The organism is Embleya sp. NPDC005971, assembly GCF_040629175.1.
Lineage (GTDB): Bacteria > Actinomycetota > Actinomycetes > Streptomycetales > Streptomycetaceae > Embleya.
On sequence record NZ_JBEXUX010000041.1, the window covers coordinates 1 to 57671 of the forward strand.

Genomic DNA, 57671 nt, shown 5'->3' on the forward strand with positions numbered 1-57671 from the left:
CCCGCGTCCACGTCCAGGCTCGCACCGGTCGCGGTGTTGGTGACCCGCACGATCAGCGGCCCCTTGTACGCGACCCACTTGTGGCTGCCGTCGCCCGACCCCACCCGATCCGATCGGCTCCGCCCGTTCGCGGGCACGAACTCCGGATTGACGCAGGAATAGGGGACCCCGATGCGCAAGGGGAAGAACGAACGCGACCGAGAACGTACGGCGGCGAGGGCTCGCGAGGCCATCGAGAGGTTTCGCGGGATCGCGGACGAATACGACTCGGACCTGCGGTTGGGATCGGATTTCGGCAAGGATCTCGAACTCCTGGCCGGATTCAACGATCTCCATTACACCGCGCTGTACGCCGTCGTCGGGGAAAAGCCCGAAGCGCTCTGGATCGCGGCGGCCAACCCGAGCGGGAGCAATGTCTTCGTCCCGATGCCCAGACCCTCCACCCTGGTGCTCGGCCTCCCTTCCTGCACCTTCCACGTCGTGCTCTACCTCAATGGACACCACGAGCAATACGCGCAACACCTGCACCACCGCCTGGAGCCGTGGAGCCTGCAGCCACGCCGGTACACCGGACGCGTCAACCTGCTACCGCACAAGGAGAAGCGGGGCGAGGTCTGGTACTCCGGCGGTGGAAAGCAGCACCACAACGGATTGTTGCCCCGCGATCGCGACGGGCTCGAGGTGGGCGATCACGTCGAGTTCAGCCTGGCCTGGGACGACCGGCGAAGGTCGCCGGTCGCGGTCCTGCTCACCCCGCCCGGACAGCACGGTCACCGGCTCGGCGCCACTCCCATGCAGCGCGCGTTCCACGTGTCGGCGGCAACTGCCGCCTGAGAGAGAACGGATGTGTCGGCCGTGCCCGTCAGCGATCAGGGAATTCCCGTCGAAGTCATGCTCCGCCAAGCGAGTCTGCGCAAGCGACGCGGTGAACTGGTATCCCTTCAACTCCAGGCGCAACAGCGCAACTGGGAACGCATCTTCGACACCATCGTCCGTGTCGACGGGCCGTTGGCGAAGGACATCGCCGAGATCACGGGTCTGGGTGGCAGCACGGTGACCGGGGTGTTGCAGCGGATGGAGGAGAAGAACCTGATCACCCGCACGCCCCTCGTCTCCGACGGGTCCAGGCGGGTCGGGCGGTCCGCCCCGGTCCGCGTCGTCGCGGGCAGGCACTACCTCGCCGGGGTGGAGATCCGCCGGGACGGCCTGACCGGTCTGATCGTCGACCTGCGCGGCGAGCCGGTCGGCGAACCGCGGGAACTCGCGCTGGCGCCGGTTCGCGGGCCGATGGACGTCGACGTCCTGGTCGACGGCGTGCGCGACCTCGTCGACGAACTGACCGCGAACCTGCGCGAACTGCGGGACGACGCGCAGGCACCACTGCTGGGCCTGGGTGTCGAACTGGGCGGCCACATCGACGGTCGCAGCGGCGAGGTGGTCCGTTCCCCCGACCTCCAGTGGGGGGAGCACTGGGCCATCCCGCGGGTGCCCCTGCGCCGACTGCTGCGGGCGGCGACCCGGCTGCACACCGTCGTCGACAACGACGCGAACGCCCTCGGCACGGCGCAGAGATGGTTCGGTGCCGCCCGCAACGACGACTCGTTCCTCACGGTGCTCGTCACCAGGGACGGGGTCGGCGCATCCGAATTCCGCGACGGCGAGCCCCATCGGGGGGCGACCGGCAAGGCCGGCGAACTCGGCCACATAGTCGCCGTCCCGGGTGGTGAGCCGTGTCGGTGCGGAAATCGGGGGTGCGTGGAGGCCATGGCCACGGCGTCGGCGATCGTGCAGGCCGCGGAGGCCGCGGATCTGGCCGAGGCCAGAGCGCGCGCCGCCGACAACGACTCCCGCGCCCGCAGGGCCTTCGCCGAGGCCGGCACCGCCCTCGGGCGTGGACTGGCCTCGATGATCACCTGTTCCGACCCGGCGAAGATCATCTTCACCGGCGACGCCGTCACCGCGTCGGAGTCGGACGCACACCGGCTCGTGCTGTACAGCGACGATTATCACGAGGCGATGCTCCGCGCCGTCGACGAGTACACCGTGTTCTCCGGCCCACCGCCGGATGCCTTCCTGGTCATTCAGGACCGGGAACACTGGAACGGCCCCCGCGGCGCGGCAACCATGATCATCCGCGACGTCATCGTGGGCGCCGTGAACGTCGGGCCGAACCGGGCCTAGACCTGCCGGGATCCACCGGATCGGGCCCAAGCCCGGCTCGGGATTCCCCGGATCGGGCCCAAGCGCGGCCGGATCCCCCGGAGCGGTCCGGGTCCGGGCGCGAATGCGTCCCGACTCGAACCGCAAAACGCGCACGGCGTCGGGCGCCGCGTCGACACGCGGGTCCGGCCCGGCGCGTCCACCCCTTCCCGCACCACCCCAACATCACCGGTCGGAGCCTGCGCCCATGTCTGAACACACCCTTTCGGTTCCCGTGCAGAGCGCGGTACCGCCCACTCCCGGTCTCGCGATCGGCCTCGACATCGGCGGCACCAAGATCGCCGGCGGTGTCGTGACCCGGTCGGGGGAGATCCTGCGGCACCTGCGCATCCCCACACCCCCCGGGCGGGACGGGACGCCCCTGGCCCTGCTGGACCTCATCACCCGACTTCGGGCCGAGTACCCGGCGATCGAAGCGGTCGGGGTGGGCGCCGCGGGAATGGTCGAGTGGCCCGCCGGACTGCTGCGCTGGGCGCCGAACAACGACTACCAGGAACTCCCGTTGCGGGCCCTGCTGATCGAACGCACCGGCCTTCCGGTCGTCGTGGAGAACGACGCCAACGCCGCGGCGTGGGCCGAAGCGCGCCTCGGCCGCGGTGCCGGGCACGACAACGTGGTCGTCCTCACCGTGGGCACCGGCATCGGTGGCGGGCTGATTCTCGACGGGGCCCTCTATCGCGGACACACCGGCATCGGCTCCGAGGTCGGTCACATCATCGTCAACCCGGCAGGCGGCGACGTCTGCGGCTGTGGGGCGACCGGTTGCCTGGAGGCCCAGGCTTCGGGAACGGCACTCGGACGGATGGCCCGCGAAGCCGTCGCCGCCGACCCCGAGGGTGCGCTGGCGGGCTACGCCACCGGCCCCGACCGGGTGACCGGCGAGACGGTCTTCGCCGCCGCCGAACAGGGCGACCCCACGGCGCGGGCCCTGTTCGACCGGCTCGGCTTCTGGCTCGGCACCGGCATCGCCTCGCTCGTCAACATCTTCGACCCCGAGATCGTCGTCATCGGGGGAAGCCTGGGAGCCACGGGGGAGCACCTGTTCCGTCCCACCCGGGCCGGCTTCGAACGTTTCGTCGTCGCCCGGGAACACCGAAAGGTGCCCCCGATCGTGCCCGCCAGTCTCGGCACCGAGGCGGGCATCGTCGGCGCCGCCCTCCTTGCCCTGGACCAACTCCCCCTGGACCGGACCGACTTCGCGAACAGCGGGGCAACCATCGGCTGACCCCCGCCGCCGAACCCGGTGCGGCCGTGAGCGCGGGCGCCGGGCGATGGGCAGGGGACTGCGGGTGGCCGCCGGGAACGCGCCGCCACCCGCAAGTCCCCCTCCGGCCCCGAGACCGCGGAGCCGATCCGGCTCGGCTGCGCGGAATCGGAGGTGGCATATCCGCCGCCGGCCTCCCGGTCGGTTCCGGTGGCCGACCCGTTCCGGTGTCGGGCCGGGTCCGCCACCCGTTCCGGTGGGCGGCCCGCCCGACGGCGGTTACGGCGCGATCGCTTGTCCCGCGATCGGTTCCGGGCCGTCGGTTCGGGCGCCGGACAGGATGGCGTCGAGCAGGCCGGGATAGCGCGCGTCCAGGTCGTCGCGGCGCAGCGAGAGCAGGTTCTCCCGGCCGGACGGGTGTTGCCAGATGACGCCGCTGTCCCGGAGTACGCGCCAGTGGTGCGTCATGGTCGACTTCGAGGTCACGCCCAGCACGGCCAGCACGCTGCCGCAGTTGTGCTCGCCGCCGGCGTCGAGCACCCGTACGGCGCCCAGGCGGAGCGGATTGCCGAGCGCCGAAAGCACGTTCTCGATCCGGATCCGATCACGGTCCGGGTGGCGAAAGCTCATTCTCCCACTGTACAGCGACATTCGAACAATCGCTTGGCGCGGGCCACTTCACCTGCGCGAATACCGTCTTGGCGCGCCCTGAAACGGTCCCGGTCGAGGGGATCGGTCTTGCCGGACTGTCCGACTGTACGCAATCATTCGTACGGTCGCGATCGGCCGGGCGTCCCTGCCCGTCGGTCGCCGGAACCACGACCGAGACCCGATCACGTGACCCGCGAAGGGGCGTACTCGCATGTCCACTTCATCCGCACCGGCGTCGCCGGGGGCGACCTCCGACACCGCCGGACGACACCTCGGCTGGACGCTGGCGCTGTTGGCTCTGGCACAACTGATCTACGCCCTCGACCTGAACATCGTCTTCGTCGCACTTCCCGAGATCGGCGCGGACCTGGGCTTCCCCGGTCAGACCCAGCAACTGGTGGTCAGCGCATACGTCGTCTTCGCGGGCGGCTTTCTGCTCGTCGGCGGCCGGGCGGCGGACCTGCTCGGGCGCCGGCGGACCTTCGTCGTCGCCCTGCTCGTCTACGCGCTGTCCTCGCTGGCGGGCGGCCTGGCCGCCGACTCGGGCACGATCATCGCCGCGCGCGCCGTGCAGGGCATCGGCGGCGCGCTGTTGCTGCCGGCCACCCTGTCGCTGATCAACACGCTCTTCGAGGAGGGACCCAAGCGCAATCGGGCGCTCGCGGTCTGGGGCGGCGCCGGAGCCAGTGGGCTGACCATCGGCGCACTGCTCGGCGGCGTACTCACCGAGAACTTCGGCTGGCCGGCCGTGTTCTTCGTCAACGTCCCGCTTGCCGGACTGGCCGCGTCGGCCGCGCTGTTCGTGATCCCGCGCGATCCGGCCCGAGGGGCGCGGCGTCGGTTCGACCTCCCCGGTGCGTGCAGTGTGACGGCTGGCTCCACCCTGCTGGTGGCCGCGCTGGTCGAGGGGCCTGAACTGGGTTGGGGCAGCCCGCCGGTGGTCGGCGCGTTCGTGCTCGCCGCCCTGCTGCTCGGGCTGTTCGCCGTCGTCGAGGCGCGCACGGCCGACCCGTTGATGCCCTTCCGGCTGTTCCGCAACCGCAGTCTCACCGTCGGGATGAGCATCACGTTCATCTACATGGCCACCTTCGGCGTGTTGCCGTACTTCCTCACCGTGTTGATGCAAAGCGTGCACGGCTACAGCGCGTTGGAGACCGGACTCGCGTTCCTGATTCCCTCGGTCGCGATCGCCGCCGGCACCCAACTCGGCGAGCGGTCGGCCACCGGGATCGGCACCCGCCGCACGTTGCTGATCGGCTTCGTGATCGGCGCGGTGGGCACGGCCGGGCTCGCCGCGGGGTTCGATGCCGACGCCGGCTACGGCCTGCTCGTACCCGGGCTGGTGGTCTCCGGCATCGGTCAGGGCATCGTGTGGACCGCGATGTGGATCGCCGCCGCCACCGGCACCTCGGCGCAGGAGCAGGGCGTCGCCAACGGGATCGCCTCCACCGCGCTCAATCTCGGCAACGCGATCGGCCTCGCCGTGTTCACCGCGATTGCCGACATCGGCACCGGCGGCAGGACCGGTGACGCCCTGCGCACCGCCACCGCCGACGGCGAGCTCCTGGTGGTCCTGCTCACCGCCGCGGGCATGATCGGCGGCCTGCTCGTCACATTGGCCCTGCGCCGGCAACGTGACGGCGCGGGCGACTCGACGACGGCCGTCGGGACACCCGCGGACGGCGAGGCACTCGCCACCCGCTGACCGGCCCGAGTCCGGTGACCGCGCGCACCCGGTGGAACTTCGCCATCCGGTCCGGCGACGCCGCGGACGGCCGACGCGCCGAGCGTCGACCGTCCGCGCCGGCTCCGGGCGCAAGCGACGGCCGGACGGCCCGGACGGCGCGGCGCTCGACTTCGACGCGGAAGAACGGACCGGGGCGGGTGCGCATCGCTCACATGTCGAACAGGGCGCTGACGCTTTCGCCGTTGTGGATGCGGCGGACGGCCTCGGCGAGGGCCGGTGCGATGGACAGGACCCGGAGCTTGTCGGTGTGTTCACCGGCGGGGATCGGGACCGTGTTGGTGCAGACGATCTCCAGCACATCGGGCTGGTCGGACAGGCGCTTGAGCGCACCGGCCGCGAACAGGCCGTGCGTACACGCGACGCGGATCGAGCGGGCACCCAACTCGCGCAGCCGATCCAGCAGTTCCAGTACGGTGCTGCCCTTGGCGATCTCGTCGTCCAGGACGATCACGTCCCGCCCGGCGACCTCGCCGATCACCGCGCTGATCGCCACCCGGTCGTCGGCGAAGCGCTGCTTGGCGCCGGCGGCGACCTGGGCGCCGAGCATCCGGGCGAAGGCGGCGGCCTCCTTGGCGTTGCCCAGGTCGGGCGAGACCACGGTGGTGTTGGACAGGTCGTAGCGCCGGAAGTGGTCGGCCAGCTCGCGCAGCGCGTGCAGGTGGTCGACCGGAACCGAGAAGAACCCGTGCACCTGCGGCGAGTGCAGCGTCATCGCCAGCACCCGGCTCGCACCCGAGGCGACCATCAGGTCGGCGACCAACCGGCCGCCGATCGAGATGCGCGGCGCGTCCTTCTTGTCCGAGCGGGCGTAGGCGTAGTGCGGCATCACCACGGTGATCCGGCCCGCCGAGGCGCCGCGCGCGGCGTCGCACATCAGCAACAACTCGACCAGGTTCTCCTGGACCGGCGCGACCAGTGGCTGGATCAGGAAGACGTCGTGTTCGCGGCAGTTGGCCTGAAGTTGCACCTCCAGGCAGTCGTTCGCGAATCTGTTCACCCGGGTCGGACTGAGCGGGACACCCAGGTGCGCACAAACCTGGGCGGCCAGTTGAGGATGTGCGCTTCCGCTGAACACGGCGATCTCTCGCACGAACGCTCCTTGTTCCGGTCGAATCGCTGTCGCCATCGAGTCGCAGTCGTCGGCCCGCCGCCAAGAACGATCACCATCGCGGCACCGGCCCGCGCCACATGCTACGGGCCGACCCCCGAGCCCCCGAAACCCCGGACGCCACGGCCCACACCTCTCAACGGCGCTGCACGATAATGCGCCGCGTGAAGACATTACGAACAGTGGTCGTGGGTACGGCGATGATCGTCGTCGTCATCGAAGCCGTCTGGGCCTTCGGGTTCGTGCTGTTCCTGGGCGACGCGATGATTTTCGGCCTGGGCCCGGAGGACGGTACCGCGCCGCCGAGCGAGCGCGAGGTCCTGCCGACGCGCATCCTGATGTGGACCGTGGTCGCGGGTGCCCTGGTGCAGGCCGCGTGGGTGTGGAGGTCGCTCGGTCGCCGGTTGGAGGTGCGCGGCAGCGCGCCGTGGGGCATCGGGTGCGCGATCGTCGCGCACATCGTGGTGAGCGTGCTGTCGGTGGTGGACGGCTCCGGGTGGGCAGCGTGGGTGTTGTGGTTGCCATCGTGTCTGCTGCTGCTCGCGGGAGCACTCACGCGCGACGACGGGGCTCGGACGACCGGGATCGTCACCGCGGCCTGAGGCCGCTCGGCCGCCGGCCGGGTCCGCTTCGCGTTCGTGCCGCGCGATCCGCGCGAACGGATCCGGCCGGCGGGCTGCTCGGCCGGGGATCGACGACCCGCCCTACGGCAGTCGGGCGCCGATCCGCAGCAGTACGTCGCCCGAGCCGTCGGGCGACCGGTGCACCGACCACACTCGTTCGGAGATGGTGGTGCCGCGTTCGGTGCCGTATTCGGCCACCCACAACGTCACGTGCTCGTCCGTGTCGACCAGCACCTGGGCCGTCGTCCGCGAGCCGTCCGCGAACAGCAGGTCGCCCGGCGTCGTCCCGACCCGGTGCGGATCGGTGGTCCCCGGCGCGTGCACCCGCACCAGGCTGCCCGGATACAGGTGTGAACCCGCGGCCCGCAGGACGGGTCGCTCGACGGCGTCGCTCACGCGTGCCGCTCCTTCCCTCGGGTACGCAGCTCGCGCACCGTGACCATCGGGTCCCAGCGGCCCATGCGGTCGCGTACCAGTGGATAGCAGGCCAGGCCCGGCAGCACCGAGGTGAAGTGCCCGACGTCGGGGAACGTCCGGCCTCGGGTGCTGCGGGCGTGTGACACGGCCGGCTCCTCGTCGGACCCGCCGGGTGGACCCGGTGGCCGTCCGCTGCTCGATGGGCGGGGGGCCCGGCGTTCGTGCCGAATCCCCGGCCCATCCAACGCCATCGAGCCCCCCGGCGCTCCCGGTGCTGCGCCCAACGGGTGACCCGCGATTCGGCCGACCGGGCACCCGTGCGGCCGAACTCCCCGGCGGTCAGGCCCAGTCCCAGCCGATGCCCACGAGCCCGGGGCCGACGTCCTGTTCGGCCAGGTGGACCACGCAGTGGCTGCCGTTGAGGGTCAGGTCGCGCCGGTCGGTGCGGGGGGCGCCCGCCGTGCTTCGGGTGAAGCGTCGGCAGTGGACCGGCAGGGCGGCGGGATCGAAGCGCACCTGGAGCACGTATTGCCCGCACGGGAAGGTGAAGCCGCGGACATACTCGTCACTGGGCCCGCCGGTGCCGTCCTCGAAGCCGTAGCCGAAGACGTAGGTGTCGCCGGACCGCAACCGTGCGTCGAACAACAATTCGGCCACCAGCACCGCCGCGTCCCGATTCCAACGCACCCGCCCCACCCGGCAGTTCTCCGTCGCCCGAACCCGGACCTGCTCGGGTGTGCAGCCTCGGTCGCCGATGTGGATGGCGAGGTAGCGGTCCACCCCGTCGCGATGCGCGCGGACCACGTGTTGCGAAGCGCGGTCCAGGAGTTCGCGGCGGGCCCCGACCCGGACCTGTTCGAGCTGACACACCGTGTGCAGGCCGCCGTCCGCCGGTGACTCCAGGTCGGTCAACAACCGGCCCAGCGTGCCGGGCTGTTCCATCACCACCCGGTAGGAGCGCGACGCGGGGCGCGGGGTGACCTCCGGCTCCAACAACCTGGTCAGTGCGTGCGGCGGCAGGTCGAGCACCTCCTCCAACGCCCGTACCGCGCGCAACGATTCGGCGCGCTGCGGCCGGCGCGCCCCCTGTTGCCAGTAGCTGAGGCTGGTCACCCCGACCTGCACGCCCCGCTGGGCCAGCCGGTGCTGCACCCGGTGCAGGGCCAGGCCGCGGGCGGCCAGCGCCGCGCGCAAGGCCAGATGGAACGGACCCGCGCGCAGGGCCCGCGCCAACTCCGCCTCGACCGGCTCGCCCCGGGTATCGGTCCGCGACATCGCTCGCCTCCCTTGTGAACGTTCACCGCGGACCGGTCGGGATCGGCGCTCGCGACCGAGGTGTTCCAGCGGACCGGTCACGCCTCGTTCACACGCCGGTCCAGGCGTTCACACCACCGCTTCACCCCGCATTGAAGCGTCTTGAACACACCGCGACAACACCCGATGCTCCACCTTGCAGCGTCCGGACGCGCACCACGCCCCACCCCGTCCCTCCAGCACGGAAGGAACGCCATGACTCGAACGTCCCCACGCACGGGCCGCATATCCGGCCGTCGAACCTCGGCCCTGACCCTCGCGGTGGTCGCCCTGCTCTCGGCGCTGCTCGCGGTGCCCTCCGCCGCTTCCGCCTCGACCGCGGGCAACTCCGCGCCGCTCGCCTCGGCACCGACCTCGACGGAGCAGGCGCAACCGCTCGCGCTCGCCGCCAAGAGGCTGAACATCACCATGCAGGCCCAGCAGAAGAGCAACTGGTGCTGGGCGGGCTCGGGCAACACCATCGCGACCTGGTACGGGCGCAACTACAGCCAGAACCAGTTCTGCAACGCGGCATTCGGCCGTTCGCAGAGCACCGAGTGTCCCAACTCCCAGGCCACGCTGGGCAACGTGCAGAGCGGGCTGCGCTGGGCCGGGATCAACTCCGGTTCCTACGTGACCGGTTGGCTGCAATACAGCACGGTGCAGACCGAGATCAACGCGGACCGGCCGATCGAGACCCGGATCCAGTGGTCCTCCGGCGGCGGGCACATGCACGTGATCTACGGCTACGACACCGCGCAGAGCTGGGTCTACTGGGGCGACCCGTGGCCGAGCAGCACCCGCTACAACTGGGCCTCGCACAACTGGTACGTGAACAACAACGAGTTCTCCTGGACCCACTCGCTCTACCGGATCGGAGCGTGACGCCATGACCGGAGGCGGCATCAAGCGCCTGTTCGCGGCGGGCACCCTCGCGGCGGCGCTCACCCTGACGCTCACCCCGCAGGCCGCGCACGCCGCGCCCGTACCCGCGCCGCCGGCGCCGGACGCGATCAGCATGGGCAGCGCGCGCGACGTGATCGCGGCGCCCGGCACGCTCGACACGTTGTCCAGGTTCTTCGCCCGCGACGGCGCGCTCGCCGCGGCGGACGCGGCGCCCCGGATCGAGGGCGACGTGGTCGCCGTGTACACGCTGGCCCCGGAGTTCGTCGCGGCCCGGCCGGGGGCTCGGCCGGTGCCGATCGCCCGGCAGGAGTTCCTGGCCGCCACGGTGGTGGCCGCGGACGGTCGCCGGGCGTCGGTGTGGACGGCCGACACCCCGGCCGGCCGGCAGGTGGTCAACATCGCGGATGGTGACGACGAGGCCCGATACGCCGCGTCGGGCGCGAGCCTGTCGTCCGGTGGCATCGTCTTCCGCGAGCCGCAGATCAACGCCTGGTTCGTGCAGAGCGGCGACCGGGTGTTGCCGCTGAACGCCGACGCGAAGCGTGTGGTCGGCGCCGGCGGGACGAGTGTCTCGGCCTACCACGACCGGGTACACCGGGCCTACGCGGACAAGTTGCCCGGCTCCGGCTACGACGCCAAGGGCCTGGCCGGCGGCTTCGGGCCGAACGACACCGGTTCGGGCACCGCACGCCCGGCCGACGACCCGTTCGGCGTCGGACCGACCGCGCTCGCCGGGGTGGGCCTGCTGGGCGTCGCCGGCGTGGGCGGCGTGCTGGTCACGGTTCGGCGGCGCCGCGGCTGATCCGCCGCTCGGTGCCTTCCGGCCGGGCGGGGTCGACGCTCCCCACGTCGACCCCGTTCGGCCGGCCCCGCCACGACCGCACCCGCGTCCGCCGAGCATGCGGGCGTGGGCGCGGTCGTTCCGCCGGACGGGCCTACATGCGCTCGGGCGTCTCGATGCCCAGCAGGTCCAGGCCGCGCGCCAGGGTGCGGGCGGTCAGGTCGCACAGGATCAACCGCGAGCGTCGGACCTCGCCCTCCGAGCGCAACACCGGACACTCCTCGAAGAACCCGGTGAACGTGGTGGCCAAGGCGAACAGGTGGTGGGCGAGGCGGTGGAAGTCCGACGACTCGCCGACCTCCTCGACCACGTCCGGGAAGGCCAGGAGCCTTAGGGCCAGCGCCCGTTCGGCCGGCTCCCGGATCACCAGGGGCCCGGCCGCCGAAGGTGCCTCGCCACCGGCCTTCCGCAGGATCGAACGGGTCCGGGCATGCGCGTATTGAAGATACGGCGCGGTGTTGCCGTCGAAGGACAACATCCGGTCGTAGTCGAAGCGATAGTCCTTGCGCCGATCCCCGGACAGATCCGCGTACTTCACCGCACCGATGCCGACCGCCCGGGCCACCGCCGCCCGTTCGTCCGGGTCCAGGTCCGGGTTCTTCTCGGCGATCGTGGCGGCGGCCCGGGTCACCGCCTCGTCGAGCAGGTCCATCAGCTTGATCGAGGCCCCGGCCCGGGTGCGCAGGATCTTCCCGTCGGAGCCCAGGACGTAGCCGAAGTCGACGTGCTCGACCCGCGGGCCTGCGGCGCCCCGGCCCACGGCCCGCGCGGGGGTCGCATCGTCCCGGTCCGCGTCCCGCGCCCGCGCACCATGCCAGCCCGCGTCCCGCGCCGTCGCGAAGACCATCTCCAGATGCCCGCTCTGCGGTGTGCCCACCACATACAACAGCCGGTCCGCCGCCAGGTCCCGCAACCGATGCCGCAGGGTGGCCAGATCGGTGGTGGCGTACCCGAAGCCGCCGTCGCCCTTGCGCACGATCAGCGGCAGCGGTTCGCCGTCGCGATTGACGAACCCCGCCGGGAAGACGCACTGCGCGCCGGCGCTCTCCCGGAGCAACCCCAGCTCGGCCAACTCCTCGACCAGCGGCGGCAGTCGGTCGTTGTAGCTGCTCTCCCCGCAGAAGTCGTCCGCGGTGAGCCGCACACCGAGGCGGGCATAGACGGCCATGAAGTACTTCTTCGATTCGGTCACCAGGATCCGCCACAACCGCAGCGTGGTCGGATCGCCCGCCTGCAACGCGACCACCCGCTCGCGGGACCGGACCCGGAACGCCTCGTCCGCGTCGAACGCCCGCCGCGCGGCCTGGTAGAACCCGGTCAGATCGCCGACCGAGAGTTCGTGCGCGGCCTCGGACTCACCGACGTCCAGGAGGTGTTCGATCAGCATGCCGAACGGCGTGCCCCAGTCGCCGAGATGGTTGCGGCGCAGCACGGTGTGGCCCTGCCATTCCAGCACCCGCACGGCCGCGTCGCCGATGATCGTCGAGCGCAGGTGGCCGACGTGCATCTCCTTGGCGGTGTTCGGGCCCGAGTAGTCGACGACGATCGTCTCGGGCCGGGCGGTACGCGGCACGCCCAAGCGTTGGTCGGCCGCGATCGCGGCGAGCAGCCGGCCGAGGGCGGTCGGCGCGAGGGTGAGCTCGACGAAGCCGGGTCCGTTGATCCGCACCGCCGAACACAGGTCGTCCAGCTCGGCGTACCGGAGCACCTCGGCCGCGATCTCACGCGCGTCGCGGCCCAGGCGTCGGCCCAGGGCCAGGGCCCCGTCGCACTGGAAGTCCGCGTGCCGGCCGCGACGCAGCACGGGATCGGCGGGCATGCCCGCGACCCGTGCGAACGCCGGGGCCAGCCGCTCGATGAGCAGCTTCTCCGGAGTGACCATGCGGGGAAGCTAGCCCACCGGGCCCGCCGGATTCATGTCATTTTCCCGAGTCGGCGGGGGAGCGGGGTGGGTCAACGGGTCCCGGGTGTCCGGTCGGAGCGGGTGATCCGGTCGAGTTCCGCGTCGAGCGTGCGGGTCGCGGCGGTGGCGTTCAGCCGCTCGGGGTAGAGCAGGACGTGCAGGCTCAGGCCGTCGATCATGGCCAACAACTCGGCCGTGGTCCGGTCCACGTCGACGTCGTCGATCAGTTCGCCGTTGTCCCGGGCGTCGCGCAGGACACCGCGGACGATCACGCTCAGGTCCTCGCGTTCGCGGCGGTTGCTTTCGGCGACCTTCGGGGCGACCAGGCTGCGATGCCACACGGCCGCTTCGAGCACGGTCTCCCGGTGGCGTTCCTCGTCCAGGGGCAGCAGGTCGGCCAGGCCGGCGCGCAGCGCGTCCAGGCCGAAGCGGCCGGCGGTGAGGTCGAAGAAGCGGCGGGCGATCCGGCGATGGGACCAGTGCACGGCGGCGAGCAACACGTCGTCGGCATCGGCGAGGTCGAGCTCCGCCGGCGGGCACTCCAGGGCCGCGGCCACCTCCTCGGGTTCGACCGCACCACCACCCTTGGCCGACACGAGTCGGAACGCGGCGGCGCGCACTCGGTCCTGGTCATGGGCAGCATCCTTGGGACCCGGCATGCCGGCAGCTTAGAGCCTGCCCCACCGATATCGGCGGACCCGACACCCCCCGCGCCCCGCGTGCCCGCCACCACCGCGGTCCCGGGGAAGGGGGCCTACAACACCAGGGACAGCAGGAGCACGAAGCCGCCCCCGACCACCGAGATGATGGTTTCCATCAGCGACCAGGTCTTCACGGTCTGGCCCACGCTCATCCCGAAGTATTCCTTGACCAGCCAGAATCCCGCGTCGTTGAGGTGGCTGAAGAACAGCGAGCCCGCGCCCACGGCCAGCACGAGCAGGGCGGTGTGGGTGCTGCTCATGTCCGCGGCCAGGGGCGCCACCAGGCCCGCGGCCGAAATGGTGGCCACCGTCGCCGAGCCGGTGGCCAGCCGGATCGCCACCGCGATCAACCACGCCAGCAGCAGCGGCGAGACGGCCCAGTCCTGGGATATGTCCAGGATCATCCGGCCGACGCCCACGTCGACCAGGGTTTGCTTGAAGCCGCCGCCCGCGCCGACGATCAGCAGGATGCCGGCGATCGGCAGCAGCGCCTTCTCCACCGTGCCGGACAACCGGTCCTTGGTGAATCCGGCGGCCCGGCCGAGCGTGAACATCGCCACGATCACCGCCGAGAGCAGCGCGATCAGCGGCGAGCCGGCCACGTCGGCGACCCGCTGGACCCGGTTCGCGGGGTCGTCGACGACGATGTCGACCAGCGCCTTGCCGAGCATCAGCACCACCGGGAGCAGCACCGTGCCCACCGTGACGGCGAAGCTCGGCCGCCGCCCCGGGTCCACCGAGGGGCGTTCCGGGACCAGGTCCTGCGGCGGCTCGATATCCACCCAGCGCGCCGCGTACCGGCCGAACAGCGGACCGGCGATGGCCAGCGTCGGGATCGCCACGAGCACGCCCAGCGCGAGCACCACGCCCAGGTCGGCGTCGATCGCGTCGATGGCCGCGAGCGGTCCGGGATGCGGCGGGACCAGGCCGTGCATCACGGACAGGCCGGCCAGCGCCGGGATGCCCACCCGCATCAGCGAGTGGTTGCCGCGCTTGGCCACCAGGAGCACGACCGGGATCAGCAGCACCACGCCGACCTCGAAGAACAGCGGCAGGCCGATGATGCCCGCGATCAGCGCCATCGCCCAGGGCATGGTGCGATCGCTCGCCTTGGCCAGGATGGTGTCCACGATCTGGTCGGCGCCGCCGGAGTCGGCCAGCAACTTGCCCAGGATCGCGCCGAGCGCGATCAGTACACCCACACCCGCGACGGTGGAGCCCAGACCGGAGGTGAAACTGGCGATCGCCTTGTCCAGCGGTGCCGCCGCGACCGCGCCGAGCACCAGCGACCCGATGGTCAGCGCGAGGAAGGCGTGCAGCTTGAACCGGCCGATGAGCAGCACGATCACGCCGATGCCGACCAGGACCGCGAGGCCCAGTTGGGCGTGTCCGGCGGAGGTGATCGGTTCGGCCGGCGCCCCCGCCGCCAACGCCCGCAGGTCGATGGTGCTCACGAAATTCCCTGGTTCGTTTCGAGGCCGCGCAACGCGGCGACGGCCTGCTCGGTGATGGCGTCGGGGCCGGGCGCGACGTCGAGCGCGAGGCCCCGCTCGTCCGGCTCCAGCGCCTGCAGATCGGCGAACTGCGAGTCGAGCAGCGTCTCCGGCATGAAGTGGCCGGTCCGCTCGTGCAGCCGCGCGGCGATCAGCGCGCGGTCGCCGACCAGGTGGAGGGTGACCACCTCGGGCGCCACCCGGCGCAGCCGGTCGCGGTAGGCGCGTTTGAGCGCGGAGCAGCCGACCACGCCGCCGGAGCGCGCGTGTGCGGCGAGCCACTCGCCGATGGAGTCCAGCCACGGCGCGCGGTCCACGTCGTCCAACGGGATCCCGGCCGACATCTTGGCGATGTTGGCGGGCGGGTGGAAGTCGTCCGCGTCCGCGTAGGGCACCCGCAGTTCGGCGGCCAGCAGTCGGCCGACCGTGGACTTGCCCGTGCCGGACACACCCATGACCACCACGACCTGGGGGGCGTTCATCGATACCTCGCTGTCCTTGCCCGGCTCGTGTTCGGGCGCCGTCCCATACCCAAACGCATAGGTACTACTTAATCAAGCTCTTGAAGCAATTAAGTCATACATAATCCAGGGCGTCCGTCGCACCCCGCCCAGTAGGCTGACGCCATGGAGAACGAGGGCCGGGGCTTGCATATGAAGGTGCTGGAGTCCCTCGGGCCGGCCATCGCGGCCGGCGCCTACCCCGCCGGCACGGTTTTGCGCACCGACGAGCTGGAACATCGGTTCGAGGTCTCGCGCACCGTGGTCCGCGAGGCGGTACGGGTGCTGGAGTCGATGCAACTCGTCGAGTCGCGCCGCCGGGTCGGGGTCACCGTGCGCCCACCCGAGCAGTGGAACGTCTTCGACCCGTACGTGATCCGCTGGCGCCTGGCCGGCGCCGATCGTCCGCGCCAGCTCCGCTCGTTGACCGCGCTGCGCTCGGCGATCGAACCCGCGGCGGCGGCGCTGGCCGCCGAGTCCGCGACCCCGGCCCAGTGCGCCGCGCTGACCGAGCACGCGCTGGGCATGGTCTCCACCTCGCGCGGGCGGCAGTTGACGGCGTACCTCGTGCACGACATCGCCTTCCACCGGGTGATCCTGGCCGCGTCGGGCAACGAGATGTTCGCCCGCCTGGGCGACGTGGTGGCCGAGGTGCTGACCGGCCGCACCCGCCACCACGTGATGTTTCCGGACCCGGATCCGAGCGCGGTCACCCTGCACGTACGCGTCGCCGAGGCGGTCCGCGAGGGCGACGCGGCCGGCGCGGAGCGGCTGACCCGCGAGATCACCGTCGGTGCGATGGCCGAACTGGAAGTACTGGCACCGGAGTTCGACTCCGAAGCCGAGCACGCCTGAGCTGCGGCCCGTTCTCGGAGCCGTCGGCAAAAACCGGAAAGATCAACAACATCCCTGTCCGGAAAGGGACTTCACCTCCGTAGACGTGGTTCCGACCATTGACCGAGTGGTCTGGACCACTTAACTTGAAGAACGCACTACGGATGTGAACAACCGGTGAAACAAGACGTACGACGCGGACCCGGACCGTTCGAACGTCCTTCGCATTCACTCGTCCCCTAGGAGAGTTCCATGCGTAAAAGGACCATCCTGACGGCGCTGACCATCCCCGCCGTCTCGTTTCCCCTGATGATGGCCGGTACGGCGGGCGCGCACGGCTGGGTCACCAGCCCGCCCAGCCGGGCCGCCTACTGCGCTCAGGGCACTGTCGCCAACTGTGGTGAGATCCAGTGGGAGCCGCAGAGCGTCGAGGGCCCCAAGGGCTTCCCGGCGCGCGGACCGGCCGACGGCGCGCTCTGCGCGGGCGGTAACAGCCGATTCGCCGAACTCGACGACCCGCGTGGCGGCGCGTGGCCGAGCACCCCGGTGACCTCGGGGTCGAGCAAGACGTTCACCTGGAAGCTCACCGCGCGGCACGCCACCACGACGTTCCGCTACTTCATCACCAAGGCGAGCTGGAGTCCCGGTCAGGCGATCACCCGGGGGCAGTTGGAGAGCACCCCGTTCCTGTCCGTCCCCTACGGCGGAGTGCAGCCGGGCTCGACCGTCTCGCACACCGGCACGCTCCCGGCCGGTCGTAGCGGCAAGGCGGTGATCTTCGCGGTGTGGGACATCGCGGACACCGGCAACGCCTTCTACCAGTGCACCGACGTCACCTTCTGATCGGCCGCTCCCGCTGATCGACCCCGGCCGCCGATCGATCTCTCCCGTCGATCGGCGTCCCTTCCGATCGACCCGTCCCGCCCATCCCACGCCGGGCAGGACGGGAAGGGCCGGTGGGCCGCCGTGCCGCGGCGGCCCACCGGCACGCGCGGACCGCACGTCACCCGCCGCCGGGCCGGGCCCGTACGTGCATGCGCTCGCCCTGCTTGCCGTACAGGCTGAGGAACTCCACCGGCTCCGGCCCCGCGCAGATGAAGGCGTGCGGGGTACGGGTGTCGAACTCGGCGGCCTCGCCCGCGCCGAGCACGAGGTCGTGCGCACCCAGGAACAACCGCAGCCGACCGGACAGGATGTACATCCACTCGTAGCCCTCGTGCGTCTGCAACTCCGGCTCGGTCCCGCCGAGTCCGGGCGGCAGGATCTGTTTGAACGCGTGCAGTCCGCCGCTGTACCGGGTCAACGGAATGATGGTCATTCCGTAGCGCTGGATCGGGCGCGCGTGCACCCGCGGATCGCCGGTCTCCGGCGCGTCCACCAACTCGTCCAGTTGCACGCCGAACGCCTTCGCCAGCGGCAGCAGCAGTTCCAGGGTGGGCTTGCGCTGCCCGGACTCCAGCCGGGACAACGTGCTCGCGGAGATCCCGGTCGTCGCGCTCAACTCGGTCAGCGTGGTGCCCCGCTCCTGGCGCAGGGCTCGCAGTCGCGGGCCGACGGCGGTCAGGACGGAGGTGAGTTCGCCATCGTTCATGGGCACTATTTGCCGACTCGGCAACAAGGTTTGTCAACCGGAGCGGGCCGGGCGGACCATGTCGATCGGGCGCCGAACCACACGTCGCCCGGCCCGGCCGGCCCGGCCGGCGCGCACCCGCCATCGCCACGGAGGACCCCACGATGACCGACGACCGGCACGCCGAGCACACCGAACAGCCCTCGGCGGCGGAGATCTGGGACGCCCGCTACGCGGAGAGCACCCGGATCTGGAGCGGCAAGCCCAACGTCACCCTGGTCCGGGAGACCTCGGACCTGCCGCCCGGCCGCGCCCTGGACGTGGGCTGCGGCGAGGGCGGCGACGCGATCTGGCTCGCCAAGCGCGGCTGGCGGGTGACGGCCATCGACGTCTCCCGGATCGCGCTGGAGCGGGCCGCCGAGCACGCGAAGGAGGAGCAGGTCGCCGACCTGATCGACTGGCAGTGGCACGACCTGGGCGCGACCTTCCCGGCCGGCAGCTTCGACCTGGTCTCGGCGCACTTCCTGCACTCGCACGGCGAATTGGACCGCGACGCGATCCTGCGCACCGCGGCCACCCGGGTCGCGCCCGGCGGCGTGCTCCTGATCGTCGGCCATTCGGGGGTCGCGCCGTGGGAGAAGGACAAGCACCCCGGCGTGGTCCTGCCGACCCCCGCCGAGGTCCTCGCCGCGCTCGAACTCCCGGTGGCGCAGTGGGCGGTGCTGCGCAACGAGGAGCACGAGCGGATCCAGAACGACCCCGAGGGCCGCCCGACCACCCGCACGGACAACACGCTGATGGTGCGCCGACTGGCCGACTAGACCCCGCTCGGCGCGTGCGGTCGGCCGGCCTCGTGGGTGACCGAGCAGCGCTCCGTCGCCTCGTACCGGATCCGGCTCAGGCCGCCGTCGGCCCACCGCACGTCCACCCCCGACGCCGTCGCGCTCACCTGCGGCGCCGGGGTGGGCGTCGCATCCGCCCAGGTCAGCGCCAGCACGGACACCAGCGGCTCGGCCGCCACCGTGCCCTCCAGCACGGCCAGTTCGGCCCGCTCGCCGAACGCGGTCCCGTGCGGTGCCGAGCCGACGGCCGCCCGCTCCCACCCGTGTGCGCCGGTGAGTGTGCCGTGCACCGACGTGGTGCGGACCCACGCGTCGAGACCCGCGGCCGAGGAGCGCAGTTCCTCGCCCGCCGCGGGCGCCGGCGCCCATCCGCTCTCCCGCACCGCGGTGCCCGCCGGCGCCCGTACGAGGTGCACGCGCACCTCGTACGGGCCGCGCACCACGCTGACCGACACGATCCGGGTGCCCGGGACCGGCTGCCCGTCGAGCGTGGGCGAGTGCGCCGAGGCCGCCCACCCGGGACCCGCGCCCAGTGGCTCGATCCGGCCACGCTCGGTGACCCGGCCGGCCAGTACCAGCCCGATGTGGTTGTCCGCCGGATCGCCGCCGCGGGTGGGGCCGGTCATCGTCGAATAGGCGAGCCGCGCGTACAGCGGATCGTCGGCGTCGAGCGCGGCGGTCGGCCCGACCGGCTGGTGGTCGGCGCCGTGGTTGACCAACCGGGCCACCCCGTGCCCGGAGTGTACGAGCAGCCCCGGCCCCGGCAGGCCGAGTACCGGCTCCGGGTCCGCGTGCTCGGCCGGCCCGGCGCTCTCGTACGCGGTCCACACCTCGTGCCGCTCGGGCAACAGCAGGCCGACGAAGCCCTTGGCCGCCCAGTACGGCGACGCCGAACCCGAGTAGGGCTGCACGGTCGCGGCGTCCGGGCCGTACCAGCCCAGCGAGAGCAGGCCGTCGCGGGCCGCGCCCCGGTCCAGGAAGTGTCGCAACACGCCACTGGCCAGGCGGCGGGTGGTGCCCGGCGGGTACGGCGTGGCGTCGACGAGCGCGCCCAGCCACAGCGGGGCCGCCGCCGCGAACCGGTAGGTGAGCGATCGCCCCTGGTGCAGCGGCGCGCCGGTGCGGTCGAAGAGCCGGCCGTAGCCGATCAGGAACTCGCGCAGCCGCTCGCGCCGGACCGGATCGGCCGGCGCGCCCGCGACCGCCGCGCACAACAGCGGATACAGGTGCATGGCCCAGCCGTTGTAGTGGTCGAAGTAGCGCCCGGCGCCGTCGGTGTACCACCCGTCGCCGACGTACCACTGCTCGATCCGGGCCAGACCCCGATCGATCGCGGCCCGGGCCTGCTCGGTGTGCCGCTCGGCCGCCTCCAGGAAGGTGCCCACCGCGACCGGGAAGAGCCACCAGTTGTTGTCCACCGGTTCGTGCCGCAGCGCCCCGGCCAGCCAGTCGGCCGCCCGCTCCCGGGTGCCCTCGTCGAGCCGGTCCCACAACTGATCCTTCGTCAGGTGCAGCGCCAGGGCCACCGACGCGGCCTCGACCATCGCCTGGCCACGATCGACCACGGCCGGCCAGGACTGCGGATCCGCCGTACCCGGCGCGGCCGTTCCGGTGCGCAGCCCGTCCGCGTACGGCTCCAGCAGGTCCGCCGGGACGGGCCGGCCGGAGGCGGCGGTGCCGGCCGCGCGCAGCGCCGCGAGCAGGAACGTCCGGGCGTAGCCCTCCAGGCCGTCCGAGCGCTCGCCGGACCAACTGGTGCGCCCGGGCAGGGTGATCAGCGCGCCGCCCGGCGAGCGGTACGGGCGCACCGCGGCGAGCAGACCGTCGGCCACCGCCTCCCAGTGCGCGCGGGTCCAGCCGGTGTACGGGCTCAGCACGCGGTCCTCCGGCGGCAGCACGAAGGGGTGCGGTGTGTTCACGGATCTCCTCGACTGGACGCGCCCGGGCGTCGACACGCTAGGCGGGGTCGATCGATCAGGTCAAGAGTCGGTTTGATCGAACGATCCTTTTCAATCAAAATCGAATGGCGATGCCCTAGGCTGAGCCGGTGGCCGGACAGCAGCCGGGCGCAGGGGGGCACGGCCCGGTCCGGGCGTGCGCTGATCGGAAGGACGACGTCCACGGTGTTGGCGGAACAGCGGCAGGAACTCATTCTCAGGACGGCCCGCGAGCAGGGCAGCGTCAAGGTGGTCGAGATCGCCGAGGAACTGGGCGTGTCCCTGGTCACCGTGCGGCGCGACGTGACCGCCCTGGTGGCGAGCGGCCTGCTGGCCCGGGTGCACGGCGGGGCCACCCTGCCGCACGCGCGCCCGGCCGCGGCCGAGCCCGGCCGGCCGGTCGCGAACGGCCACGACGGCCCGACCGTGGGCATGCTCGTCCCGTCCGCCACCTACTACTTCCCGGAGGTGGTGCGCGGCGCCCGGGACGCGGTCGAGGCGATCGGCGGCCGGCTGGTGCTCGGTATCTCGCGCTATCTGCCCAGCGAGGACCGGGACCAGGTGGACCAGCTCCTGCGCGGCGGCGTGGACGGGTTGCTGCTGACCCCCTCGCGCGCGCCGGGACCGGGCGGCGAGGACGCGTGGATGGGCGAACTCCCGGTGCCCGTCGTCCTGGTGGAGCGCCGGGCCGAGATCGGCTCGGGGCTCGAACACCTGGACCGGGTGGCCTCCGACCACGCGCTCGGCGCGGCGCAGGCGGTCCGCCGACTGGGCGCACTGGGCCACGAGCGCATCCTGCTCGTGGCCCGGCTGGGCAGTCCGACCACGCCGGCCGTACACGCCGGCTACACCGCCGCGATGGCCGCGCTGGGGCTGACCCCGCCGGATCCGGCCGGGGTGGAGACGCCGCATCCGGGCGAGGACGCGGACGGCTTCGACCGGGCGGTCACCCGGGTGATCGAGGCGGCCCGTTCGGGGGCGGCCACCGCCGCGCTCGTGCACAACGACCAGGACGCCCTGCTCCTGGTGTCCCGGCTGCGCGCGGCGGGCCTGGAGGTGCCCGGTGACCTGGCGCTGATCGCCTACGACGACGAGGTGGCCGCACTGGCCGATCCGCCGCTGAGCGCGATCGCGCCGGCCAAGCACGAGGTCGGCCGGATCGCGGTCGAGTTGCTCGCCGCGCGGCTGGCCGACGGGGACGACGGGCGCGCGCCGCGGCACATCTCGCTGGTGCCCAGGCTGCGGCTGCGGGCCACCACCGAGCCGGCGGCGATGGAGGATCCGACCGAGTCGAACCACCCGATCGGGTCGACTCGAACAAACGAAAGCAACCAAGCCACTCTGTGATCGAACGATCATAGCGAGTTTCGTTTTTCATCGATTGTTCATTTGCTCTTGACGCTGTTCGCTCCTGACCGAATGATGCTCGCTATCGCCTTCGATACACGTTCGACCCAGGAGCGTCCATGCAGCGCACATCCATCAGACTCGGCACGGCTCTCGTCGGCATAGTCACCGCCCTGAGCCTCGTCACCGGTTGTGGCGGCGGCGGCGACAAGAAGAAGGACGCCGGGGCCGCCCCCGCCGCGTCCGGCGGCGGCCCTGGCCAGAAGCAGGAACTCACCTTCTGGTCCTGGACCAAGGGCACCCAGGAAGTCGTGGACGCGTTCAACAAGTCGCACCCCGACATCCAGGTCAAGTACGAGCAGATCCCGTCCGGCAACGCCGGCGGCTACGCGAAGATGGCCAACGCGGTCAAGGCCGGCAACGCGCCCGACGTGCTGACCATCGAGTACCCGCAACTGCCGGACTTCGTCAGCCAGGGGGCCGTGCAGGACCTCACGTCGAAGGTGTCCGGTCTCAAGTCGAAGTTCCCCGCGTCGGTCAACAAGCTGACCGAGCTCGGCGGCAAGACCTGGGCGGTGCCGCTGGACGCCGCGCCGATGGCGCTGTACTACCGCAAGGACTTCTTCACCGACCACAACATCCCGGTCCCCAAGACCTGGGACGAGTACCGGGCCGCCGCCGAGCAGGTCAAGAAGGCCGACCCGAACGCCCGGATCGGCACCTTCTACCCGGACGACCCCAGCACCATGGCCGGGCTGACCTGGCAGGCCGGCGGCGCCTGGTTCGGCACCGAGGGCGACGCGTGGAAGGTCTCGCTGACCGACCCGAACTCGCGCAAGGTCGGCGAGTACTGGAACAAGCTGGTCTCCGACGACCTGGTGCGCGTGCAGCCCTCGTTCAGCCAGCAGTGGAACGCCGACCTCAAGAGCGGCGGCACCGTCGGCATCGTCGGCGCCTCGTGGAGCGCGGGCGTGCTCAAGAGCAGCCAGCCCGACCTGGCCGGCAAGTGGGCGGTCGCGCCGCTGCCGGACTGGGGCACCCCGTCCAACGGCATGCTCGGCGGCTCGACCTTCGCGGTGAGCAAGGACAGCAAGAAGGGCAAGGCCGCGCTCACCTTCATCGAGTGGATGACCACCACCAAGGAGGGCATCTCCGCGCGGATCGCCAGCGGCACCTCCAGCGCGTACCCGGCCGCCACCGAACTGGTGCCCACCGCGGCGCAGTACTTCGACACCGGCTACTTCGGCAAGCAGGACATCTACCCGCTGTTCACCGAGGCGACCGGGAAGATCGGCGCCAACTGGACCTGGGGACCGTCGATGACCCAGACCAACACCATCCTCAAGGACCAGTTCGGCAAGCTCTCCAGCGGCGGCAGCATCGTCGGCGCCCTGGAGGAGGCCCAGCGCACCACCGTCGAGGACCTGAAGAAGCGCGGCATCTCGGTCAAGAGCTGACCGCTCGCCCCTGCGCGGCCGGCCCGTCGGCCCGACCCGTGATCCGCAGGCCCCCGGTGCGCCGCGCGCCGTCCCGCACCGGGGGACCGCCACGAGGAAGCAGTTCCATGAACACATCCCTGCGCGCCGGACGCCGGCGCCGGAAGACCACCGCCGCGCTGTTCCTGACCCCGTTCTACGTCCTGTTCATCGCCACCATGGTCGTGCCGATCGGTTACGCGATCTGGCTCAGCCTGTTCACCGAGAAGACCTCGGGCCTGGGTTTCGGCGGCACCAGACGGGTGTTCAGCGGCTTCGGCAACTACGCCGACGCGCTCGGCGACGAGAAGTTCCGCGACGGTTTCGTCGCGATCGGGCTCTACTGCCTCCTCTACATCCCGGTGATGGTCGGCACCGCCCTGGCCCTGGCCCTGCTGTTGGACTCGGCGCTGGCCCGGGCCCGCCGGTTCTTCCAGCTCGCGCTGTTCCTGCCGCACGCGGTCCCGGGCATCATCGCCGCGTTGATCTGGGTCTACCTCTACACCCCGGGCCTGAGCCCGGTCGTGGAACTGCTCGAATCCGGCGGACTGCACTGGGACTTCCTGGCCTCGGACACCGCGCTGTTCTCGATCGTCAACATCGCCACGTGGGAGTGGATCGGCTACAACATGATCATCTTCTACGCCGCGCTCCAGGCGATCCCGCGCGAGGTGGTCGAGGCGGCCACCGTCGACGGCGCCGGGCCGGTGCGCATCGCGGTCTCGGTGAAGATCCCGATGATCCGCGCCGCCGTCGCGATGACGATGTTGTTCACCATCATCGGCTCGCTGCAACTGTTCACCGAGCCGTCCATCCTCAGCGACGCCAACCCGGCCGTCGGCAGCTCCTGGACACCCAACATGTACGCCTACTCGGCCGCCTTCCGCGCCAACGACTTCGGCCTCGCGGCGGCCGCCTCGGTGCTGCTCGCGGTATTCGCCGCGGCGCTGTCGTTCGGCGTCACCCGCCTGTCGTCCGGACGGAGGACCGCATGAGCACCACCGTGCAGCAGCCGGACGGGGCCGCGGCCCCCGCGCCCGCACCGAGCCGTACCCCCGCGGCCAAGCCCGCCCGTCGGCCGCGCCCCAAGGGCCGCGCCACCGAGGCGCTGATGGGCAAGGTCGCCGTCAACGGCGCCCTGGTGTTGGTCACGCTCTACATGATGTTGCCGCTGGCCTGGTTGCTGATCGCCGCGACCAAGGACATGGGCGGCCTGTTCGGCGGCGACGGCTTCGCGTTCGAGGGCTTCCACTTCACCGAGAACGTCAAGGCCGTCAGCACCGAGGGCGACGGCGTCTACTGGCGCTGGTACCTCAACAGCCTGCTCTACGCCGGCGTCGGTGCGGCACTCGGCTCGTTCATCAGCGTGCTGGCCGGATACGCCTTCGACAAGTTCGACTTCCCCGGGAAGGAGAAGTTGTTCGGCGGCGTGCTGCTGGGCGTGCTCGTGCCCACCACCGCCGTCGCGCTGCCGCTGTACCTGCTGGCGTCCAAGGTGGGTCTGGTCAACACCTTCTGGGCGGTGTTCATCCCGGTCATCGTCAACCCGTTCGGGGTCTACCTGGCCCGGGTGTTCAGCGCCGGCTACATCCCCGGCGAGGTGCTCGAAGCCGCCCGGATGGACGGCGCCGGCGAGATTCGCACCTTCTTCTCGGTCGCCATGCCGATGATGATGCCGGGCTTCGTGACCATCTTCCTGTTCCAGTTCACCGCGATCTGGAACAACTTCTTCCTGCCCCTGGTGATGCTCTCCGACCAGAAGTTGTACCCGGTCAGCCTGGGTCTGTACTCGTGGAACACCAACGCGCACGCCTACCCCGAGTTCTATCCGCTGGTCATCACCGGATCGTTGATGGCCGTGGTACCGCTGGTCGTCGCCTTCGTCTCGCTCCAGCGCCACTGGCGTGCGGGCCTGTCCGCGGGGAGCGTCAAGTGAGCAACGGCACCACCCGATTCGAGCCCGCCGCCGGCGCGTCCGTGCCGGTACGACACCGGCCCCGACTCCTGCTCGCGATGGACCCCTCGGTGGCCGGTCGCATCCTCGACGCCGAGGCGCGCGAGCGGCTGAGCGCGCTGGCCGAGGTCGATCTCGACCTGATCGCGGGCGACTTCGACAACCCCGCGGCCGCCGCCGCGCTCGCCGAGGCGGAAGTGCTGTTCACCTGCTGGGGCAGCGCCCCGCTGGACGCCGCGGTGCTGGCTCGGGCACCACGATTGCGCGCGGTCGTGCACGCGGCGGGTTCGGTCAAGCACCACCTGACCGACGCCGCGTGGGAGCGCGGTCTGATCGTCTCCTCCGGCGCGGCGGCCAACGCGCTGCCGGTGGCCGAGTACACCGTCGCCGCCGTGCTGTTCGCCAACAAGCGGGTGTTGCGGATCCGGGACGCCTACCGCGCGGAACGGCGCCTGGTGGACTGGGACGCGCGCTTCCCGGGGTTCGGCAACTACCGGCGCACCATCGGCATCGTCGGCGCCTCCCGGATCGGCCGGCGCGTGCTCGAACTGTTGCGCCCGTTCGACTTCGAACTGCTGCTGCACGACCCGTATGTGACTCCCGATCAGGCCGAGGCACTGGGCGCGCGTGGGGTGGACCTGGACGAACTGGTCCGGCGCTCGGACGTGGTCAGCGTGCATGCCCCCGAACTGGAGTCCACCCGACACCTGCTGGACCGCCGCCGGCTGGCGCTGATGCGCGACGGTGCGACGCTGATCAACACCGCCCGAGGCTCCCTCGTGGACCAGGACGCACTCACCGAGGAACTGGTCACCGGCCGCCTCGACGCGGTCATCGACGTCACCGAACCCGATGTCCTCCCGCCCGCCTCACCCCTGTACGACCTGCCCAACGTCCTCCTGACCCCGCACATCGCCGGCTCCCTGGGCGGCGAACTGCGTCGCATGGTCGCCCACGCCCTCGACGAACTCGACCGCTACACCCGGGGCCTCCCCTTCACCCACGCCGTCGAGGCCGCCACCCTCACCCACTCCGCCTGACTCCCCGCCGCCGGCCGAGCCACCCCCGCTCGGCCGGCGCCCGAGGCCATCTCGGGGCGCGCCACGCTCGGGGTCGGCCGAATCCCTCCAGCCCGGCCGGCGCTTGAGGCCAACGCACGGCGACCGGACGCACGAGTTCGGCCGGATCCAACCAGCCCGGCCGGCGCTCGAGGCCACTGCGGCCCACAACATGCGTACAACGGCCCGGCGGTACCGGTGCCGCGATATCCCTCGATCGCCGCCGCGTACAACAACGTCGGAGTCGGCGACGACGCCAACCCGAGCACCGGCGGCTTCGGGCTGTCCGGACGCAGCTACCATCCGGAAGCGGGATGCCGCCCCCGGCGACGGTCCGGCTGCGCGATCGGTGGCCGTCGATCCGACCGCCGTGGTTGCGATGGTGGATGAAGTACCGCTCACAGCAAGCGAGTTGCGCCGGGCTGCGGTGCGGCTGCGGGCCGAGGTGCTCGCCGAGTCGCCGATCACCGGGACGCGCGTCGACTACTGGCGGACGCCGATCGCGGGCCGGACGCCGCACGAGGTGCCGACCGAACGGGCGTTGCGCGCGGCGAGCACGGATTCGGTACTGCGGCACTGGGCGCAGCAGGCCGGCGTGTCGGCCGACCCGACCGAGGCGGGCTTCCGGGCCCGCTTCGACGCCGAGAACGCGCGCCGGGCGGCGGCCCGGTCGGCCGGGCAACCGGTGCCGGGCGTGCCGGGCTACGACGAGGACGGGTTCGCGCGCAACGAGACGGCCGAACTCTCCCGTGCACTACGCGAGTCGCCGTCGGTCGGGCAGGCGGAACCGGCCGAGTCGCGGCTGCGCGATCGTGGTGCCGAACCGGCCCGTGCCGCCGGTCCGTCGGCCCGGGTGCCGCCGTTCGAGCAGGCCCGCGACCGGATCCGGCTCGACCTCCTGGCGACCGCGTTCGACGGGGAGTCGGCGCGACGGGTCGCCGCCACGCACACGATCGCCCTTCCGGGGCGGACGCGGTGATCGCCCAAGCCGAATAGCCCGGAGCGGAGGCGGTGCAGGCACCGCCGTCGCCTCCGCCGCTCGCGCAGCGCAGCGCCGTGCGGGGTGCGCTATGCCGAGTCTCGGGCGTCCTCGACCGACCCGGCGACGGGTTTCGCGTCGGTGAAGGTCACCTCCTCGGCGTGCGCGACGATCTCGACCTCGTCGCCCAGCGCCCATTCGGCCACCCGGGAGACCATCGGCGCCGGTACCGCCTCGCTGATGCCGGGCGCGGCCGGGATGTCGTACGTCGCGTGCGCGTCGTGCGGCAGCACCACCCGATAACCACGCTCCAGCGCCGCCCGCGCGGTCGCGCCCACGCACATCTCGGACATCACCCCGCAGACGGCCACCCCCGTCACGCCGGCCCGGGTCAGCAGGTCGCCCAGCGGCGTACCGTCGAAGCCGTCGTCCTCGGTCTTGCGGATCACCACCTCATTCGGACCGGCCTTCACCGGCAACCGCAACTCCCAGCCGGGCGTGCCGATTTCGTCGTCCGCGCCGACCGGCCCGTCGTTCTGGAGGTGCACCACGAGCGCCCCGCCCGCCCGGGCCCGGCCGATCAACGCGGCGACCCGTTCCACCACGCGTTCGGCCGCCGGTACCGCACCGGCGCCGGTGACGAAGGCCACCTGTACGTCGACGACGAGCAGGGCGGAAACGGGTTCGATCTTTGTTGTCATGGCATCCCATCCTGCCTGCCGAGCCCTCCCGCGTGCTCAGCGCCCGGTCGTCCCGTCGACCAGTTCGCGGATGATGTCCGCGTGACCCGCGTGCCGACCGGTCTCCTCGATCAGGTGGGTGAGTGCCCAGCGCACGCTCGGCGACCGGCCCGAACGACCCGGCCGGGGCAGTGGCGCGCCGAGATCGGTGCAGGCGTCGAGAACCTCGTTCGCGCGCTCCACGGTTGCCCGGTAGCGGGCGACGACGTCGGCGACACCGTCCTGCGGGGCCGGCCGGAACGTCGCCTGCCAGTCGGTGACCCGTGCCCCGAGGAACGTCACGCTCTCCACCGCGACCAGATGGTCGAGCAGGCCGAGCAGGCTCGTGCCCGAGGGCACCGCCGCCGTGCGGACCGCAGGCTCGGGGGCTCCGTCGATCTTCGTGACGATCGAGGTACGCAGGTAGTCGAGGAATCCGCGCAGGACGTCGGCTTCGTTGTTCGCCGTGCGCGGCGGCGGGGTGTCCTTGCGGCGGGCGGCGGTGGGTACGGGATTCTCCATGCCGCCACTGTCGGCCGACGGGTCACCGAGTGGCGAGGATCCTTGCCGTTTCGGCAAGCTGGTCCCATGGATCAGGCAATGGAGAACGTGCTCGACGCGGTCGGCCCGAGGTTGCGTGCCGTGCGGCGGGCGCGCGGCATCACCCTCGCCGAACTGTCCGCGACCACCGGAGTGTCCGAAAGCACCCTGTCCCGCCTGGAGAGCGGTCGGCGACGGGCGACCCTGGAGTTGTTGCTGCATCTGTCCCACGCCTACGACGTCCCGCTGGACGATCTCGTGGGGGCGCCGCGCGCCGGCGATTCCCGGGTCCACCTGAAGCCGATCCGGCGGTTCGGGATGACGTTCGTACCCCTGTCCCGGCGGCCGGGTGGAACACAAGCCTTCAAGATGATCATTCCCGCGGTGCCGAAGCCCCTCGAACCGACACCGCAGACCCACGAGGGCTTCGAGTGGCTGTACGTCCTCAACGGCACTCTGCGACTGGTGGTCGGAGAGCGTGACACGACGGTGCAGGCCGACGAAGTCGCCGAATTCGATACCTCGTTGCCGCATTGGCTGGGCAGCGCGGACGGCGGCGCGGTGGAGTTGCTCATCCTGTTCGACCTGCAGGGTGTGCGGGCTCACGTACCGGCCGAGCGCCCTACGTCGCCGGGTCGGCCGTCTTCTTCGTCAGGTGGTCCGCGTCGACGAGAGCGGTGATCAGCCGGTCCAGCACGGCCAGGTCCGCCGGGGGCAGGTCGCGGAGGAAATCCGGGGGGTCGTCCAGGATGCCGCGGGCGATCTGCGCGATGCGTTCGCCCTGCGGGGTCACCGCCACCATGCGCTGTCTGCGGTCGGTGGGGTGCACGGTGCGTTCGATCAGGCCGCGGCGTTCGAGGTCGTCGACGACCAACGTCGTGTACGGCTTGTCGGTGGCCAGCCGGGTGGCCAGTTCGCGCATGGACATCGGGCCGGCGGCGATCCGGCGCAGCGCCTTGACCCGGACGAAGCTCAGCCCGGTCGCCTCGGTGACCGCGCGGCGGCGGTCGTGGCGTTCCAGGACCAGGGTGTGCATGCCCTTCCAGACCCGTCCCGCGGCATCCGAGGGGGCGTCGCTCGCCGCGTCGTGTGCGGGGGAACCGGTCATGGCCTCACGTCCGTCGTCTCGGGCGCCCCGACGGGCACCGCCGCGGGCATCAGTTCCGCCCCTGTGCGCTCGGCCGTGCGCAGGGCTCGGCGACCCGTGGTGAGCATACCGAGGAGCGCGACGGCGCCGGCGCAGCCCAGCACGATCCACCATCCGGTGTGCGTCGCGGCGGCGAGACCGGCGCCGCCGGGCGCGGAGGCGACGGAGGTCACCGTGGTGCCGACCACCGCGACCCCGAAGGACTGGCCGACCTGGCGACTCGTCGACGCGATCGCCGCGGCCACGCCCGCCTGGGCACGTGGCATGCCGGACACGGCGGTGTTCGTGATCGGCGCGTTGACCAGCCCGAAGCCGACGCCGAACACGCAGTACGCGGCGACCAACCGCACTGTGGAGGTGTGCTCGGTAAGCCCGACGAGCAACGCCGCGCTCGCCGCCATGGCGAGGCCGGCCACCACCAGCGGTACACGTGGACCCACCCGGGCCACCAACCGACCGGAGATCGGCGCGAACACGATGGTCAGGAGCGCCATCGGCAGCGTGAGCAGGCCCGCCTCGGTCGGCGAGTAGCCGCGCGCGTCCTGGAGATAGAGCGTGTTCAGGAAGAGGAATCCGGACATCGACGCGAACGTGCACACCGCGATCACGGTCGCGCCCGTGAACGGCACGCTGCGGAAGAAGCGCAGATCGAGCAAGGGTTCCGCGCGCCGCGGCGACCAGTACAACAGCCCCGCCAGGCTCCCCGCGGCGACGATGAACAGCGTGACGATCAGCGGCGAGGACCACCCGGCCGCGCGGCCCTCGATGATCGTGTAGGTCAGCGACAACAGGAACACGAAGACGAGTACCTGGGAGACCGGATCCGCCCGCCTGGGCCGCGCGGCCTTGGACTCGGGCACGTACAACGCGGTGAGCACGATGGCGACCAGTGCGACCGGCAGATTGATCCAGAACACCGACCGCCAACCGGCCGCGTCGACCAACGCGCCGCCCACGATCGGCCCGAGCGCCATCGCGACGCCGATCACCGCGCTCCACGCGCCGATCGCCCGGGCGCGTTCGCGGGGTTCGGTGAAGGTGTTGGTGATGATCGACATCGCGACCGGGTTGAGCATCGATCCGCCGACGGCCTGGACCACCCGGAACGCGATCAACCACTCCAGCCCCGGCGCCAGGCCGCACAACAGCGAGCCCGCGGCGAACAACACGAGTCCGGTCTGGAAGACCCGACGCCGACCGATGCGATCGGCCGTGGACCCGGCCGCCATGAGCAGTGCGGCCAGCACCAACGTGTAGGCGTCGATGGTCCATTGGAGCTGCGACACCGAGGCGTCCAGATCGCTGCGGATGGCGGGCAGGGCCACGTTCAGGATGGTGTTGTCGAGTCCGACGATGAACAGGCTCAGGCAACAGGTCGACAGGACGACGAGCTTTTCGCGTCGGCTGGTCTCGGTGAGCGCCACGTACCACCTCAATCGTTACTGTTATACAATCATTATGTTTGTACAACCAAACGCGAGTGGACGTCAACCGATGTCGTGCGGCCCGTGCCGCCCGATGCCTGCGGTCGTCGGGGCGATCCGTCGTCCCGGGCGTTGACAGGGGGCTCGCAACGGAGGTGAATGGGGGTGGAACCTTCGTGCCTGCGAACGGTGTTCCGCTGGTTCCGGTTGCCCTCGTGCGCGCCGGGCCGTCCGCGCACGGGGCGCTCCCCGGGTTCCGACGTCCGGGGATCCGCACGCCTTCGCAGCGTCAGGAAGGGCTCCGATGTACTCGTGCCCGAGCTTCACCGTCACCACCGTCCTGGCCGCCTCGTCAGCCGTGATCACCGTGTCCGGGGAAATCGACGTGGACGCGGTACCCGAACTCGAATTCGCCTTGGACCGCTGCCTCGACCAACGGTCCGGCGTGATCCGCCTGGACCTGGGCGCGGTGCGATTCTGCGACTGCGCCGGCCTGAGCGCGCTGTTGCGGGCCCGGCTGCGGGCGTACGGCCTGGGCTCGACGCTGCTCCTGCACGACGTCCCGCCGGCGGTGGCCCGCCTGCTGACCCTGACCGAGACCGACGAACTCTTCGAACGACGGGTCGCGGCAGCCTGACCCGCCTCGCAGCCCGCCCGAACGCGGACCGTGGGCATGGGACTGCGAGGCCGGCGTGGGTCGGGTGGTGCCGTCGGTGTCGGTGTTGTGACCGCGAGCAGGACCTCGCCGAGCCGCGCCGGGTCGAGCCCGAGGCGGCCACCGGGTCCGCGTCCGAGAGGTGAGCGAACCCGCCGCCCGCGACGCTTTCGCAAACGGCACCCCCCGGCCTCTCCCGACTCGCGACATGCACCACCTCGCCTACCGCGACCGGCTCGCGACCAGGGCGTGGGCGGATCTCGGCGCGGCGGGCGAGGCTCGGCGGTGCGTGGTTCGGCTCAGGTGGTCGGGGTCCGGCGGGTGGCCCAGATGTGGCGTTCGGGGGACAGGGGGTCGGGGGTGACTCGGGGGGTGGTGTCCCAGGTCATCGTGTTGCGGTCGTCCCGGGTGTAGCGGGGCCACCGGGGGCCCGGGTCGAGGTCGCGGACGAAGGCGACCCAGGCGCCGTGCATCGCGTCGGCCAGGGCTTGGGGTGCGTCGGGGCCGGTTGCGTTCTCCGCGCCCTCGGCGGCCAGCAGGTCGAAGGCGAAGGGCAGGTCGAGGCAGTGGAAGGCGTGGCCGCCGAACATCGGTGCGGAGGAGAGCCATTCGAAGGCGTACAACCAGGTCGGCCGGTCCTGGCTCGCGCGGGCCTCGGCGATGGCGACGGCGGTGGCGCGGAACAGGGTGTCGGTGAGCGCCTGGCCGATCACCTGGGCGGGGGTCGCGCCCTCGTGCAGGGCGAGGTAGGCCGTGATGCCCTCGGGGGGCAGGCCGAGCGAGTCGAGCATGGCGACGGCGGCCTCGACCGGGGCGTCCGACATGCCGAATTCGGCGGCGGCGTTGAACTCGTGATGGGTGGCGCCGAGCATCATCGGCGCGGGTGTGGCCGAGCCGTCCCGGAACGCGACGTGCACGTCCTCGGGGATCAACTCGCCGTCGGTGAACGGCGCCAGCAGCAGGCCGGGCAGTGCGGCGGAGCCCTCCTGGGGCGCGGTGAGCAGGTCCTGGAGGTCCTGTAGGTCGTCGTGCGAGAGGTCGCGCAGCGCGGCGGCCGTCGCGGGCAGGCCGGTGCGGGCGGTGAAGAGTTCGGCGACGGCGAGGCCGGCCGCGCGGCTCTGCGGTTCCATCACCGCGCCGGAGACCGAAATGCCGGCCCGGAAGAGTTCGTACGCGGACGGCGTGGCCATCAGCGTCTGCACCGCGCCGCCGCCCGCCGACTGGCCGGCGATGGTGACCTTGGCCGGATCGCCGCCGAAGGCCGCGATGTTGTCCCGGACCCAGCGCAGCGCGGCGATCCAGTCCAGCACGCCCCGGTTGTCGGGGGCGCCCTCCAGGTGCAGGAAGCCCTCGATGCCCAGGCGGTAGCCGAGCGAGACCAGGACCACGCCGTCCCGGTTGAACGCGGCCCCGTCGTACCACGGGCTGGCGGCGGAGCCGGCCACGAAGCCGCCGCCGTGGATCCAGACCAGCACCGGCAGCGCGGCGTCCGCGCTCGGATTCGGGGTGAACACGTTTACCCCGAGTACGTCGTCGCCGGGGATGGACGGCTCCGGGATGATCGTCGGCCCGTCGCCGAACGCGCGGCGCTGTGCGGTGGGGCCGTACGCGGTGGCGGCCAGCGGCTCGATCCACGCCTCGGGCGCCTCGGGCGCGGCGAAGCGTAGGTCGCCGACGGGGGGCTTGGCATAGGGAATGCCGAGGAAGCGGGCGGACGCACCCTGCCAGAAGCCCTGTACGGGGCCCAGGGTGGTGGTGACGAGCGGCTGCTGGGACACGGGGTAATCCTTTGTGCGAACCGGAAACGGAGCCGACTGGACCGGGGAGGTTCCAGGGGGTGGGTATCGACCTCGTCCGATAAATATTACAAGAGTTGAAAAAATTATGCCGCCGCCCTCGCACCCCTGGGGGAGAATCGAGCCGTGAACACCCCCACCGACACCGCCGCGGTACGCCGCCACAACCTGGCGCTCGTGCTGCGCGAGATCGCCGCGCACGGCCCGTGCGCGCGCACCGAGGTCGCGGCGGCGACCGGTCTGGTGCCCGCGTCGGTCACCGCGTTGGCCGCCGACCTGATCGGGCGCGGCCTGGTGGCCGAGGTCGGCTCGGCCTCCTCCGGCGGGCGGGGTCGGCCGCGGCGGTTGTTGCGCCTGGTGCCGGGGCGGGTGCTGGCGATCGCGCTCCAGGTGACGCTGGAGCGGGTCGAGGTGATGGCCGCGGATCTGGCCGGCACGGTGGCGCATCGCGCGTCCGTGCCGCATCACGCGCCGTTCGGCGACCCCGAGCCGTTGGCCGCGGTGCTGGCGGGCGAGATCGCGCGGGCCGAGGCCGTGCTGCGGGCGCGGCGCGATGCGCATCTGGCCCGGGTGGTGATCGCGATGGCGGGGCCGGTGACCGGGCCCGGGCATACCGTCGCCGCCGCGATCGACTTCGGCTGGTCGCGGACCGACCTGCGCGCGCTGGTACGGGCACATCTGCCCGATCTCGCCTGCCCGCTGGACGTGGTCAACGACGCGAACGTCGCGGCCCTGGCCGAATACCACGCCCGTGCCGAGCCGAATGGCGAACTCCCCGACGCGGTCGCGTACATCAAGGCCGACACCGGCGTCGGCGGCGGCCTGGTGGTCGACGGCCGGATCCACACCGGTACGCATGGCATGGCCGGCGAAGTCGGCCACATCCCGCTCGCGTTCGACGGCCCCCGGTGCCCGTGCGGCGCGCGCGGATGCCTGGCCATGTACGTCGGGCCCGAGCCGCTGACCGCCGCCGCCGGCCTCGTCGACGTCGTCGCACGGGCCGGCGTCGACGCCGCCCTGACCGAACTCGACCGCCGACTGCGCGCCGGCGAGCCGCGGGCGACCGAGGCGCTCGCGGTCGCGGGCCGCTCGGTGGGCGCCGCCGTACTGGCCATCTCGGGGCTGGTGGACCCGGGCGAGGTGATTCTCGGCGGCTACCTGGCGACCTGGGCCGAGTGGCTCAGGCCCGGCATCGAAGCCACCCTCGCGGGCCGCCGCGCGCTCGCCCCCCACCTCGAACCGACCATCGTGCAGGGCCTCCTGGGCCCGGACGCCACCCTGCACGGAGCCCTGCGCAGCAGCCGCGAGGCCACCCTCGCCGACGCCGCCGGCGTCCCGTCACCCGACCACCCGTCCCCACCGCCCGGCGACCTCCCCGCTCCGGACGGGTGAACTCGGATCGAGTCGGGATACGACCTCGAACGGAACGTGTCCCCACCCCGCCGAGGCGACGAGCCCGGATCGCTCCCGATCCGCGCTTCGCCGGCCCTCGGCGCAACATCGCCGCCATCAGATCCGTGCCCAGCGCCGCGGTCGCCGAGGCGTCCAGGTCGTAGAGCACGTACCGGCCGCGCCGCCGCGTCTTCAACAGCCCGGCCCGGCGCAGTACGGCCAGGTGCCGGGAGACCTCGGGCGCCGTCGGTTCCCAGGCCGAGGCAGTTCGCCGGTGGTGTGCGGGCCACGCGCGAGGGTGCGCACCAGGCGCAGCCGGACCGGATGCGACAGCGCCTCCAGACGCCGGCGCACCAGGTCCATCGGGACCGGCTCCGGGACGTCCCGGTCGGTGCTCTACACGGCCGGCGAGATCATCTACACCGGCAGCGCCACCGCCCTCGTCGTGGCGACCACGCCCGCCCACCGCCTGGGCCGGGCCCTGGCCCGATTCCAGCTCGGCCACGGCATCGGCGTGGCGGCGTCCCCGGCGGTGCTGATGGGGCTCCTGGCCTGGGGCCCGGGCGTGTTGTGGGCCTCGTTGACCGCAGCGACCGTGACGGCGGCGGTCGCCATCCATCGGTGGGGTCCCGACGAGCGAGCCCCTGACGAGCGAACTCCCGACGACCGAGTCCCCGACGACCGTGCCCCGGTGGCTTCGTCCTCGACCGGGGGCGGGAACTCCGCTGCCCCCGTGAGCGGTTGACCCGGTGGCAGGCAGCCGGCGTCGGTCGCCGCCCGGGAACGAGAGGGCAACGCATGGATGCATCGGCGATCGTCGACCGGCTCACCACCCCACAGACCCGGGTCGATCCCTACCCGCTGTACGAACAGGCCCACGCGCTCGGCCCCGTGGTGCGGGTGGACGACACGTTCGTGCTGGTCACCGGCCATGCGGCGGCCGATCGGGTGCTGCGCGAGCGAGGCTTCGGCGTGCTGGACCGCCAGGCGAGCGCGGCGATGTTCGGCGGCGAGTCGGAAGCCCCGTCGCAGGAACTGTTCGGCCGCTCGATCCTGCAGAGCAATCCACCGGTGCACACCCGGCTGCGCGGGCCGATCGCGGCCGTGTTCACCCCACGTCGAATCGCCGCGCTGGAACCGGCCATCGCGCGGGCGGTGGACCGACTCCTGGCCGAGATGGCCGAGTCGGGCCGGGCGGGCGCCCCCGTCGACTTCATGGATCGGTTCGCCTTCCCGCTGCCGGTCGGGGTGATCTGCGAACTGCTCGGCGTCCCGGAGGAGGACCGGTATCGTTTTCGGGATCCGGCCCACGACCTGATGGGTGTCCTGGAGTTCATGTCGGTGGCGACCGATACCGGCCCGGCGGATCGGGCCGCGCTGGAACTCGGCGGCTACTTCGCGGACTTGGTCGCCGAACGCCGGGCCCGGCCGCAGGACGACCTGATCGGCGCGCTGGTACGACTGCGCGACGAGGACCCGGAGCAGGCGATCGGCGACGCCGAACTCGTGGCCAACCTGGTGCTGCTGCTCGTGGCCGGTTTCGAGACCACGACGAACCTGCTCGGCAACGGCCTCGCGCTGCTGGGTGAACATCCCGACGTGCGCCGCGCGCTGGTCGACCGGACGTTGCCGGTGGCCGATTTCGTCGAGGAGGTGCTGCGCTACGACTCGCCGGTCCAGTTGACGTCGCGGGTCGCGCTTCGGGACGATCTCTCGATCGACGGCGTGCCGGTGCCGCGCTTCGCTGAGGTACTGGTGCTGATCGGGGCCGCCAATCGGGACCCCGCGCGATATCGCGATCCGCAGCGGTTCGACCCGTGGCGGGCCGAGGGCGGCTCGTTGAGCTTCGGGGCCGGGCTGCACTTCTGTGTCGGCGCGATGCTGGCCCGACTGGAGGCGACGGTGGCGTTCCCGCGTCTGCTCGACCGTTTCCCGGCGCTGACCCTGGCCCCGGGCGCGACCCGACGCGACCGACTGGTGTTGCGGGGCTACGGGGAACTCCCGGTCACCGTGGACGCGGTGGGGGCTGCGGGCACCATGGGCGCTACGGGTGCCGGGGGAGCCGTGGGTGATCGGGTCGGTCCCGACGAATCGGGCGCTTCATGAGCCGGTGTCCCCACCGGTGCGCTCGTAGATCCGCTTGTCGGAGAGCGGCGGCAACTGTGGGTCCGGGGTCGGGAGAACCTCGGCCATGAGCCGTTCGAAGTCGTCGTGGTCGAGCCATTCGGGCTCGACTTCGGGCTGCGGATGCTCGTCCATGCCACGATGCTGCCACGCGACGGCCCGGTTGGCTGCCATCGTTTCCGAATCAGTCCGTAATCAACCGGTTACCCGGCTGATTCGAACCCCTCCGAATCGGTGCCGGCAACGCCTCGCATACCGGCCGACATCCACCCCAACGGGTTGTCGGCGCGGCGGTGTCGAGCCCGGCGGGCAGCCGCGCGTGGCCGTGGGCCGAGCGGTGGATCCGGCCGTGGGGCGGAATGCGAATGTGTGTTCATTGCATGATGCATAGACTTCCCGGGTGTCGTTCCGGAGTCGGTGCAGGAGCAGGAGCAGGAGCAGGCGCAAGGCGGGGTGCGGGAGGCTGCGTTCGCGGTGCGCGGCGCGTTGGCGGCCGCGCGGGTCGGCCTGGTCGATCGCGAAGTGGGCGCCGAGGTGGTGACGCTGTGCGCGGTCGCGGGGGAACACCTGCTCGTGGTCGGGGCACCGGGCACGGCCAAGTCGTTGGCGGTGCGCCTGATCGCCGAACAGCTCGGTGGACGCTACTTCGAGTGCCTGCTGGGCCGATTCACCGAACCGAACGAGATCTTCGGACCGGTCGACCTGCGTCGGCTGCGCGAGGGGGTCGTCGAGATCGAGACGGCCGGGATGTTGCCGGAGGCGGAGATCGCCTTCCTGGACGAGGTCTTCCTCGGCTCGACCGCGATCCGGAACACCCTGCTCGGCCTGCTCAACGAGCGGGTGTTCCGGCGGGGCGCCACCGTGCCGGCGGCGCCCTTGAGGGTGTGCGTCGGCGCGGCCAACCATGTTCCGCAGGACCCCTCGCTCGCCGCCTTCGCGGACCGGTTCCTGGCCCGGGTGTTCGTCGACCCGGTCGCGGACGCGCGCTTGGAGGAGCTGCTGGAGGAGGGTGACACCCCCACGGCCTCCGGGCAGGTCGTCCAGGGGTCGCCGGACGCGTTGGCCGGTGTCGATCGCCTTGCCGAGGCCGCGCGCGTCTGCGAACTGGGGTCGGTGCGGCTCGTGTTGGCCACGGCGGTGCGCCGGCTGCGGGCGGCCGGGGTGCCGATCACCGATCGCCGCGGGGTGCGCTCGCAGCGCCTGGTCGCCGCCGCAGCCGTCCTGGACGGGCGGGCGGGCGGTCGCGGAGCCGGGCGACCTGTGGACGTTGCCACTGATCGCGCCGACGGCGGACGCGCAGGCTGCGGCAGCCTGTGCCACGCGGCCGAGGAGTACTCGCACGGCAGCGCGGCCCGGGCGCGGCGACTCGCGGCGACCGGACGGGATCTGCTCGCCCGCTTCGGGCCGGAGCCCAGGGACGGCGACCGGCGGCCGCGGTTGGAGGCGGTGCTGCGCGAGATCGACGCCGGCTTCGCCACACCCGACCTGGACGTCGAACTGGCCGCGATCCGCGCCTGGTTGATCGCGGCCGTGCAGGCGTGACGGGCGGCGTCGGGCCGGTGGACGGATCGATCGTGGCCGGCCCGGCCGCGCCCGTTTGGCATCCACGTGAGCCGCCGCTGCCGGTGGCTGCCGTGTTGGCTCGGGGAGCGGCCGTGGCCGGCCTGGCGGCGCGGGCGGATCGCGAACCGGCCACCCTGGCCGCCCGTGCCCTGGTGCGGGCCGCCGGTCGACCCGTCGGGTCCGTCGCGTTCCCGGCCGGAAGCGGCCGTCGGCGCTTCGACGCGCTTCGGGCCCGCGCCGACCCACTCGTCGCGGCCGATCTGCGACCGCCCGTCGAACCCCGGCCCACTCGGCGGCGCACCGAGCCGCTCGCGGTGAACGCCGGCCGCTTCCCGGGTCGACTGCCGGTCCACAACGCCGCCGCGCTCCCGGACGGCACCGTCCTGGTCGCCTGCGGCGCCGCCGGCACCCGGCTGCTCGGCCGCGACGGTCGCGAGCGGGCACGCTGGGACGTGCCGGCGGATCGCATCGTCCTGGCGGACCACGCCTCGGCCGCCCTGCTGATCGCGGATCAGGGGGCGTCCTGCGACATCCACCGGCTGGATCCGGTCACCCGCCGGCTGCGGCACTGGGCCACGCTGTCCGCACGGGAGTTCGCCGACTCCTTCGACGGTGCCCACCTGGTGACCCTGGACCGGGGCGTCATCACCGTGCTCGACACGCTCACCCCGCGACCGCGGGTCGTCCGGCGCGAGGAGGCCACACCGGCCTCGTTCCTGGGCGGGAACCGCTCCGCGACCTCGATCGCGGCGCTCGCGCAGACCGCCGAAGGCGTCGGACAGCTGACGGATGTGGCCAAGTGGCGCTGGGACATGCCGGGTTGGACCCTGCGCGAGCGCTCCGGACAACCTGCCGGAGTGCCGCGCCGGCTGGTCACCGCCGGCGGCCGGATCGTGCCGACCACGTTCGAGGCGTTGCTCGTCTCCGGCGATGCCCACCTGGGCCTGGCGGGCGACGAAACGGCGACCCTGTACCTGGGCCGGGACCCCGGGCCCGGTGCGAACATCGCCTTCCCCGGCGCGGATTCGGACACGATCGGCTTCCGGGAGCACGCGGGTCAGGTCACCGTCTGGGACCGCTCGGGCCGGATCGTGGTGTTGGAAGGTCCGATGGTGCACGCCGTCTTCCGAACCTGATCGGTCGTCGAGCCGCTTTGTGACCAACCCGGAAGACGGTCCCTCAGTTTCCCCAGATGTTTCCCAATCCCCCCTTGGCGACGGAACTCGGCGGTGCTTCAATGTGTCTCGTTCCTAGTTAGGAAACTTTCCTAACAATGGATGGACACGGAGCCCCCCGAACGTGGCCGTAGAGCCGGAACGGAGACGCACGTGAAATCTCACCTCGGACGATCCCGCAAGCGCTTGACCCTGCTTGTGGCCACCGGACTGCTGATCGCCGCACCCGGGCCGCTGGCCCATGCGGCGACGAGCGCCACGCAGTCGAGTTCGACCAGCGCCACGCAGCAGGCCGCCGCCCGGATCGGGCTGGACGACCCGCACAAGAAGGACATCGCCATGCAACTGGTGTCCAGTGCGGAGAACTCCTCCCTGGACTGGAAGGCGCAGTACAAGTACATCGAGGACATCGACGACGGGCGCGGATACACGGCCGGCATCATCGGCTTCTGTTCCGGCACCGGCGACATGCTCGACCTGGTCGAGCTGTACACCGCACGCAAACCGGGCAACGTGCTGGCCAAGTACCTGCCCGCGCTGCGCAAGGTCAACGGCACCGACTCGCACGCGGGTCTGGGCAGTTCGTTCGAAAAGGCGTGGGCGACCGCCGCCGCCGACGCGGACTTCCGCACGGCCCAGAACGACGAGCGGGACCGGGTGTACTTCAACCCGGCGGTCAACCGCGGCAAGTCCGACGGCCTGGGCGCACTGGGCCAGTTCATCTACTACGACGCGATCGTCATGCACGGCGACGGTGGCGACCGGGACAGCTTCAGCTCGATCCGGGCGAACGCGCTCAAGAAGGCCAAGTCGCCGGCCCAGGGCGGCAACGAGACCACCTACCTCAACGCCTTCCTCGACGCCCGCAAGGTCGCGATGAAGCACGAGGACGCGCACAGCGACACCAGCCGGGTCGACACCGAGCAGCGGGTCTTCCTCAAGGCCGGCAACCTCGACCTCAACCCCCCGCTGAACTGGAAGGTCTACGGCGACAGCTACTCGATCAAGAGCTGATCGACACCGCCCGACCTGCTCCACCCTCCGCCCCACCCCCTTCCCTTCCCTTCCCTTCCCCCTTCCCCCTTCCTTCTTCGACGTGGATCGGCTCGGAATCGCGCCGTTTCCGACCCTGTTCGTCCCGCACCAGGAAGGCCACCGCCTCGGCGGTGGCCTTCCGCGCGTCGCGGGTCGCACCGTCGTGCGGCCGTCCATCGGCCGAATATCCGCCAGGGAAACGTCGGATGAACCCTGCTTCCGGTCCCTGTCGCGGTTCCTGACATCCAGTCAGGATCGATTCCGGACAACCGGAGGGCCGGTTGGCCACAGTGGGCAACGCGGGGGGAAACAGACGTGCCCACCGTGTCCGCATGCGTCAGGGGGACAGGGTGGGGATCCGCGTTCGCTTGGGCCTGGTCGGCGTGGTGCTGCTCGCACTCCTGGCGGGCTTCCTGTCGCCATGGCCCGGCCCGACCGACGCCGCCGCAGCGGACAAGTCGTTGGCCGGACCGCAGCCGGCCGGGCCGACTTCGGCCGTGCCGACCGAGCCGCCACCCGCGCCGGCGGCGAGAGTGGACGCCAAGCCGGGCGACGCCCTGTACGAGGCCCGGCAACGCGTCGCGAAGACCGTCGCCGAACGGCAGGCGCCGGCCCGCCCGACACCGACCGCGCTCGATCCGGCCATGCGGGCCGTCAACGAAACTCTGGTCCGGCAGGGCCGCGCGCCCGAGGAGCCGACCGCCGAACACCCCGAGATCGACCTGCCGAAGCGGGTGACCGAGGGTCCTCGACTGGAGCAACTCCCGCACGCGGAGGGCCGATCCGCCCACGACCCCCCGGCACCGGATTCGAACCGGCAGCCCGGACCGCAGGATGCCCCCGGGCCGGTGCGCTCCGGTCCGGCCTCGGCGCCGCCGGACGCCCAGTACGGGGTCTGGTACTCGTGGGGGAACCTCAGTGTCGTGCCCACCTATGCCCAACCCGGCTACGTGTGGGTCTCCCTCACCAACAGGTCGAACTACACGTGGTTGGCGAACTCCAGCTTCGCACTGGGCTACCACCTCTATCGAGCCGACGGGTCGCTGTACAACTACCTCGGCACCCCGACCGCGCTGACCTCGGACGTCCCGGTCGGTGCCACCACGCAGATCTACGCACGGATCGAGCGGTTGCCCGCAGGGTCGTTCAAGCTGGTCTGGGACGTGCAGGACGACGGCGTCTACTACGTCGATCGCGGCGTGCCGGCCGCCACCCCGATGCTCTTCACCCTTCCGCACCAACCGCCGTCCGCGCGGATCTACGACCCGCCCTACGACGCCACCTACGCCAGGCTCGACACCGAACTGTCCATCGGCGTCTACGGCGACGACTCGCGGCCGATCGACGTGCAGTACGAACTGTGCCCGCAGGGCGAACCGGCCAAGCCGTGCCAGGACAGCGGCTGGTTGCGGGTGGGAACACCGAACAGCGGCTTCACGGTCTACCACCGATGGCGGCCACCCGCGGCCGTGATGACCTGGAACACCACCTACCTGTGGCGGATCAGGGTCCGGGACGACAGTGCGACCACCCCGTGGAGCGAGCAGTCGCGCTACTCGACCGTCGTGCCCGCGGTCGAGGGCGCCAACCGGCTCGGCATCGACCCGGCCGCCGTGGACCCGGCCGGGGTCGGTCTGTACCGGGGCAACTACACACGCCAGGAAAAGGACATGAGCATCCCGGCGCGCGGCGGTGCGCTGGAAATCGCCCGGGTGTACAACAGCGCCAATCCCAAGCGCGGCGTATTCGGGGTGGGTTGGTCCTCGATCCTGGACATGACGTCGATCCTGGAGCCGGACGGCTTTCTGCGGGTGACCTATCCGGACGGCCGCCAGGTGCGCTACGGCCGCAACCCCGACGGTGGTTGGGTGCCGGCCTTCGGTGAGTCCGCCGGGGCGGAGGTCACCGGACAGGCGAATCTGCGCACGTCGGACGGGACCGAGTACCGGTTCGGGGTCGACGGGCGCATCACCGAGATCGTCGGAGCGAGCGGAGACATCCACTACTTCACCTACGACACCTCGGGCCGCTTGCAATCCATCCGCGACGGTCTGGACACCTGGAGCCGAGGTCTGTACTTCGGTTGGCTCGGAGCCGACGTGACCCACGTCGCCGACAACGCGGGAGGCAGCACCTCGGACGGAGGCCGGTTCGTCAACTACAACCACGACAACGCCGGTTACCTGACCGGGGTTTGCGATGTGCGACTCGCGTGCGGCACCTACGAGTACAACGACCACGGGAGCCCGACCGCCGAGGGACGGCTGACCAAGTCGACGCGACCCGACCCGAAGAACCACACCAAGGTGTCCTATACCGGGGACTTCGTCGAGACCGTGACGTTCGCGGACGGCGCGCTGTGGCGCTACGTGCGCGGTCCGGCCGCCACGCCGGACGCCGCGTTCGTGGTCGCGGTCACCGACCCGAACCAACTCCGCACCTCCTACGCGTTCAACGCCCGTGCGTCGCTGCTGTATCGCTGGACCGGCACCGGCCCGTCGACCGAGACGAACACGAAGGTCTGGGGCTACAACGCGTACGGGCTGCCCTCGTCCACGCTCGACGAGAACGGAAACGTCACCGAGACGTATTGGACCGCCGGCCGCCCGACCGGCCACAACGCGTATCGCGACGCCAACACCATCGTCAACACGCACATCCGCAACCACCTGGGTCTGCCGGGAGATCCGCTCAACGGCCAACCCGAGATGATGCAGGACGCCAATCGCCACCAGACCACCTACGCCTACGTTCCCGCCTCCGCCGGGAGCCGGTACAGCTCCCTGGTGCAGTCCTCCACGGCCGCCGACGGCGGAATCACCCGATTCACGTACACCTGCGTGGCGCCCGAGGCGCAACCTCCCGTGGTCAACGACCCGCAGGCCCCGGCCGGTGCGGCGCAGCCGTGTGGCCTCGCCCGCACCCGTACCGATCCGGACGGTCGCACCACCCGCTACGAGTACAACCGCTTCGGCGACGTGACCCGCACGACGACACCCACCGGCCTGGTCACCGACGTCTTCCACAACCGGACCGGCCAACCCGTCGAGCAGCGCGTGGACGGCGCGGTGACCACCCTCACCTACGACGCCCTCGGCAACGTGGAGACGGTCACCGAACCGGCCGTGACGAACTCGATTTCCGGCGCGACCCACCGCAAGCGAACCACCAACAGGCGGGACGTCAACGGGAATCTGCTCGAAGTGCGGGTGGCCGACCTGACCCCGCCGGAGGCGGGAGGCGACGGCGAGCGACTGACGGTCTACACCTACGACGTGCGGGATCGCCGGACCACCGTGACCAGCGGTGGAATCTACACCGGGTCGATCGTCTACGGATACCTCGGCGAGGTGCGCACCAGCTACGACCCGGTGGGCACCCGCTACGACTTCCTCTACGACGCGCAGACCCGGCTGACCGACACCTGGCTCCGACAGTTCAGCGTCACGGGCACGGATCCCCGGGACATCCGGATCTCGGCGCGGCGCTACGACCCGGGCGGCCGGCTCAGCCAGGTGGCGGACGCGATGAGCCACTGGGTGGGGTACACCTACACGCCCGACGGACTGCGACTGACCGAAACGCTGCGCGGCTTCCAGGACCCGGTCACCAACACGACGCGGGACATCCCGCTGCGCACGTACACCTACGACGCGGCCGGAAACGTGGTCAAGGACGTGCAAGGCGCCGGAACGGCAAGCCTGGTCACCACGTCCGGCTACGACGCGGTCAACCGCAGCATCGGCACCGTCCTGGACCCGGGCGGCCTGAACCGGGTGACCACGACCGGCTACAGCAAGGCCGGCGCGGTGACCTCGACGGTGTTGTCGGACGGATCGACCACGGCGGACACGACGCGACAGATCTACGATGCCGCCGGGCAGTTGGTCGCGACAGGCGTGCGCACCATGTGCTGCTCCGGCGAGTCGGTGACCGCGTTCAAGCGCGACCGCGCGGGTCGGCTGCTCGCCACGACCGACCCGCGCGGGGTGCCGGCGATCGGCTCCACCGACCCGCCGAACCCGGCGTTCACCACCGAGCAGGCATACGACCTGCTGGGCCGGGTCCGCGAGACCGTCGAACCGCCGGCGGCGGTCGAGGACGGCGACGGCGCGGCTCCGCGCCAGGTGCGGGCGACCACCACGATCGGCTACGACACGTTCGGCGAAGTCACCCATGAGCGGGACGCGTTGGGCCGGGTGACGGTGACCGAGTACAACGCGCAGGGCCGCCGGGTGAAGGTCACGTATCCGCAGATGACCAACCCCGACGGGTCCGTTCGCTTTCCGGTGGAGCAGTGGACCTACGACCGGGTCGGGAACCCGATTCGGCATCAGGACCGCCATGGGCGCACGACGACGATGAAGTACGACGCCCGGAACCGGATGTTCCAGCTGATCGAGCCGGCCGCTTCGGAAGGTGCCTCGCCCTACACGGTGACCTCCACGCACGACGACAACGGCAACGTGGTGGCCCGACTCGACTCGCTCGGCGCCCAGCAGTTGTGGACGTACGACGGGATGGACCGCACACGCACCGCGACCGCTCTGCAGCGGCTCCCGGGCGGTTGGGTGGACCGCTTCACCACCACCTACACCAGTGACGACCTGGGTCGGGTGCTGCGCGTGGACACACCCGGTGGGCAGTCCACGGCCTACACGTACACCGCCGACGGGCAGGTACGGACCGAGACGGTGCGCGGCCACGGGTCGACCACCCACTCCTACGACATCGCCGGTCGGCTGCGCACGACGGTGGATCCGGTCGGCCGGACCGTGGTCAACCTGTGGGACGTCGACGGCAAGTTGCTGGAGACGGTGGCCAAGGCGGCCGACGGCGCGCCCGCGGGCGAGAAGCACTACGAGTACGACGCGGCCGGCAACGCGACCCGGGTCGGTGGCGAGCGGGGCGGGACGCTGGGCCAGACCTTCCAAAGCAGGGAATACGACGCGAGCGGACGGGTCATCGCGCTGTCCGAGGGCGTCGACCGGGCCGCCACGCAGGTGTTGACCACTCGGTTCGGCTACGACGCGGTGGGCAACCGGACCCGGGTCACCGACGCGGCCGGGCGGGCCACGTACACCACGTACAACACGTGGAACCTGCCGAGCACCCGACGCGAGCCGGTGACGGCCGCCCACCCCGCCATCGCCGACCGGACCTGGAGCACGTCCTACGACGTGGCCGGATATCCGACCGTCGCGACCGAACCGGGCGGTGTGGTGCGGCGGTTCGAGTACGACGGACTGGGCCGCACGGTGCGCGAGAGCGGGACGGGCGCGGACAAGGCGACCGAGCGCACCTTCGATTACGACGCGGCCGGCCGGGTGACGCACACCCGGAGCGGCACCGCGGAAACCATGTACGAGTACGACGACCGGGGGTTGATGACGCTCTCGACCGGTCACGTGGGCCAGACCCGGTACACCTACGACGGCGACGGTCGGGTCAAGTCGAGCTTCGGTCCCGCGGTGACCGACGGCGTCTCGTGGTACTACGAGAACTCGGACCTGGTCTCGGTCGGCGACACGATCTCGCAGCTCACCCGCAGGTATACGCGAGACGCGGCGGGCCGGGTCACCGGTGAGGAACAAACGCGCGGGATTCGGGAGTTGGCCACGCGCAGCTACACCTACGACGCGGCCGGTCGGGTGGACACCGACACGGTGCGCAACCCTGCGGGTGGGGTCACCGCGAAGCAGACCTTCCGCTGGGACCTGGAAGGCAACCTGCTCGGTTCCACGACCGAGGGCGAGATCGCCGGAGCCAGGAACCGGGAGTACACCTACGACCAGGCCGGCCGGTTGTCGAGCGACTTCGACCCGACCGCGCAGACCGGCACGGACTACACCTGGGACGAGGTCGGCAACCGCAAGGCCGCCACCAAGTGGGAGGGCACCCCGCAATCGCATGTGGCCACCGGAGGCAGCTCGTTCGGCTACGACGAGCGCAACCGGCTGGTGCAGGCGAGCGATCCGGTCGCGGGGACCACCGACTACACGTGGGACGCGAACGGCACACTGGCGCGGACCACCCGTCGGGCGGTGGGCGTGCCGGTGTCGACCGCGGACCAGAGCTTCGACGCGTTCGGCCGATTGACGGCGGACGGGACGGCGTTCTATGAGTACGACGCGCTGGACCGATTGACCACGTCGCGCAACACGGACGCGGCCAGCCATCGGCGATTCGGCTACAACGGGTTCGACAAAGAGCCCGCCACCGACGGCCGTTGGTGGTTCACCCGCAGCGGTGACACCGTCCTGGGCGCGCGGGACGGCCCACCGGAAACCACCTTCGCGGCGCGCGAATCGACGGCGGACGCGGACCTGCCCTCGGGCGCCGCGCCGGCGTACGGCGTGTTGACCAACGCGCACCAGGACGCCATCGCGCTGATCGATCCGACGACCGGTGCGATCTCGGGGTCGCGCAGCTACGACGCGTTCGGGAAGGTGACCGCGTCGGCGGGGGCGCAGGCACCGATCGGCTTCCAGGGGTCGTGGACCGACGAGACGACGGGTCGGGTCCAGGCCCAGGCGCGGTGGTACGACCCGACGACGGGCTCGTTCGCATCGGGGGACACGGCGGCCGTGCCGATGAACGGGTCGGCGTCGACCAACCGGTACGGGTACGGCGAAGGGAACCCGACCAGTACGTGGGACCCCACCGGGCACTTCCTCAAGATCCCCGGCACGCCCAGTGCCGCCGCGCTCCGACACATGGGCTCGAAGAGCATTTCACTCGCCGGGAACGTGGTGAAATCCGCCGCCAAGCCGGTGGCGCGGGCCGGGTTGCGGGTGGCGATGCGCGGCGCGGTGCTGGCGGTCGCCTCGGTCCTCACCCCCGAAGTCCTGCTCGTGGTCGGCGCGGTGGTGCTGGTCGCGCTGGTCACCGGCGTGACGGTCTGGGTCGTCGTCAACATGGACGGCTCCACCACTCCCGTCCGGGACCCGGAACCACTGGACAAGCCCGCCGACCCACCGGCGGATCCCCAGCCGACCTGCTGCCCACCGCCTCCGCCGCCCGCCGAGCCGCCGCCGCCCCCGCCGCCGTACATCACCGGCACCGCCACGACCACGTCCCGGAAGGCATGGTCGACGGTCGACAAGTACTTCGACAGCACCTTCGCCTACGAGCGCACCGACTGGTACCGCTACACCGAGACCCACAAGTGGAACCAGTGGTCGACCGGTGACACCACCTCCGGCGGGTGGAGCAGCCTGTTCGAGCACTACTGGAAGACGATCGCCCGGCGCCTGATCGACCTGGACAACGCGCTCCGGGTCGAAGTGAGCCAGGTGCCGGACTCGGCGAAAGCCCCCGACCTACCCTCCGGCGCACCCCTGGCGGGAACCTGCGGCGCCGGCGGCTCCACCGCCTCGTGCGGGTCCGGCCCCGGCCCGGGCGACCTGCACCTGATCGGCGACTGCTCCGGCCGCTTCGGCGCCGACGCGATGCAGGACTGCCACGTCGAACCCGCCCCCGGCGACCTGGGCGACCCCAACACCCGCCTGTCCAAATGCCGAGGCGTCACCGGCGCGGGCAGCTCGTGCCTGATCGACAACGCCCCGGCGGGCACCCCGTCGACCGGCGCCGACCCGAGCTGCCACAGCTTCCCGGCCGGCACCGGCGTACTGATGGCCGACGGCACCACCAAGGCCATCCAGGACGTCAAGCCCGGCGACACGGTCCTGGCCACCGATCCGGAATCGGGCGAATCCGCACCTCGCACCGTCCTGGCGGCGATCACCACCGAGGACGACAAGAACTTCGCCGACATCACCGTCGCAACCGATCAGGGCGACGCCTCCATCATCGCCACCGTCAACCACCCATTCTGGGCCCCCGACCTCAAACAATGGATAAACGCCGGCGACCTCCACCCCGGCCAACTCCTGCAAACCGCCACCGGCACCTGGGTCCAGGTCGGCGCCGTCCGCTATCTGCACGGCCGACAGCGGACACACGACCTGACCGTCGACGTCGCACATTCGTACTACGTGTCGGCAGGGACTGCGCCGGTACTGGTGCACAACTGCGACGTTGATTACGGCAGCATCGATGCCCTGGGTCAACGCTCGGGTATCGTCGCGATCGTTACTCCGCAAACCGCCCAGGGGACGAAGGCCAACCGCGATCCTCCGGGCTATGCGCCGAATGTGGGCCTGAGTCGCGGCCACCTTCTGCCCAAAGCCCTGGGTGGATCCGGGACTGTCGAATCGAACCTGGTCACCACGACCGCGCGGGTGGACAACGGGCCGATGAACGAACTCGAAAAGAGAATCGCCGCCCATGTTTTCGTGGACGGAAAGACCATCCTCTATTCCTCGACTCCTCGCTACCATCCCGGACAAGATGTTCCCTACGCCGTCACGATCGAAGCTTTCGATGACGACGGTTGGTACGAAGGCGAGACGTTCTTTCAGTGATGTGGCAGAGCCGACGTGCGGCGGCAGAGGAGGATCGATGGATTCCTTTCCGTTCGAGCTCATCCGCCTTACGGATCGACTGAACAGTGTTCGGGTCCGGGTGCTGAATCCCCTGGTCCGGGAGCCCGGGTGCTTCGATGCCGAAATTCTGGTGGAGAGTTCGTTCGTGACGGGGCGGCTGTGGCTCTATCTGTCACCTTCGAAGCTGGAGAGTTGGGGGCACGCGCTCGACGAGCTCGCGGCGGGGCGGGACGTCGTCTGGATGGACCTGGATCGGGGGCCGTCGATCGGCATTCGCTTTGTGCCCGAGGCCGAGGGGCAGGACATCGGCGTCGGGGACGACTCGGCCTCGCTGGTCACCGTGACGCTGCCGGTTCACCTGCCGGAGGGGTGGGTCGAGGAGCAGCGGGAGCGGCTTCGGAGGTTCACGGGCGGCGCGGGTGGCTCGGAGTAGGGGGCGTCCACGGGGTTCCGTGCCGGGCGGATGACCACGCCGGGACATCCGGGTACTGCGGCAATGGGCGCGGTTCGGGTAGTTTGCGGGGGAAGGGGTGGTCGAATCCGGATGTCCTGTGTCGGGGGCGCGTGTGAGGATTGCGCGGTGACCGACGTGGGCTGGGATGTGGCGCTGGTGGGGCGGGGCGAGGAGGTCGCTCGGCTCGATGAGGCGTTGGCGCGGGGGCGGGCCGGGGATCCGTGCGCGGTGTTGCTCGCGGGGGACGCGGGGGTGGGGAAGACGCGGTTGCTCGCGGAGGCGACTGCCCGGGCGGCCGGGGCCGGGATGACCGTGTTGACCGGGCATTGTGTGGACCTGGGGGACGTCGGGCTGCCCTATCTGCCGTTCGTCGAGGTGCTGCGCGGGCTGGACGCCGATGCGCGGTACGGCGAGGTGTTGGCCGCGCATCCCGCCGTCGAGCGGTTGTTGCGGGCCGGCGGGGGTGCGGCGGAGTACGCGGGTGCGTTGCCCGACGCCGGGGTGCGGTTGCGGTTGTTGGAGGATGTCGCGGCGCTGCTCGGCGACCTGGCCGAGCGGGCTCCGGTGCTGCTCGTGGTCGAGGACCTGCACTGGGCCGACCAGTCGACTCGCGACCTGGTGCGCTTCCTGCTCAGTCGGTTGTTGCCACAACGTCCGGGAGGTACCGCGTACCAGCGGCTCACCGTGCTCGTCTCCTACCGCTCCGACGACCTGCATCGACGGCATCCGCTGCGCCCGCTGCTGGCCGAGTTGGTACGGCTGCCCTCCGTCGGGCGGTTGGATCTGCGGCCGATGGCCGACGAGGACGTGGCCAGCCTGGTGCGCGGCCTGACCGCCGCTCCGCTGCCCGAGGCCACCGTGCGGGCCATCGTCGAGCGGGCCGAGGGCAACGCGTTCTACGCGCAGGAGTTGCGCGCGGCCACCGATGCCACCGACGGCGGCGTGCCCAGCGGTCTGGCCGAGGTGCTGCTCACCCGGATCGAGCAGATGTCGGGCACGGCCCAGCGGGTGATCCGGACCGCCGCCGTGGCCGGTCGCCGGGTCGAACACGGGCTGCTGCGGGATGCCGTCGACCTGCCCGACGACGAATTGGACACCGCGCTGCGCGAAGCGGTCGGACGGCACCTGTTGGTGGCCGCCGAGGGGGACGCCTACGCGTTCCGGCACGCGCTGATCCGCGAGGCGGCATATGCGGACCTGCTGCCGGGCGAACGGGTGCGGATCCACGCGGTGTTCGCGCGGCTGCTCGACGACGCGGGGCGGCGGGCGGGCAGTTCCGCCGAGCGTGCCCTCCACCACCGGGCGAGTCACGACCTGCCCGGGGCGCTCACCGCGTCCCTGGAGGCGGCCGATCACGCCGCGAGCGTGGGCGCGCCCGCCGAGGAACTGCGCTGGCTGGAGGCGGTCCTGGAGGTATGGGACGCGGTGCCGAACGCACGGGAGTCGACCGGGACCGACGACGTCTCGCTGATGTTGCGGGCGTCCGCGGCCGCGGTCCGGGCCGGAGAGGCTCACCGCGCCGTCGCGCTGGCGCGTACCGCTCTGGACCGGCTCGGTGCGCACGCGGACATCGACCTGGCGGTGACCGTGCGCTACACGCTCGCCTCCAGTCTGATGAGCGTGGACGATCTTCAGGCCGCGTTCGAGTACAGCCGCCAGGCACTCGCGATGATCCCGGCCGAGCCGCCGACGCGCACCTGGTTGTGGGCGGCGGCCACGTTTGTGCAGGCCGCGTACTTCTCCAAGGACGACGACACCGCCCTGCGGGTCGGACGCCAGGTGCTGGCGGTCGCCGAGGAACTGGGTACCGACGACGCCCTCGCCGACGCGATCATCTCGCTGACCGGCCTGGAGTGGGCCAGTCGGCAGTCCTTCGAGGGGCGCGAACGGCTGGTCCAGGCCCGGGAGTTGGCTCGCCGCTCGGGCAATACGGCGATCGAGCTGCGGGCATTGTTCAACCTGGCCATGGGCTCCTTCGAGGCCGGCCTGCTCCAGGAGAGTCTGGGCTGGTTGGACGACGGTCTGGAACTGGCCCGTCGTACCACCAGGTCCTCGTCGCCGTATCCGCTCGACATGCGCTACCTGCGCGCCCAACTCCTGTACACGCTGGGCCGCTGGGACGACGCCCTGGCGGCGGTGCCCTCGTCCGTGCCGTCGTCGGCGTACGGGCACGTCGCGGCGGCGGCGCTGTATGTGCCGCTGGGGCGCGGCGAGCCCGGTGTCGTGGAGCAGGCGCGGGCGGTGTTCGAGGCACGGCCGTTCAACTGGATGGGCACGCTCGTGGGCGGTCTGGTGCTGACCGACGAGGCCGCCTGGCGCGGTGACTCCCGGGCGACGGCCGACCGGGCGCGCGCGGTGCTGGCCGAACTGTCCGAGGAGCGCAATCCGTACCCGGACGTGGGCATTCGGCTGTCCGCGCTGGCGCTGTCCGCGATCGGCGACACGCTGATCGAACTACGGGCGGCGGGCGATACCGAGGGGGCCGAACAGGAGCTGGCCGCGGCACGGGAGTTCATCGAACTGGCCCGTGTCACGGCGAGTTGGCCCGGTCGCCGCTTTCCGCGCAGCGGATCGGAGGGCAGGGCCTGGCTGTTGCGGGCCGAGGCCGAATGGTCGCGGGTGTCCGGCGATTCGGACGTCTCGTTGTGGGAGCAGACGGTCCGGGCGTACGACTACGGCAATGTCTTCGAGGCGGCACGCAGTGAACTGCGGCTGGCCCAGGCCCTGGTGGCGGCGGGCCGCCGGGACGAGGCGGCCGACCACGCGCGCCGAGTGCGGGAGACGGCGGAGCGGCTGGGCGCGGTGCCGCTGCGGGACGCGGTGGACGCGACGGTCCGGCGGGCCCGGCTGGGCGGTTCCGATGCGGCATCGACCGGGGAGACGGTGTTGACCGCGCGCGAACGCGAGGTGCTGGAACTGCTCGCCAAGGGGCGGACCAACCGGCAGATCGGCGAGGAACTGTTCATCAGCGCCAAGACCGCGAGTGTGCATGTCTCCAACATCATGGCCAAGGTGGGCGCGGCCCGCCGCACCGAGGCGGTGGCGCTGGCACGACGCAGCGGGTTGATCCCCGACTAGGCGTGTCTTCGATCCCCCTTCCGGCTTGCGGCGCGTCGGCATCCGTAGCGGGTACCCGGCCCGGGCATACCGTACTTGTACTTGTCGGCCGGGAGGGGTGCGCGGATGACCGGGCAAGTGCCTGCGGGGATGGGCGAGTTCGACGAGCTGGGGCAGGGATACGACACGCCGTTCGACGGGGACGCGGCGAACGCGGGCCTGGGACGGATGCTCACTCGGCTGCCGGTCGCGCTGGCCCAGGTGTGGCGGTTGTCCCGGGCGGCGAGTCGGCGGGCGACCTGGCTGCTGGTGCTCGCGCAGTCGGCCGCGGGGGTGGCCACCGCGCTCGCGTTGTTGGCCACCGCGCGGGCGTTGGGGGCGCTGTTCGCCTCGGGGCCGGCGCCGGATCGGGTCGGTGCGGCGCTGCCCGCGGTAGTCGCGGTGGTGCTGGCCACCGCTTTGCGGGCGGGGTTGGAGACGGTGGTGGCGGCGACCCAGGCCCGTCTGTCGCCGGGAATCCGCCGGGTGGCCGAGAACCGGCTGCACGCCGCGGCGGTCGGCGCGGACCTGGGTGCGTTCGACGACGCCGACTGGCACGACGCGCTGGCGCGGGCCCGGGATCGTGGCATCGACCACGCGCAACTGGCCCTGGGACACGCGGTGGAGCTGCTCGGGGCGCTGGTCGGCCTGCTGGTCGGGGTCGGCGTGGTGACCGGGCTGCATCCGGTACTGCTGCCGCTGCTGGCCCTGTCGATCGCACCGCAGGGATGGGCGGCGCTGCGTTCGGCACGGATCGGTTTCGAGGGCATGGTGCAGCGCATGACGCTGTATCGGCGGTTGTGGCTGTTCGCCGATCTGCTCAGCGCCCGGGAGGCGGCGGCGGAAGTGCGCGCCTGTACCGCGGAGCGGCCGTTGCTCGCCGAATTCCGGCGGTTGGCCGGTTCGGTGGAGCGGGCCGAGGTCCGGGTCGGCTATGCGCAGGTGCGGGTGGGGGTGATCGGCCGAACCTTGTCCGGCCTGGCGTTGGGGGCCACCTACGTTGCGCTCGGGCTGTTGGTGCGGGCGGAGATCGTGCCGCTCGCGGTGGCGGGTACGGCGGTGTTGGCGGTGCGGACCGCGAGCGGGTCGTTGGCCACGTTGATGGTGGCCGTCGACCGGCTCTACGAGAAGTCCCTGTACATCACCGACTATCACGCGTTCCTCGACGAGGCGAGTGCGCGTGCGCGGCCGTCGGCGACCCGGGCGGGACCGGTCGGCTTCGCCGAGATCCGGTTGCGGGACGTGTACTTCGGCTACCCCGGCAGTGCGGAGTCGGCGCTGCGCGGGGTGGATCTGGTGATCCGTCAGGGGGAGACGGTGGCGCTGGTCGGCGAGAACGGGTCGGGAAAGACCACGCTGGCGCTGCTGTTGGCGGCGCTGTACCACCCGGACAAGGGCACGGTGCACTGGGACGACGTCGATCTGGCCGAGGTCGATCCGGTCGGGATTCGCGAGCAGGTGGCGCTGGTGATGCAGCAGCCGACGCGCTGGCCGGTGACGGCGCGCGGCAACATCGTGCTGGGGCGGGCGGATCGGGTCGATCCGGATGGGGCGGCGATGTTGCGGGCGGCGTGTGATGCGGGGGCGGATGAGCTGATCTCGCGGCTGCCGCACGGGTACGACACGTTGTTGTCGAAGAAGTTTCGGGCCGGGGTGGATCTGTCGGGTGGCCAGTGGCAGCGGATCGGGATCGCGCGCGGGTTCTATCGCGACGCGCGGTTGCTGATCGCGGACGAGCCGACGGCGGCGTTGGACGCGCGGGCGGAGCATGCGGTGTTCGCGAACATTCGGCGGCTGGCGGCGGGGCGGACGGTGGTGTTGATCAGTCATCGGCTGGCTTCGGTGCGGGAGTGCGATCGGATCGTGGTGTTGCGGGGTGGGGAGGTGGTGCAGCAGGGGTCGCACGAGGAGTTGATGCGGTCCGGGGGGGACTACGCGGAGCTGTATCGGTTGCAGGCGGCGGCCTATGGTCCCCTGGGCGAGGGGGGTTGACCTCGGGATCGGCTCGGTTGGCCTCAAGCGCCGGCGGGGCTGGTTTGGCCTCATGCGCCGGCCGGGCTGGTTCGCCTCAAGCGCCGGCGAGGCTACTTGGTCTCAAGCGCCGGCCGGGCTGAGTGGGTGTCCTTCTACAGTTCGTCGAGGAGCAGTAGGGACGGGATTCGGTGGGTTTGGGGCTGGTTCAGGCGGAGGAGTTGGTGGAGGGTGCCGGCTGTGCCGGGGAGGAGGCCGGTGGTGGGGGTGGGGGTGGTCAGGGGGCCGTGGGTTTCGAGGGAGGTGAGGAGGAGGGCGGTCAGGTGGGAGCGGGTGGGGGGTTGGGGGAGGTGGGCTCGGACGTGGGTGGGGGCGCCGGTGAGGACGGTGTCGAGGAGTTCCCAGGAGCCGAGGTCGCCGTGGCACAGGGTGTAGTCCCAGCCGAAGCCGGTGCGCCAGGTGGCGGCGGCGGCGCGGAGGGCGCGGTCCAGGTGGGTGGGGGAGCCGGTGCGGACGTGGAGGTCCCAGGCGGCCAGGCCGATGCCGGTGCTGCCGTGGCACCAGGAGTCCAGGTACAGGACTTGGTCCGGCTCTCGGGCGTCGAGCCAGGCGGCGGCCTCCGGGCGGTAGAGGCTCTCCTGGAACGCGGTGGCCAGGTCGGCGAGTTCGAGCGGTTCGGGGTCGCCGGTGGCCAGACCCAGGCGGGTCAGTGCCCAGCCGAAGCCCGCCGCGCCGTGCGCGAAGCCGCCGATGCCTTGTGGGAAGAGGGCGGTCGGCCAACGGGCGACCCGTCCGTGCCCGGTGTCCTCGACGACCGCGTGCTCGATCAGGACCCGGCCGGCGGATTCCGCGACGCGGCGCCAACGTTGGTCGCCGGTGCGCTCGGCCAGTGCCAACAGCGGGACCACCAACCCGGCGGCGCCGCCCGCGACATCGAGGATCGTGTCCCGGGCCAGCAACTCCGACGCGCGCTCCGCGTGCCGGACGGCCCGATCCAGGTACGCCTGCCGGCCGGAGGTCGCGCCCAGCGTCAACCACGTGCGCACCGCCGCACCGATTCCGTCGAACGCGCCGACCCGGGTGATCGGTACCGCGTCCTCCATCGCCGCGAGCGCCCGGATCGCGCCGTCGGTGACGGCCTCCAACTCGGGCACCATCGGCACCCGACCGATGCGCGACTGGGCCAGACAGGCGTCCAGCGCCAGTGCGACGCCGGCCTGCCCGCCGTAGAGGTCGGCGGCGAACGGCCGGACGCTGAACCCGCCTTCGGTGTACACCGGGCCCACCCAGGTGGCCGTGCCGTCCTTGCCCAGCACGGCCCGCGCGCACAGGTCCCGGGCGGTGCGGGCGGTCAGGTCACGGCGGCGTTCGTCCAGTCGCTCGGTCCGTACCGGCAGGTCCCGGCGTCGATCGGCCTCGGGCATCGCACTGCGGTCCCGATACACGCCCAGCAGCGACGAGCGGATCATCACCTCCTCGAACTCCGGGTCGCCCGCCCGCCAGCGCTCGACGCTCGCGTCGATCAAGTGCACCGGATCCCCCCACGTGGTGCCGCGCGGCCCGTCCATCCGGCCGTCCTCGGGGCGCACACCGAAGAACGGGATGTCGCCGTCGAGCAGATCGGCGACCTCGGCGCCGACCACCTCGGGCGTGGACGGCGCGCCGTGCAGGGCCTTCGCCTGTCGGGTCAGCACGTCCCGGGCACGTCCGACGGCCGCCGGTTCGTCGTGCAGTGACGCCGGGTGCCACAACATCCGGGCGATCTCGACGTAGACCTGGGTGGGACGCAACACCACCCGCAGGTCGCAGCCGACGAAGGCGTCCAGGATCGGGCGCAGTCGGCCGGCCCGGTCCAGCCCGTCGAGCCGGCCGCGCAGGTCGCGATAGCCGCGCACGATGTCGTCCTGATGGGCCATCGGATCGGCGTCGGGTGCGGGCAGGTTGGCCGAACCGGCCACCTCGGCGGGCTCCATCGCCAGGCGGGCCAGGTCGGTGCCGGCGCCGGCGATCACCGGTACCGGAATGCGCGGTTGTTGCTCGGGCAGTGCGCCCACGGCGGACATGTCCACGCCTTGGAGCACGAGTTGGGCCAACCGCATGGGCAACAGCCCGGTGCGCAGCACGGTCCGGCGGACCGAGGCGGCGGCGGTGTCGAAGGCGTCGCCGAGTCCGCTCGCGCCCACGTGCGGCTCGGGGCTGAACAACGTCTCGCAGTCCACCACCCACGGGACCGGGCCCCGGGCGATCACGTTGTCCGAGTGCAGGTCGGTGGCGCCCAGCAGTTGCATCACGCACATCCACTCGCCCAGGCCCTGGTAGAAGCGGGCCTGTTCGCGTGCGTCGACGCAGTGCCGGTGTTCGACGTGCTCGGCCCAGCCGTAGTCGTCGCCGAGCAGCACCCGCGGAACCCTGATCCGGTCCGCGTGCGGGGTGCCGGCCAGGAGCGCGTCCAGGGTCGCGGCGAGCGCGGTGTCCACGGCCAGCGGGCGGGGCTTGTACACCGCGCGGCCCGACTCGAAGCGCAGCAAGG

Annotated in this window: 46 protein-coding genes and 1 pseudogene (1 of these 47 running past the window's edge); 28 read left to right on the plus strand and 19 right to left on the minus strand. The window is 71.6% G+C overall.

All coding sequences use genetic code 11. From position 1 onward, the window contains the following. Positions 1 to 171: 171 nt before the first annotated feature. The 3 genes from ABZ374_RS30515 (at position 172) to ABZ374_RS30525 (ending at position 3445) form a co-directional block, all read left to right on the plus strand. Positions 172 to 834 carry a hypothetical protein gene (locus ABZ374_RS30515; RefSeq protein ID WP_360317036.1) on the plus strand — a complete coding sequence of 221 codons (663 nt, stop codon included), beginning with the start codon at positions 172 to 174 and terminating at the stop codon, positions 832 to 834. A 57-nt stretch (positions 835 to 891) separates the two neighbouring features. After that, entirely contained in the window at positions 892 to 2181 is a 1290-nt protein-coding gene (locus ABZ374_RS30520; RefSeq protein ID WP_360317039.1) for an ROK family transcriptional regulator, read from the plus strand. Positions 2182 to 2407: 226 nt separating this feature from the next. Beyond that, a complete protein-coding gene (locus ABZ374_RS30525) occupies positions 2408 to 3445 on the plus strand; it encodes an ROK family protein (RefSeq protein WP_360317042.1) in 1038 nt (345 codons plus the stop codon). Positions 3446 to 3703: 258 nt separating this feature from the next. Here ABZ374_RS30525 and ABZ374_RS30530 read toward each other — a convergent pair whose 3' ends face one another. Continuing rightward, on the minus strand, positions 3704 to 4054 hold the full coding sequence (locus tag ABZ374_RS30530) for a helix-turn-helix transcriptional regulator (RefSeq protein ID WP_360317045.1): 351 nt from the start codon (positions 4052 to 4054) through the stop codon (positions 3704 to 3706). A 232-nt stretch (positions 4055 to 4286) separates the two neighbouring features. Between ABZ374_RS30530 and ABZ374_RS30535 the strand changes: the two genes are divergently transcribed. After that, complete coding sequence (locus tag ABZ374_RS30535) at positions 4287 to 5780, plus strand: MFS transporter (RefSeq protein WP_360317048.1); 1494 nt, start codon at positions 4287 to 4289, stop codon at positions 5778 to 5780. A 190-nt stretch (positions 5781 to 5970) separates the two neighbouring features. Here ABZ374_RS30535 and ABZ374_RS30540 read toward each other — a convergent pair whose 3' ends face one another. Beyond that, positions 5971 to 6912, minus strand: a complete 942-nt coding sequence (locus ABZ374_RS30540) for a ribose-phosphate pyrophosphokinase (RefSeq protein WP_360317050.1) — start codon at positions 6910 to 6912, stop codon at positions 5971 to 5973. A 182-nt stretch (positions 6913 to 7094) separates the two neighbouring features. On the opposite strand from ABZ374_RS30540, the gene ABZ374_RS30545 reads away from it, so the two are divergent. Then, complete coding sequence (locus tag ABZ374_RS30545) at positions 7095 to 7532, plus strand: hypothetical protein (RefSeq protein ID WP_360317053.1); 438 nt, start codon at positions 7095 to 7097, stop codon at positions 7530 to 7532. A 102-nt stretch (positions 7533 to 7634) separates the two neighbouring features. Here ABZ374_RS30545 and ABZ374_RS30550 read toward each other — a convergent pair whose 3' ends face one another. The 3 genes from ABZ374_RS30550 to ABZ374_RS30560 all read right to left on the minus strand — a co-directional run bounded on the left by ABZ374_RS30550 (position 7635) and on the right by ABZ374_RS30560 (position 9245). Continuing rightward, positions 7635 to 7949 carry a hypothetical protein gene (locus ABZ374_RS30550; protein WP_360317055.1) on the minus strand — a complete coding sequence of 105 codons (315 nt, stop codon included), beginning with the start codon at positions 7947 to 7949 and terminating at the stop codon, positions 7635 to 7637. Next, positions 7946 to 8116, minus strand: coding sequence for a rhomboid-like protein (locus ABZ374_RS30555; RefSeq protein WP_360317057.1), 171 nt, complete (start codon positions 8114 to 8116; stop codon positions 7946 to 7948). Before ABZ374_RS30555 ends, ABZ374_RS30550 begins: the two co-directional genes overlap by 4 nt. 193 nt (positions 8117 to 8309) lie before the next feature. Continuing rightward, positions 8310 to 9245 carry a hypothetical protein gene (locus ABZ374_RS30560; RefSeq protein ID WP_360317059.1) on the minus strand — a complete coding sequence of 312 codons (936 nt, stop codon included), beginning with the start codon at positions 9243 to 9245 and terminating at the stop codon, positions 8310 to 8312. Between the two features lie 234 nt (positions 9246 to 9479). Here ABZ374_RS30560 and ABZ374_RS30565 point away from each other — a divergent pair, with 234 nt between their 5' ends. Together ABZ374_RS30565 and ABZ374_RS30570 are read left to right on the plus strand one after the other, a co-directional pair. Then, the gene (locus ABZ374_RS30565; protein ID WP_360317062.1) at positions 9480 to 10148 is read left to right on the plus strand and encodes a papain-like cysteine protease family protein; all 669 of its coding nucleotides are present in this window, start codon (positions 9480 to 9482) and stop codon (positions 10146 to 10148) included. 4 nt (positions 10149 to 10152) lie between these two features. After that, positions 10153 to 10971, plus strand: a complete 819-nt coding sequence (locus ABZ374_RS30570) for a hypothetical protein (protein ID WP_360317065.1) — start codon at positions 10153 to 10155, stop codon at positions 10969 to 10971. Positions 10972 to 11104: 133 nt separating this feature from the next. Here ABZ374_RS30570 and argS read toward each other — a convergent pair whose 3' ends face one another. From argS to ABZ374_RS30590, 4 genes are all read right to left on the minus strand, one after another. Continuing rightward, on the minus strand, positions 11105 to 12892 hold the full coding sequence (gene argS, locus ABZ374_RS30575) for an arginine--tRNA ligase (protein ID WP_360317068.1): 1788 nt from the start codon (positions 12890 to 12892) through the stop codon (positions 11105 to 11107). Between the two features lie 71 nt (positions 12893 to 12963). Next, positions 12964 to 13572 carry a TetR family transcriptional regulator C-terminal domain-containing protein gene (locus ABZ374_RS30580; protein ID WP_360317071.1) on the minus strand — a complete coding sequence of 203 codons (609 nt, stop codon included), beginning with the start codon at positions 13570 to 13572 and terminating at the stop codon, positions 12964 to 12966. Positions 13573 to 13667: 95 nt separating this feature from the next. Continuing rightward, positions 13668 to 15068: a gluconate:H+ symporter gene (locus tag ABZ374_RS30585; RefSeq protein WP_360317074.1), complete on the minus strand. Its 1401-nt coding sequence runs from the start codon at positions 15066 to 15068 to the stop codon at positions 13668 to 13670. Then, positions 15065 to 15589, minus strand: a complete 525-nt coding sequence (locus ABZ374_RS30590; protein ID WP_360317077.1) for a gluconokinase — start codon at positions 15587 to 15589, stop codon at positions 15065 to 15067. Before ABZ374_RS30590 ends, ABZ374_RS30585 begins: the two co-directional genes overlap by 4 nt. 144 nt (positions 15590 to 15733) lie before the next feature. On the opposite strand from ABZ374_RS30590, the gene ABZ374_RS30595 reads away from it, so the two are divergent. Continuing rightward, the gene (locus tag ABZ374_RS30595) at positions 15734 to 16462 is read left to right on the plus strand and encodes an FCD domain-containing protein (protein WP_360317080.1); all 729 of its coding nucleotides are present in this window, start codon (positions 15734 to 15736) and stop codon (positions 16460 to 16462) included. A gap of 231 nt (positions 16463 to 16693) precedes the next feature. Further along, entirely contained in the window at positions 16694 to 17284 is a 591-nt protein-coding gene (locus tag ABZ374_RS30600; protein ID WP_360317083.1) for a lytic polysaccharide monooxygenase, read from the plus strand. Positions 17285 to 17444: 160 nt separating this feature from the next. Here the strand turns inward: ABZ374_RS30600 and ABZ374_RS30605 are convergent, their stop codons facing one another. Then, positions 17445 to 18032, minus strand: a complete 588-nt coding sequence (locus tag ABZ374_RS30605) for an XRE family transcriptional regulator (protein WP_360317085.1) — start codon at positions 18030 to 18032, stop codon at positions 17445 to 17447. 143 nt (positions 18033 to 18175) lie between these two features. Between ABZ374_RS30605 and ABZ374_RS30610 the strand changes: the two genes are divergently transcribed. Continuing rightward, on the plus strand, positions 18176 to 18832 hold the full coding sequence (locus ABZ374_RS30610) for a class I SAM-dependent methyltransferase (protein WP_360317087.1): 657 nt from the start codon (positions 18176 to 18178) through the stop codon (positions 18830 to 18832). On the opposite strand, the gene ABZ374_RS30615 is transcribed toward ABZ374_RS30610, so the two are convergent. Further along, a complete protein-coding gene (locus ABZ374_RS30615; RefSeq protein WP_360317090.1) occupies positions 18829 to 20772 on the minus strand; it encodes a DUF2264 domain-containing protein in 1944 nt (647 codons plus the stop codon). The two genes, ABZ374_RS30610 and ABZ374_RS30615, sit on opposite strands and share 4 nt — an antisense overlap. Positions 20773 to 20976: 204 nt before the next feature. Between ABZ374_RS30615 and ABZ374_RS30620 the strand changes: the two genes are divergently transcribed. The 6 genes from ABZ374_RS30620 (at position 20977) to ABZ374_RS30645 (ending at position 27603) form a co-directional block, all read left to right on the plus strand. Beyond that, on the plus strand, positions 20977 to 22137 hold the full coding sequence (locus tag ABZ374_RS30620) for a substrate-binding domain-containing protein (protein WP_360317092.1): 1161 nt from the start codon (positions 20977 to 20979) through the stop codon (positions 22135 to 22137). Between the two features lie 119 nt (positions 22138 to 22256). Further along, positions 22257 to 23594 (plus strand): sugar ABC transporter substrate-binding protein, encoded by a 1338-nt coding sequence (locus ABZ374_RS30625; RefSeq protein WP_360317095.1) that lies wholly within the window; start codon positions 22257 to 22259, stop codon positions 23592 to 23594. Between the two features lie 107 nt (positions 23595 to 23701). Beyond that, positions 23702 to 24607, plus strand: coding sequence for a sugar ABC transporter permease (locus tag ABZ374_RS30630; RefSeq protein ID WP_360317097.1), 906 nt, complete (start codon positions 23702 to 23704; stop codon positions 24605 to 24607). A gap of 116 nt (positions 24608 to 24723) precedes the next feature. After that, entirely contained in the window at positions 24724 to 25548 is an 825-nt protein-coding gene (locus ABZ374_RS30635; RefSeq protein ID WP_360317182.1) for a carbohydrate ABC transporter permease, read from the plus strand. A 77-nt stretch (positions 25549 to 25625) separates the two neighbouring features. Further along, the gene (locus ABZ374_RS30640) at positions 25626 to 26606 is read left to right on the plus strand and encodes a hydroxyacid dehydrogenase (protein WP_360317184.1); all 981 of its coding nucleotides are present in this window, start codon (positions 25626 to 25628) and stop codon (positions 26604 to 26606) included. Positions 26607 to 27003: 397 nt separating this feature from the next. Then, entirely contained in the window at positions 27004 to 27603 is a 600-nt protein-coding gene (locus ABZ374_RS30645) for a hypothetical protein (protein WP_360317100.1), read from the plus strand. Between the two features lie 89 nt (positions 27604 to 27692). Here ABZ374_RS30645 and ABZ374_RS30650 read toward each other — a convergent pair whose 3' ends face one another. Beyond that, the gene (locus tag ABZ374_RS30650; protein ID WP_360317102.1) at positions 27693 to 28304 is read right to left on the minus strand and encodes an isochorismatase family protein; all 612 of its coding nucleotides are present in this window, start codon (positions 28302 to 28304) and stop codon (positions 27693 to 27695) included. A 36-nt stretch (positions 28305 to 28340) separates the two neighbouring features. Beyond that, complete coding sequence (locus ABZ374_RS30655; RefSeq protein WP_360317104.1) at positions 28341 to 28844, minus strand: DinB family protein; 504 nt, start codon at positions 28842 to 28844, stop codon at positions 28341 to 28343. 66 nt (positions 28845 to 28910) lie between these two features. Between ABZ374_RS30655 and ABZ374_RS30660 the strand changes: the two genes are divergently transcribed. Continuing rightward, positions 28911 to 29543, plus strand: a complete 633-nt coding sequence (locus ABZ374_RS30660; RefSeq protein WP_360317107.1) for an XRE family transcriptional regulator — start codon at positions 28911 to 28913, stop codon at positions 29541 to 29543. On the opposite strand, the gene ABZ374_RS30665 is transcribed toward ABZ374_RS30660, so the two are convergent. Next, positions 29485 to 29970, minus strand: coding sequence for a MarR family transcriptional regulator (locus tag ABZ374_RS30665; protein ID WP_360317109.1), 486 nt, complete (start codon positions 29968 to 29970; stop codon positions 29485 to 29487). The genes ABZ374_RS30660 and ABZ374_RS30665 overlap by 59 nt on opposite strands. Next, positions 29967 to 31433 (minus strand): MFS transporter, encoded by a 1467-nt coding sequence (locus tag ABZ374_RS30670; RefSeq protein ID WP_360317111.1) that lies wholly within the window; start codon positions 31431 to 31433, stop codon positions 29967 to 29969. The genes ABZ374_RS30665 and ABZ374_RS30670 overlap by 4 nt, the downstream gene beginning before the upstream one ends. Before the next feature lie 304 nt (positions 31434 to 31737). On the opposite strand from ABZ374_RS30670, the gene ABZ374_RS30675 reads away from it, so the two are divergent. Next, positions 31738 to 32070, plus strand: a complete 333-nt coding sequence (locus ABZ374_RS30675; protein WP_360317114.1) for an STAS domain-containing protein — start codon at positions 31738 to 31740, stop codon at positions 32068 to 32070. A gap of 317 nt (positions 32071 to 32387) precedes the next feature. On the opposite strand, the gene ABZ374_RS30680 is transcribed toward ABZ374_RS30675, so the two are convergent. Next, positions 32388 to 33866, minus strand: coding sequence for a carboxylesterase family protein (locus tag ABZ374_RS30680; RefSeq protein WP_360317117.1), 1479 nt, complete (start codon positions 33864 to 33866; stop codon positions 32388 to 32390). Positions 33867 to 34010: 144 nt separating this feature from the next. Between ABZ374_RS30680 and ABZ374_RS30685 the strand changes: the two genes are divergently transcribed. Further along, entirely contained in the window at positions 34011 to 35276 is a 1266-nt protein-coding gene (locus tag ABZ374_RS30685; protein WP_360317120.1) for an ROK family transcriptional regulator, read from the plus strand. A gap of 100 nt (positions 35277 to 35376) precedes the next feature. Here the strand turns inward: ABZ374_RS30685 and ABZ374_RS30690 are convergent. Continuing rightward, positions 35377 to 35654 (minus strand): annotated as a pseudogene (locus ABZ374_RS30690) (metalloregulator ArsR/SmtB family transcription factor); the annotation flags it as partial. A gap of 13 nt (positions 35655 to 35667) precedes the next feature. Between ABZ374_RS30690 and ABZ374_RS30695 the strand changes: the two are divergent. Together ABZ374_RS30695 and ABZ374_RS30700 are read left to right on the plus strand one after the other, a co-directional pair. Continuing rightward, on the plus strand, positions 35668 to 36021 hold the full coding sequence (locus ABZ374_RS30695; protein ID WP_360317122.1) for a hypothetical protein: 354 nt from the start codon (positions 35668 to 35670) through the stop codon (positions 36019 to 36021). A gap of 53 nt (positions 36022 to 36074) precedes the next feature. Then, complete coding sequence (locus ABZ374_RS30700; RefSeq protein ID WP_360317124.1) at positions 36075 to 37382, plus strand: cytochrome P450; 1308 nt, start codon at positions 36075 to 36077, stop codon at positions 37380 to 37382. On the opposite strand, the gene ABZ374_RS30705 is transcribed toward ABZ374_RS30700, so the two are convergent. Then, positions 37377 to 37535, minus strand: a complete 159-nt coding sequence (locus ABZ374_RS30705; protein ID WP_360317126.1) for a hypothetical protein — start codon at positions 37533 to 37535, stop codon at positions 37377 to 37379. The two genes, ABZ374_RS30700 and ABZ374_RS30705, sit on opposite strands and share 6 nt — an antisense overlap. Before the next feature lie 282 nt (positions 37536 to 37817). Here ABZ374_RS30705 and ABZ374_RS30710 point away from each other — a divergent pair, with 282 nt between their 5' ends. The 7 genes from ABZ374_RS30710 to ABZ374_RS30740 all read left to right on the plus strand — a co-directional run bounded on the left by ABZ374_RS30710 (position 37818) and on the right by ABZ374_RS30740 (position 55162). Beyond that, a complete protein-coding gene (locus ABZ374_RS30710; protein WP_360317128.1) occupies positions 37818 to 38942 on the plus strand; it encodes an AAA family ATPase in 1125 nt (374 codons plus the stop codon). 113 nt (positions 38943 to 39055) lie between these two features. Beyond that, the gene (locus tag ABZ374_RS30715; RefSeq protein WP_360317131.1) at positions 39056 to 40099 is read left to right on the plus strand and encodes a hypothetical protein; all 1044 of its coding nucleotides are present in this window, start codon (positions 39056 to 39058) and stop codon (positions 40097 to 40099) included. Positions 40100 to 40372: 273 nt separating this feature from the next. Next, positions 40373 to 41152: a chitosanase gene (locus ABZ374_RS30720; RefSeq protein ID WP_360317186.1), complete on the plus strand. Its 780-nt coding sequence runs from the start codon at positions 40373 to 40375 to the stop codon at positions 41150 to 41152. A 353-nt stretch (positions 41153 to 41505) separates the two neighbouring features. Continuing rightward, entirely contained in the window at positions 41506 to 49599 is an 8094-nt protein-coding gene (locus ABZ374_RS30725) for an RHS repeat-associated core domain-containing protein (protein WP_360317134.1), read from the plus strand. A 37-nt stretch (positions 49600 to 49636) separates the two neighbouring features. Then, entirely contained in the window at positions 49637 to 50053 is a 417-nt protein-coding gene (locus tag ABZ374_RS30730; protein ID WP_360317137.1) for a DUF5959 family protein, read from the plus strand. Positions 50054 to 50209: 156 nt separating this feature from the next. Continuing rightward, the gene (locus ABZ374_RS30735) at positions 50210 to 53152 is read left to right on the plus strand and encodes an AAA family ATPase (protein ID WP_360317188.1); all 2943 of its coding nucleotides are present in this window, start codon (positions 50210 to 50212) and stop codon (positions 53150 to 53152) included. A 105-nt stretch (positions 53153 to 53257) separates the two neighbouring features. Next, on the plus strand, positions 53258 to 55162 hold the full coding sequence (locus tag ABZ374_RS30740; RefSeq protein ID WP_360317139.1) for an ABC transporter ATP-binding protein: 1905 nt from the start codon (positions 53258 to 53260) through the stop codon (positions 55160 to 55162). A 134-nt stretch (positions 55163 to 55296) separates the two neighbouring features. Here ABZ374_RS30740 and ABZ374_RS30745 read toward each other — a convergent pair whose 3' ends face one another. Further along, a protein-coding gene (locus tag ABZ374_RS30745) for a type 2 lanthipeptide synthetase LanM family protein (RefSeq protein WP_360317141.1) crosses the window boundary here: on the minus strand, positions 55297 to 57671 show its 3' portion. 526 nt of this gene lie beyond the right edge of the window; the window shows 2375 of its 2901 coding nt (coding positions 527–2901); its start codon lies beyond the right edge, outside the window — the gene reads right to left on this strand; it ends in the stop codon at positions 55297 to 55299.

Bases quoted from the DNA above. Each gene is read 5' to 3' on its own strand.
- ABZ374_RS30645 (WP_360317100.1), top strand. From the start codon at position 27,004: ATGGTGGATGAAGTACCGCTCACAGCAAGCGAGTTGCGCCGGGCTGCG.
- ABZ374_RS30630 (WP_360317097.1), top strand. From the start codon at position 23,702: ATGAACACATCCCTGCGCGCCGGACGCCGGCGCCGGAAGACCACCGCC.
- ABZ374_RS30520 (WP_360317039.1), top strand. From the start codon at position 892: ATGCTCCGCCAAGCGAGTCTGCGCAAGCGACGCGGTGAACTGGTATCC.
- ABZ374_RS30570 (WP_360317065.1), top strand. From the start codon at position 10,153: ATGACCGGAGGCGGCATCAAGCGCCTGTTCGCGGCGGGCACCCTCGCG.
- ABZ374_RS30600 (WP_360317083.1), top strand. From the start codon at position 16,694: ATGCGTAAAAGGACCATCCTGACGGCGCTGACCATCCCCGCCGTCTCG.
- ABZ374_RS30515 (WP_360317036.1), top strand. From the start codon at position 172: ATGCGCAAGGGGAAGAACGAACGCGACCGAGAACGTACGGCGGCGAGG.
- ABZ374_RS30740 (WP_360317139.1), top strand. From the start codon at position 53,258: ATGACCGGGCAAGTGCCTGCGGGGATGGGCGAGTTCGACGAGCTGGGG.
- ABZ374_RS30560 (WP_360317059.1), bottom strand. From the start codon at position 9,245: ATGTCGCGGACCGATACCCGGGGCGAGCCGGTCGAGGCGGAGTTGGCG.
- ABZ374_RS30665 (WP_360317109.1), bottom strand. From the start codon at position 29,970: ATGACCGGTTCCCCCGCACACGACGCGGCGAGCGACGCCCCCTCGGAT.
- ABZ374_RS30730 (WP_360317137.1), top strand. From the start codon at position 49,637: ATGGATTCCTTTCCGTTCGAGCTCATCCGCCTTACGGATCGACTGAAC.
- ABZ374_RS30655 (WP_360317104.1), bottom strand. From the start codon at position 28,844: ATGGAGAATCCCGTACCCACCGCCGCCCGCCGCAAGGACACCCCGCCG.
- ABZ374_RS30605 (WP_360317085.1), bottom strand. From the start codon at position 18,032: ATGAACGATGGCGAACTCACCTCCGTCCTGACCGCCGTCGGCCCGCGA.
- ABZ374_RS30590 (WP_360317077.1), bottom strand. From the start codon at position 15,589: ATGAACGCCCCCCAGGTCGTGGTGGTCATGGGTGTGTCCGGCACGGGC.
- ABZ374_RS30660 (WP_360317107.1), top strand. From the start codon at position 28,911: ATGGATCAGGCAATGGAGAACGTGCTCGACGCGGTCGGCCCGAGGTTG.
- ABZ374_RS30675 (WP_360317114.1), top strand. From the start codon at position 31,738: ATGTACTCGTGCCCGAGCTTCACCGTCACCACCGTCCTGGCCGCCTCG.
- ABZ374_RS30610 (WP_360317087.1), top strand. From the start codon at position 18,176: ATGACCGACGACCGGCACGCCGAGCACACCGAACAGCCCTCGGCGGCG.
- ABZ374_RS30635 (WP_360317182.1), top strand. From the start codon at position 24,724: ATGGGCAAGGTCGCCGTCAACGGCGCCCTGGTGTTGGTCACGCTCTAC.
- ABZ374_RS30640 (WP_360317184.1), top strand. From the start codon at position 25,626: ATGGACCCCTCGGTGGCCGGTCGCATCCTCGACGCCGAGGCGCGCGAG.
- ABZ374_RS30535 (WP_360317048.1), top strand. From the start codon at position 4,287: ATGTCCACTTCATCCGCACCGGCGTCGCCGGGGGCGACCTCCGACACC.
- ABZ374_RS30700 (WP_360317124.1), top strand. From the start codon at position 36,075: ATGGATGCATCGGCGATCGTCGACCGGCTCACCACCCCACAGACCCGG.
- ABZ374_RS30625 (WP_360317095.1), top strand. From the start codon at position 22,257: ATGCAGCGCACATCCATCAGACTCGGCACGGCTCTCGTCGGCATAGTC.
- ABZ374_RS30725 (WP_360317134.1), top strand. From the start codon at position 41,506: ATGCGTCAGGGGGACAGGGTGGGGATCCGCGTTCGCTTGGGCCTGGTC.
- argS (WP_360317068.1), bottom strand. From the start codon at position 12,892: ATGGTCACTCCGGAGAAGCTGCTCATCGAGCGGCTGGCCCCGGCGTTC.
- ABZ374_RS30525 (WP_360317042.1), top strand. From the start codon at position 2,408: ATGTCTGAACACACCCTTTCGGTTCCCGTGCAGAGCGCGGTACCGCCC.
- ABZ374_RS30580 (WP_360317071.1), bottom strand. From the start codon at position 13,572: ATGCCGGGTCCCAAGGATGCTGCCCATGACCAGGACCGAGTGCGCGCC.
- ABZ374_RS30705 (WP_360317126.1), bottom strand. From the start codon at position 37,535: ATGGACGAGCATCCGCAGCCCGAAGTCGAGCCCGAATGGCTCGACCAC.
- ABZ374_RS30530 (WP_360317045.1), bottom strand. From the start codon at position 4,054: ATGAGCTTTCGCCACCCGGACCGTGATCGGATCCGGATCGAGAACGTG.
- ABZ374_RS30650 (WP_360317102.1), bottom strand. From the start codon at position 28,304: ATGACAACAAAGATCGAACCCGTTTCCGCCCTGCTCGTCGTCGACGTA.
- ABZ374_RS30595 (WP_360317080.1), top strand. From the start codon at position 15,734: ATGGAGAACGAGGGCCGGGGCTTGCATATGAAGGTGCTGGAGTCCCTC.
- ABZ374_RS30565 (WP_360317062.1), top strand. From the start codon at position 9,480: ATGACTCGAACGTCCCCACGCACGGGCCGCATATCCGGCCGTCGAACC.